Source organism: Acinetobacter sp. CY81, from assembly GCF_059515925.1.
The window spans coordinates 461,372-505,358 of the sequence record NZ_JCAKNC010000001.1 but is presented as its reverse complement, the minus strand read 5'-3'; the positions used below and the strand labels follow the sequence as shown (position 1 = coordinate 505,358).

Here is a 43,987-nt window from a genome sequence, read left to right as displayed (position 1 = left end):
TGTCCTTTGATATCGAATTTGGTTGGACTGCGTTGTGCTTCGTGGATGCGTCCCACCACGAATGGGCGGTCGATGTTGCCGTCGAAGAAGTCGATCACCACAATTTCATCGATGCGGGGTAGGAAGCGTGCACCGTAGCCTTCACCTGCCCATGGGGTCAGTACATCTACCCATGCTGAATCCGTGTCGTTGTTGTTGGAGCCTGCCCCACCATCGGCTTGGTTGTCCTCGGCTCGTGAGAACAGGAAGCGGACTTTGATGCGTCCCCATTCATCGACATGGATTTCTTCGCCACTTGGACCTACGACTTTTGCGCGTTGTGGATGGGCTGCTGGGCGGTGTTGGAGTGGGTTGTATTCTGGAACGGTGATGATGTTGCGTCGCTGCAAGATCAGGCTGTTGCCTTGGCGTTCTTCTTGGTTGTGATCGCGTTTGAAGTTGCTGTTCCAGTTACTTTGTTTGATCAGTTGGTCGATTTGATCGGTCAGGTCTTTGGGTAGGTTGTTCTGGTTGTAGTATTGTTTGCCTGTGATCAGGAATTCTTTGTCTGATCCGCTGTGTTGGTCGATCTCTGGATGTTCGTTGAGTTCGAACCAGTAGCCTACTTGTGTATCGCGTACTGTAGAACTAGCAATGAATTGTTTGCTTTGCGCGTCATAGTAGTTGCTGAGGTTTTGGTTCAGCTTTTCGATTTGGTTGTTGCTGGATGCGGTCGCTTGGTCTTCGCCTTTGAGGTCTTGCATCCACGCTGGGCTGAAGTGCCAGGCTTGTTCTAAGCCTAAGCTTGCGTTGTCTTGGTTGTTGCTGTGTTGGTGTTTGCTTTGTACCGTGCCTGCGCCTTCTTCTTGTTCGAGCACATCGGCTTGCCAGCGTTGGACGTGGACTGCGGTCGGTTGGATGCTGCGTTGTCCGATGAAGCTGGTGATGCTGTCTTGTTTTTCTGTGGCACTGCTGCGGTGGAAGCGGATATTTCTGCGTGCTAGGGCTTGGTATTGGCTGTTGTCGTCAATCAGTCGGAGTTTTTGGGCTTCGATTGGTGTTGCTGATATGGGTACTTGGTGTTGTGCTTCGTCTATCAGCCAGTTGATGCCTTCGCTACGCATGAGGCGTGTTAAAAAATCGTAGTCCGTTTCGTTGCTTTGCATGATGAACGGACGGACGTCGTATTGTTGTTGCAGTCCGCTGAGATCTAGGCTTAGGCTTGCTGCAAACAGTGGGCTTTTGTTTTGCCATTCTTGGAAGATGGTTTCGATCACTTCAACCGCTGATTTGTTCATGAACACACGGCTGTTTCGGCGTTTGTGCCACAGTGTGGTTGCGTCTTCTAAGTTGAGTTTGTAGAGGGTCAGTGAGCCGTCACTTTGCCCTTGGGCTGCTTCGGTGATTATCCCTGTGGTTCTGAATAGTGTGCCATTTTCGGTCACTTGGTCTACGGCAACTTGGCAGCCGATGAATTCTTTGAGGGAGATAGTGGCATTAGTAGATAAACAGATCAGTTCTGCTTTTACGCCTTCGTTAAGCGTGTGTTGTCCGTCTATGCGTTGTAGAAAGACTTCTTGGTTTAGACTTGGATTCGAGAATTGTACGTGTATCGCTCGTTTTTGAGCAGTTAATCCAAGTTTTTCTATAGCCGAAAATATATTGAACTTCATCTAACACATATTCTTTTTATTAATTATATTTAATAAATATTTTAGCAAAAATAATCACAATTAATCAATAAATTTCCATTGTGGAAACTGTTACCTACACCCAAAAATCTATATATAACGAGTTTTTGTACTTAACATAAGCGATAAAACTTAATACTAAAGAGCCAAGAGAAAGGTTCGAAGGGACAACCCTTTTTTATTATTTATTATAAGTAACAACGACATAACATAGATCGAAAAATTAAAATGAAGCACATCGGATCAGGGAAATAAAAAGGATGTGCCTCATTTTAATTTAAACATTATAAGAACTTAGATTTATCAATTTCAGCCATTTTCATGTCAATTTCTGACAAATCAAGATTTAGGCTGCCCACAAAAAGCTGATTCATTCATACCTGCTTGTGCAAAACTCTGTTGCTGCTTTTCTAAGAACAAATCTGAAACCATTTTCATGGCAAAAGCATTTTCATGATGTAGATGGTTTTCACTCAGTGTTTGAATAGTTTTGTATGCCCTAATTCTTTCACATAAAGCATTTTTTTGATCCAAAGCAGATGGCTTTGCATCCGGATCATCCAACAGTAACTTGGTCTGATTAACGATTGCGATCTGCTGATCAATTTGCCGAGTATATTCCTCTAAAGAATATGTTTCAGAAGAGTATTCAACGGCGTACAAAGTGCTTGCTAAAGACAATCCACTGACCATTAGGCAATATCGAAAAATATTTCCAATACTGCCTAGCTTTTTTAAATCATAATATTTCATTGGAAATTAAGACAAATCAGGTTCTGCTTTCCATACATCTTCATAATCATCACGGTCAATCATGAAACGGAAACCAGTTTCTAAAGCCAAATATGGAATGGCTTCAGGTAAAACTTCCTCTAAGGCTTTCACGGTCATGGTTTCAAAAAAGTCTTCACCCTCTTCAAGCTCACCACCATAAATAAACCAACATACATTTTCATCGGTTTCAGGTTTTTTGCGTAAACCCACGATTGGTTCTTTGTCCAATGTCTGTTTGGCTACCGCCACGACATCATCTTCTTTGACTTTAATATATGCAGAATCAAATTCTTCACAAACCAATTTCTGCTCTTCAATAAAATCTTGCAACATAGATGATTCCGTTTTCATCAAAAATTCTTGCTCATTCTATTCTGATGCTGAATACCGTACAACTGAATCAAACATGATTTTTGAATAATAAGGTTTTGGATAATAGACACTATATAACTCGAATAAAGTTTAGATTGCATCTAACTCGATTCGATCGTGATGAGAAGTACGTCAATTTATTAAAGATAGTTCTAAACAGTGCTCAAATTGCATTTTTGCCAATAATTATCTGACCTCGCATCTTTCATCATTGCAATTCAAATACAGAAAAATGAAAGAATCAGCCACTCTAGGATTGTTTTGGCTTCATTACTTCAAGATTAAATGAAATTTAAAAACCTCTGATTTATTCAAGCTAAAAAATTGCAGATCAATTCCCTAAAAACTTAAAACTCTGAATATTCATAACTGTATTCTGTTCTGACGTTTAATGTATAAGAAGATCAAACCAATAAATATTACAGTGCATCAAATATCATTCAAAAAAAATCAAAAAAACCCCCATTAAAAAAATTCAAATACATGTTTTTAAAATAAAAATTTAAAAATATTGAAATTAAAATGAGTTGCTATTTAAATGTTCTACGTATTAAGTGAATCATCATTTATCATAATGGCTTTAAATTAACTCGATGCCTATCTCCATATAAATAAAGTGAACTCATTACATGAAAGCATACTTAGAATTTTGAACATCTAGTACGATCTAAACTCAATAATGTTCTAGATTCCCACAACACATGTACTGCACACGCTCATTATTCAAATAAAAATGAGACATGAATTGAATGATATAAGTAATAGATTTTGTCATTCAAGATGAAATGCTATCAATACGAAAAAATAATAAAAATGTCATATTTTAGCATTGAGGATTGCTTACAAAGTTTGCAAAATACCCTACGAAAAAAATGATATGTCTTTTTGCTGATTTTGAAGAATTTACAAAATTAAAGCAGAAAAACATGCCATAATAGGCAAACTTTGCAAGCATCTTGCAAAATATTTGCACAACATACATTTTGGAGCAGTCTTCATGAGCTCGACCATTTTGGTCATACATGGACCGAATTTAAATTTGCTAGGAAAGCGTGAGCCAGAAGTTTATGGCTATTTGACTCTTGAAGATATCAATCAACAGTTAAGCTTGCAAGCGCAAGAACAATCAATTCAACTTGAAACTTTCCAAAGTAATTGGGAAGGTGCAATTGTAGATCGCATCCATCAAGCTCAAACCGAAGGCATTAAGTTCATCATTATCAACCCTGCTGCACTTACACATACCTCTGTGGCGGTTCGAGATGCTCTTTTAGGTGTTGCTATACCTTTTATAGAAGTACACCTTTCTAATGTCCATGCGCGTGAAGCATTTAGACATCACTCATATTTATCAGATAAAGCGGTTGGCGTAATTTGCGGCTTAGGTGCTCAAGGCTATTCTTTTGCACTCAGTCACGCCACTCAAAAAATTCAATCTTCAACTTCTACACAATCTTAGGAATACGAATCCATGGATATTCGCAAAATCAAAAAGCTCATCGACTTAATGATTGAATCTGATTTACAGTCAATCGAAGTAAAAGAAGGTGATCAATCTATTGCTTTAGCGCGTCGTAACCCTATTGTTGCTGCTGGTGTTGCTCCTCTTCAAGCTGCTACTCCTGAAGCACCAGTTGTGAAAGCTGCTTCTCGTGGTGCTGTAGAAACTTCTCCTATGGTTGGCGTGTTCTATTCAGCACCTAGTCCAGGTGAAGCACCATTTGTAAATGTAGGTCAAACGATTTCTGCTGGCGAAACGCTTGGTATTATTGAAGCAATGAAAATCATGAACCCAATTGAAGCAACTCAAAGTGGCGTGGTTGAAGAAATTTTAGTTAAAAATGGTGATGTAATCCAATTCGGTCAACCGCTATTCCGCTACCGCGCGTAATACTTGGGGGACGACATGTTACAAAAAGTTCTAATTGCAAACCGCGGTGAGATTGCACTTCGCATCACTCGCGCTTGCAAAACCCTCGGTATTAAAACCGTTGGTATTTATTCAGATGCCGACAAAGATCTGATGCATTTACGTTTTGTAGATGAAGCAGTATGTATTGGTCCTGGTGCGAGTAGCGAAAGCTATTTAAATATCCCTGCCATTATTACAGCTGCAGAAATTACAGGTGCTGATGCCATTCACCCTGGTTATGGTTTCCTTTCTGAAAATGCTGAATTTGCAGAAATCGTAGAAAGTTCTGGTTTTATCTTCATTGGTCCACGTCCCGAACATATTCGCCTGATGGGGAATAAAGTTTCAGCGATTAATGCTATGCGTAAAGCTGGCGTTCCAACCGTCCCTGGTTCTGCTCATGCAGTAACACCAAACAATGCATTAGCCGAAGCGAAAGAAATTGGTTTTCCATTGATCGTTAAAGCTGCTGCTGGTGGTGGTGGTCGTGGCATGCGTATCGTTGAACGTGTAGATACACTACTTGAATCAGTTCAAGCGGCTCAACGTGACGCTGAAATGTGGTTTGGTGATGACACTGTTTACATGGAACGCTTTTTACAAAAGCCACGCCATGTAGAAGTTCAAGTGATTGGTGATGGTAATGGACATGCTGTTCATTTATATGACCGTGATTGCTCACTTCAACGTCGCCATCAAAAAGTTTTGGAAGAAGCCCCTGCTCCTAACTTACCAGAAGATGCTCGTGCTGAAATTTTACAAGCTTGTGTAAAAGCATGTGAATTGATGCAATACCGTGGTGCTGGAACATTTGAATTCTTATTTGAAGATGGCGAATTCTTCTTTATTGAAATGAATACTCGTGTTCAAGTAGAACATCCAGTGACTGAAATGGTGACTGGTGTTGATATTATTGAACAACAGCTACGCGTTGCAGCTGGACTTGGCCTTAATCTTCAACAAGAAGACATTCAAGTTCAAGGTCATGCGATCGAATGCCGTATCAATGCTGAAGATCCAACAACATTCCTACCATCACCAGGTAAAATTGAGCAATTTTACACACCAGGTGGCGCGGGAATTCGTTTAGATTCTCATATTTATCCTGGATATAGCATTCCGCCGTATTACGATTCAATGATTGCTAAGCTAATCTCGCATGGTAAAGATCGTGAAACAGCATTGGCTCGTATGAAGCAAGCTTTGGATGAAATCATTTTGACTGGAATTAAAACCAATATTCCACTTCATAAAGATTTGATTCTTGAAGACAAAAACTTTGCTAAACAAGCGATGGATATTCATTACCTTGAAAACCATTTGCTTAAAAAAATCCAAGGTCAAAATGAAGCTTAAATTCATTCAATGATCCATTAAAAAGCCTCTACAATTTAGAGGCTTTTTATATTTTAGAATTATGAAATGATTGTTCAAAAATATACGATTAAGGTAAAACTCTTTTTAATGTCGCAAAACAATCTTTACCTTGCTCTGTTGCACAAAAATTAATTTGAGTTGGAGAATTCCACTTGACGAAATACTGTGATAACTCACCCGCCTGATCTACTGTGTTCCCAGAACAATCCGTCGCATTGTTTTCATAATTCACTTGAATCATTAAAGTCGGAAGTTTTGTCAATGTATTATCTGGTGAGGGTTGATAATCAAACTGTCCTATCGACCATTCTTGAGCACTGTTCACCACGACTTCATTGCCATTTCTAAAATTATAGTACTCAACGCATTTTTTATTTTGTGGAATATCCATTCCCCATAAACCCAATATTTCAGGACGGGTATAAACACCGATCAAATTTTCTTTTTGTGCTTCAACATTTTGTTGCGGTGTTTCAACCGGTAAATCTGCATGTGTAACTGCTATAAAACCCAAAAGTAATGTAATCAGACTGACTGACTTTTTCATACGACATCTGTTAAAAAGTTCTTTAATTAAAAGTATCATAATTATCTATATTCTTATTAGGCATTTAACGTGATATACACAAAAAAACCGAAGATTTAGCATCGTTTCAGCGTACAAAAAACTTTGATGAATCCAAAGATTAAAACCATACTTTTAAAATGGTTTTGATGCTATTCAACATTTGAGTATAAAAAATGATCCTCCGCACAAATTTCAAGAAAAAATATGGACTTAGCTTTAATTAAAGTATTGATTATAAAAATTATCAAGCTATGCTAAAGTGTATAATACAACCACATCTATAAGAGCAGTATAGATAGAAAAATAATAGGTTAATACATTGACTATGTTTACAGCTTCCTCAGATCAATACTTTAAGCAAAACACCAAAGCCTTTTTTATTATTGGCCTGATTGTTATGCTGTGTTGTCTCGCAGGAATCTTTGGACGACCACTCGCATTTTTAGCCATTTTTTGGCCCGCCAATGCCATTTTATTAGGAATGTTTTTAAGATTCCCACAGCTCAATAATCTCGGTGGTTGGTTTGGTGCATTTTCAGGATTTATGCTTGCCGACTTAATGACAGGCAACTATTTTATTCTGACTCTATTTTTAACCATTGCGAATTTACTCAATCCACTGGTTACATTACTGATTATTCGTTTATTAAAACTCAATTATAAAGAATATAATAAAGGCTTAACCTTCCTCTTTCTATTTCTCATCAGTTCATTTGGCGGATGTTTAATCAGCCCAATTTTTGCAGTACTAACCATTCCGCACATTCCAAATACTTTCATGTCAATGGATCGTATTTGGATTGACTTTGGGATGTGGTGGACGGGTGAAATTTTAAACTTAGTCGCATTCTTACCCATTATTTTAGCAATCCCACGGAAACAAGATGTTCAAGGTTACGTTGTTGAGAAAAAACAACAAACGCTGAATCTTCAAAATAGCTTTCCGCTTCTCGCGGTGATTATGTCCGTGACATTAACGCACTTTTTTATCGGCCCTGGTGCGATTATGTTCCCGATTGGAGCTTTAATTTGGGCTGCTCTGACCTATAACTTATTCTTTATTGCAATCATCAACTGTTTCGTCGCAATGTTTATGTATAACAGTATTAGCGTCTATTATTTGGCTGAATCACCAGATGCTTATATTTCAACAACGTTGTCAGTACGTATTGGTTTGTTCATGCTGGCGCTTGGCCCTTTAACTTTAGCGATTATCAGCTTAAACCGTCAGAAACTCTATCATCAGATCTTATATCTTGCCAATCATGATGGATTAACCACGGCGATGAATCGTCGCTATTTCTACGAAGAAAGTGAGCGTACAGTTCAACATCAAACAGCTAAAAGCACAGCCAAAACTGTCACTATTCTTTTACTTGATTTAGATTATTTCAAAAAAATTAATGACAATTACGGACACGCTGCTGGTGATAAAGTTTTACAAGACTTCACCCGTATGGTTCAGTCCCAGATCAGGTCTTCTGATTTGTTTGGACGCATTGGCGGGGAAGAATTTGCAATTTTGCTTAAAGATGTAAGTCTGCAACACAGCGTAGAAATTGCACAACGTATTTGCAATGTAGTGGCTGATACACCTATTGTTTTAGATGATGGTACTAAACTGAATGTCAGTGTCAGTATAGGGTTAAGCCATCAAAGCCTACCTTTCTGCGTGCCATTCCAGCAATTGATTAATCGTGCAGACAGTGCACTTTATGAAGCGAAAGAAAAAGGTAGAAATCGCTTATGTATCGAGCTCGACTTGAGAACAACATAGAAAAGCTTAATTTTTAATGTATAGCTTTGATGTAAAAATTAAATCCGCTATCCAGTTGTTTTTGGAATTCCTTTAATGAATAACAATCCAAAAATGATTGAACTTCCTGCTATGATAAATATGATTTCGGGTGACAGTTCATCCCAATAATAACCAGCCAATAAACTACCGCTTGCAACGCCTAATCCCCACATCGTGCTATATAAAGCCTGTGCTCTACCTTGCTGCCCAAGACTAAAATGATTAAAAATAACTCGCATCGCAATCATGTGGAATAAACCAAAACTAAATGCATGCAGACTTTGAGAAAATAGTTGCATCCAAAATGAATCTGGAAACAATCCGACAATAATAAATCGCAAACCCGTTGCTATTAAACAAGCGATGATCAATGTTCGCCAGCTATAACGTATTAACAATGTATTGGCATAAGCAAACATCATAATTTCAGCAATGACTCCACTAGCCCATAAAAAACCAATAGTCGTCGTGCTGAAACCAGCCATTTGTAAATAGTTACTATAAAAACTATAAAATGGAGCTTGCGCAAAAAGCATGATAAATTCAATCAAAAAAAGCGAATAAACCACAGGTTGTTTAACCACTGGTAATATTGAATCTAAACTCTTTTGCGCCTTTGGCGCATTACTCGGCTCTTTTATACTAAACGACCATAAAAAAGTTAAAAATGCGATACTCAGTAACAAGATTGGTAGCATTGAAATATCAATAATTTCTAATAAAGCCCCAATCGCAAATACACCGACAATAAAGCCGATTGATCCCCATTTACGTACTTTGCCGTATAAGGCTTCGCGTTGCTCCCCTAACCAAAATAAAGTCACGCCTTCAAACTGTGCCAAAATTGCATTCTGAAAAAAGCTAAAAATCAGCATTAAGAGTGCTATAGATTGAAAATCGTTAGGAATTACAAAAATAGCAAACCAAACTACAGCTTCCATCCATGTTGCAATCCGAACGAGTAGCATCCGCTTACCCGATTTATCAGCAACCCAGCCCCATAAGAATGGCGCAACGAATCTCGTGAGCACAGCGATTGAACTTAATAGCCCTATTTCCGCATAGCTAAAACCTTGATCTTGGAGATACAAACTCCAATACGGCATGAATGTGCCTACAATTGCGTAATAGAAGAAGTAGAATCCTGCAAGCCTCTGATGAATGGCAAAATTAAACATTTTTTACATGGCTCTCTCAGGAAACAATTACAATTAAATGCAATCTATAACTCAATCATTTAAATCAAATTATCTTTTTTGAATAAGCAACAAAAAAGGTTGAAGTAAAATTCAACCTTTAAGTTTGATCAACAAACGTCTCAATAACTGAGATCATTCATTCAATGTAATGACTTTGATCAGTATATTTTGGGACTCTTCAAATTCATCAAAAATTTGTTTACGCACTAATTCTTTCGATTTTACTTTAAATTCATGATTTTGATACTTAATAACCGAAGGGATCTCATCAAAATAAGTATTACTCGCATCCAGCTCTTCCTCAAAAAGTGCTGTTCCCAACTGATAATCTTTACTTTTAAGCACAACATACTTCACTGTAGTCTTCACAAGGTTTCCCCTTTTTATATCACCCTTTATTTTTAGTTATATCAGCTTTTGGGTTCACATCAAACTACATTTAAACTCAACCGAACAGTAATTCTTCTTTCAGGAGAAAGCTAAAGACTTACAAAAATTGATACCCAGATTGTAGCGAAATGTCTAACTTCAACAGATCCATAATACCGCGTAGATAAATCAATCCTAGCATTGAAAATGCATATCAACTTATTAGAACATCTTTACAATTTTTCATAATTCTTTATGATAACCAGTTCACACTTATGATTTATTTGTGTTAAATTAATCATTAACAAAAACTAAATTATATATTGGTTGATAATAATGAAATTACAAATTATTGCTGTAATTACAGCGGTTTCGCTTTCAGGATGTTTAGTTGTATCTAAAAATGAGCCAACAGAAGAAGCAGAAACGGTAAAAACTTTGACTTCAAATGTTATTGATTTCAAACCTAGTGATGTCGTAACTCGAGTTGAAACTAAAGGTCAAGTGATCTGTGAGGCAAGCAAGCCATGTACAGAACTTACTTTTGATTGGAAAAAACAAAGCAACACCCTTTACAAGGTGACTGCTGATCTTTACGACCAAGAACAATTTAATATTCAAGCCGTAAACTTCCAAATTGATGGTAATTCTTTCCCATTTAGTGCTTCTCCAAAAACTGCTTTACGTCCAGTTTTAACAAGTACAGTGACAAACTCATCAAACTTCATCGAAGTACCTCTAAGTTTTATTAATCGCTTTAATAAAGCAAAAGAAATTAATGTAACTGTTGTTACAGATAAAGGTGAGATTTCGCACGCCGTTTTAAAAGATGGTAAAGAATCTTTTGCGTACAAAACCTTTAAAAATGGTTATGGTCATACCGAATAATTATTAACATCAAATTAAAAAACTCTCCAATGCAGATTGTGAGAGTTTTTTTTAATCTTATTTGGTACAATTTTATGAAGCGATATTAAGCGCCATAAAAGAACATTTTATTTAGCAATGTTTTAAACAACAAACATGGTTATAAGAACTCAATTATAAGGTCAATTCATGAAAATTCAGTTAGCACTTATTACTTCATTTCTTATTTTGGGCGGATGTGTAAACAATCCAGCCGATCGAATTGTCACGAAAGGTCCTCTTATCTGTGCCGCAGATGAGGTTTGTCCTGAGTTGGCATTACGTTGGAATGAAGAGACCCGTGATGGTTTTAAGATAACGGCTGAAATTAATGATTCTTCAGCTTACGACATCAAACAAATGGTTTTCCTCGTCGACGATCAACCCTATGTCTATTCTACAATTGACCCAACCAACAATGTTACAAATGCGGGCGTGATTACATCAAGTAATGCTATCCGTGTTCCTGTGAGTTTTTTAAACTCATTTAAAGATGCTAAAAAAATTGATTTAAAATTAGTAACCGATAAACAAGAAATTTTACGCCCAATTCTAAAAGAAAATGGTGAGAAGTCTTCTGCTTATCTTACTTTCCTTAAAGGCTACACCAATAACAACACTCAATAAAAGTAAACATTTTCTGAAAATAAAAAAACCAGACTTGAAGTCTGGTTTTTTTATAGATAAAGAATTATTTAGGTTCAATCGGTGCAAATGGAGAAATCACATCTGCATTCTGTGCACGATGACGCATGAAATGATCCATTAATACAATCGCAAGCATTGCTTCCGCAATAGGTGTGGCACGAACACCTACACATGGATCATGACGACCTTTGGTCAAAACATCCGTATCTTCACGATCTAGATTAATGGTTTTACCCGGTGTTGTAATCGATGCAGTAGGTTTTAAAGCGATAGCAACTCGAATATCTTGACCTGAAGAAATACCACCTAAAATACCACCTGCATGATTTGCAAGGAAACCATCTGTCGTTAATTCATCACGTGACTCATGACCAAACTGTCCAGCCACAGCAAAACCATCACCGATTTCAACACCTTTCACAGCATTAATCGACATCATCGCATGGGCAATGTCAGCATCTAGACGATCAAATACAGGTTCACCCCAACCTACAGGTACTTTCTCCGCAATAATTTCAAGCTTTGCGCCACAACTTGTCCCTTGTTCGCGCAATGATGTCACTAAAGCCTCAAAACGAGGAACTGCATTTATATCACCACAGAAGAATGGATTATTCGGAACTTCATTCCAATCCAATACTTCTGCTTTTTCAGTACCAATTTGCGTTACATGACCACGAATCACGATACCAAACTTTTCAGCAAGATATTTTTTCGCAATTGCACCCGCTGCAACACGCATTGCAGTTTCACGCGCACTTGAACGACCACCACCACGGTAATCACGGAAACCATATTTATGTGTATAAGTATAGTCAGCGTGGCCTGGGCGGAAAGTTTGCGCAATATTTCCATAGTCTTTTGATTTTTGATCAGTATTACGAATCAATAAACCTATTGATGTCCCTGTGGTTTTGCCTTCAAAGACACCTGAAATGATTTCAACCTGATCAGGCTCTTTACGTTGTGTTGCAAACTTCGACGTTCCAGGTTTACGACGATCTAAATCATGTTGTAAATCAGCTTCAGTGAGTTCAATCCCCGGCGGAACACCATCGACAATCGCCATGAGCCCAACACCATGAGATTCACCACAAGTCGTTACACGGAAAAGTTGTCCAATACTATTACCTGCCACGTTCACGACTCCTTATGCTTGAACAGATTGAATAAATAAATCACTGTATTCACGGCATTGCGCTGCTGTGAGCGCGAAAATACCTGAACCACCTTTTTGGAATTGTAACCAATAGAAATCAACTGTATTAAAGTTCTGACGCATTGCCCACTCAGAATTACCCACTTCAATCACAATCAAACCATCTTCTGTAAGGTAATCTGCTGCTTGAGCTAGCATTTTGCGAACCAAATCCAAGCCATCTTGACCCGCTGCAAGTGCAAGCTCAGGCTCATGCAAGAATTCAGCAGGCAAATCTGCCATGTCTTCAGCATCTACATAAGGTGGATTCGATACAATTAGATCATATTGGTTCTCTGCAGGAATTTTTGAGAACAAATCAGATTCAAGTAAAGCCACTTCAAACTGCTTGTTATGATGTTCTGCATTAATCGCAGCAACTTCCAAAGCTTCTTTTGAAATATCCGTCGCATCTACTTCTGCTTCTGGGAATGCATAAGCTAGAGCAATGGCAATACAACCTGAACCTGTACACATATCTAAAATACGGCGTGGCATTTTAGGTTGCGCATTTTCTGGCAAATTATTAGCCGCTTCACGTGGTTGATGATTTTCATCTAAACAATAAGGTGCAAAGCGATTATTGATCAATTCTGCAATTGGAGAACGTGGAATAAGTACACGCTCATCAACGTAATATGGTTTTTCACAGAAATATGCCAAATTCAATAAGTAAGATGTTGGCACTTTTTCATTAATACGGCGCTCAAGTAAGCTAATAAATTCAGCTTTTTCACTTGGTAATAATTTTGAATCCAAAATATCTGGATTTGCATTCCAATCTAAAGCAAGTGTTTGAAGTACCAATGCAGAACTTTCAGCAAAGAAATCTTCAGTACCTTGACCTAAATGTGCATCATATTGACGTAGTGCTGTCACACCAAAACGAATGAAATCACGAATTGTTGTTAAATTATCAGCAGCTTCCTGCAAGTGTTCAGGGCTAATCGTCAGTTGATCCACTTAAGGTATCTCCAATAGGTAAATTTTCAAAGCGGCTTATAATACCGCGTTTTACTGATAATGATAAAATTCTGTCGTTAGAATCTTTCACTTTTAAACAGTTTTATGCCCTAAAAGGCTGTTTTTTAGTTTTTTTGATATCGTTATTCGAAAAAATAATCAAACTATCCTATTTAACAGTCGTCTTTATTTTTTTATCGTGTATAATTCTGGGTAACTAGAAAATTTATGTTGTTTCGGTAAATCTTTTATTTCGCAGTGTTAGTCATAATCCTACGTTTGGTTTCAGATTTTAAGTTTCATTTTTTTTCAAAGTTACAAATGAGTTTCATTACTCAAAACATCAAATTTCAAATAGGGTTCTATTATGTCTAATACTGTTAAAGGTACTGTAAAGTGGTTCAACGAAACTAAAGGTTTTGGTTTCATTCAACAAGAAAACGGTCCTGACGTTTTTGCTCATTTCAGCGAAATCAAAGGTTCTGGTTTCAAAACTTTGGCTGAAGGCCAACAAGTTGAATTCAGCGTAACTCAAGGTCCTAAAGGTCCTAACGCTGTTGATATCGTTGCTGTTTAAGACTTAAAGTCTCAGCAATAGATTAAAAAGCGAGGTTTTACCTCGCTTTTTTGTGTCTGCAATTTAGGAGTGCTTTCTGTTTAAGGAGTCTTATACCGAATAGTCGATCTCTACGAACGATTACTTTCATCATTTTTAAACAAACCTACCCTCCTTTACAAATAACTATAGAAACAATAAGAACAATCAAATCATCAACATCACAAAAACCATATACAGTTACCTCGATAAAGCTTGAATTAGTTTTCTATTGACCTTATATAAATAGCAATTGATTTTTTAGATACGCGACCTTATGAGCTATAAACACAACAACTTAATGGCAATGCGTGTGAATTATTGGAATGATACGGATTCCAGCCATGTAAAAAGTGAGAAAAATTTTTTACAGCAAATCCTAAATGAGCATGAGGTTTTTCAACCAGCCACTTTAGATGATGCCAAATACTTATTTTTCTCACTTCCAAGCATCATCATTGTTAAAGGCTACGCTTCAGGTTTTTCTGACGATGGTGTTAAGGTTTTGATTGATCAATTTATTATTTCAAATAAAGTTCTATTGAGTTCTCGTGCTGAATTAAAAATCGCGTATAAAATATAGAAAATTTTACGCTTTGCTTAGGCTATTTATAATTCATCATTGGATTGACCTTATTTACATCAGATATTCAACCAGTTGAACTATTTTAATACGGTCTTTCCCTGTAATATTCTTTAAAATATTAGACCAGCTCGATTCGCTTACAGGATTTTATCTTCATGTCAGATCAGAATGAAAAGCTCAAACAGTTAAAAACCTCATCTATGGATCGACGCCTCTCAATTGCAAAGGCATCTCTATTAGCAGGTACGCGTTGGGCAGCTTCTAGTGCGACTTCTATCTTTTCAAGTGAAGAAGATAAAGAGAAAAAACGTAAGCAAGCCATGAAGGAACAGGCTGAGTATCTTGTTGCTGAAATTGGCAAGCTTAAAGGATCAATCGTAAAAATTGGTCAGATGATGGCGCTTTATGGTGAACATTTTCTTCCAGAAGAAATCACTCAAGCACTCAATACACTAAATAATCAAACGGTTGCATTAGACTGGCCTGCTATTAAAACCCAATTGGTTAGACAACTTGGTTCTAAGCTAGACGATTTAAATATTGATCATGAGCCTTTAGGTACAGCTTCTCTAGCTCAAGTCCATCGTGCAACACGTAAATCTGACGGCTTGGAGTTAGTACTTAAAATTCAGTATCCAGGTGTTGCAAGTGCGATTGATTCAGACATGAGCTTATTTAAAAATATGCTCAAACTGACACGTATTGTTCCTCAAACTCGTGAATTTGATCAGTGGTTTGATGAAGTCCGCGAAATGATGCATCGCGAGGTGAATTACCGTATAGAAGCAGAAACCACTCGTCGCTTTGGTGCGCGCTTAAAAGAAGATCCGCGTTATAGCGTGCCACAAATCATTGATGACTACTGTACCGATCAAGTCTTATGTATGACATTTGAGCGTGGCGTACCGATTAATAGCCCAGTTATGCTATCCCTGCCTCAAGAACGTCGTAACAAACTGGGAGAAGCCTCTTTAGAAATTGCTGTTCGAGAAATTTTCGAATGGGGTGAAATGCAAACTGATCCTAATTTCGGCAATTATCTAGTCCGCCTCGGTGATGGTGAAAACATTCAAGACAAGATTGTTTTATTAGATTTTGGTGCTATCCGACAATTTGATGCTCAACTTCTTAAAGTTGCACGCAATTTAATTAAAGCTGGTTATGATCATAATGCTGAAACAATGGTTAATGCGATGACTGGCTATGAGTTCTTCGATGGCATGCCTTTAAGCATTAAGCCTGACATGGCAAAAGTATTTTTACTGGCAACAGAAGCATTTAGCTCCAAAGAAAATAACCCTGACCTTCCTGAAGGGGTCATGGATGATTTACAACGCTATGATTGGAAAAAAAGCCAATTGCATAGTCGTGTTATGCAACGTGCTTCAAAATCGATGGCCTCTCGCTATTTCTCTGTGCCACCCAAAGAGTTTATGTTTATTAGCCGTAAATTTATTGGTGCCTACACATTTATGACTGTCATTGAAGCAAAAACCAATGTGCGTAAAATGATTCAACCTTTTATTTAACATTCAATCCATCAGCATTCAAACGTCTAAGATGACAGATTTAGATTTGTCATCTTAGTCAATAAAAATAAAATGCGTTATTTTTTTAAAAAAATATTTTTTATATTATTCAATATGTTGTATTTAAAAATACCACTTATCTAAATATGTATATTTTACCAACACCCTTGTCAAATCTGACATAGTTTTAATTCATTTGTCATGTCAGGATTATTCCCATACTAGCAGCAACGGAATTCATTCATTTGAATCGGTCTGCACTTATAATAAAGGGAAATAAAAAATGACAAATATGGCGAATAAAGTACAAGGTTTAGGTCTGGCTTTTATAACCAAACTCGCAGGTAGTGATTTACTTGATCAATTTAAACTGCGTGGCTTAATTGAAAAGTCGCTATATCAAGGCTCTAAAGCTGGGTTTAAAACATTGACCGCAACACAAAAGGTTTTTAAATCCAACCAAAGCAATGCCAAACAACGCCTGCCCCACCAAGAAAAATCTCTATTTGATTTGAGCTTAACTGAAGAACAGCAAATGACTGCTGATGCAATGAATCAGTTTGCATTAGAAGTTCTCTACCCACTTGCACATGATGCAGACCATCATGAAAAATTTCCTGCTGAACTTTGGAAACACAGCAGCGATTTAGGCTTGAACTATTACGCATTGCCTGAAAGCTTTGGTGGTGTTGCAAGTGAAAAAAATATTATTAGTAATATTCTGATTGCCGAGAATCTTGCTCAAGGTGATTTCAGTCTTACCGCAGGTTTGTTGTCTACATTTAGCGTGATTAATGCCATTACACAATGGGGTTCTGAATCAATCCAAAATAAATACCTTTCGAGTATTTCAGAAGACACCGGTATTCAAGCAACTTTTGCGATTCAAGAATCAACTCCTGCTTTCAATCCATTTCAGTTAAAAACCAAAGCCACACATTCCAATGGTCAATTCACCTTGCAAGGTGAGAAAACTTTGGTGGTGCTTGGGGAAACAGCCGATCTAATTTTAGTGAATGCAGAATATAACGGAAAACCTGACCTTTTCATTGTTAAACGTGATTCAACCATTCACTTTAAAAAGAGTCCAGCAATGGGACTGAAAGCAACAGAAACCGTCAATCTGATATTTGACAATACACCTGCTGAACCTTTAGGTGATGATGATTTTGACTATACCGAATTTTTAGATCTCGGTAATCTCATGTGGTGTGCGATGGCTGTTGGAACATGCGAAGCAGTCAAAAAATATTGCATTCAATACGCCAATGAACGTACTGCATTTGGTGAACCCATTTCACATCGTCAGAGTGTCGCTTTTATGATTGCTGATATGGCAATCGAAATCGAAGCCATGCGTATGCTCGTCCTTAATGCAGCAAGTCTTGCAGAAGCAGGAAAATCGTTTCACCGTGAAGCCTATCTAGCCCGTATTTTATGTGCTGAAAAATCCATGAAAATTGGTACAGACGGCGTACAGCTGCTGGGTGGGCATGGCTTTACCAAAGAACATCCAGTAGAGCGTTGGTATCGTGATCTCCGTGCCACTGCAATCCTACATTCTGGCTTACATGCATAATTCATAAATAAAAAGGATAATAATCATGAATTTAGAAAACCCAAAAAAGTTTAAGCTTCTAGTCGATCAAGCCCATGAAACTGCATTGAATGTACTACGCCCTATTTCACGTAAGTATGACAAAGCTGAACACGCCTACCCTAAAGAACTCAACATGCTTGCTTCATTACTGGACGGCATGAATGAAGGTGGTGATGGCATGAATGCGGGAGCTGCTGTTAATAAACGCGGTGATACCGAACAAGGCAATAAAAATGGCGTAAATATGTCAACAGCACTTGGTGTCATTGAAATGTGTTACGGCGATACTGGATTACTACTATCAATGCCTCGACAAGGTTTGGGGAATTCCGCAATTGCTGCAGTAGCCAATGATGAACAATTAGAACGATTCAAAGGTACTTGGGCAGCGATGGCGATTACTGAACCTGGTTGTGGGTCAGATTCTGCTGCGATTCGTACCACAGCAACGAAAGATGGATCAGATTACATTCTCAATGGAGAAAAAATCTTTGTGACTTCTGGAGATCGCGCAGATTCCGTTGTAGTCTGGGCAACACTGGACAAAAAATTAGGACGTGCTGCTATCAAATCCTTTGTTGTACCTAAAGGTACGGCGGGTATGAAAGTTGAACGCTTAGAGCACAAACTTGGAATTAAAGCATCCGATACTGCGGTGATTAGCTTTATCGACTGCCGTGTTCCAGCAGCCAACTTACTCGGTAATGAAGAAATTGATGTTGCTAAAGGCTTTGCTGGTGTGATGGAGACGTTTGATAATACTCGACCTCTTGTCGCCGCGATGGCGGTAGGCTGTTCTAAAGCCTCATTGGAACGTATTAAAGAAATTTTTAAAGACACTCTGGATCAAGATTATTCAACGCCTTATTTGCAAACCTCGAATATCGCTGCGCAAATTTATCGAATGGAAGCTGAGTGGGAAGCTGCACGATTACTTACCTTAAAAGCCGCATGGATGGCGGATAATAAAAAGCCAAACTCACGTGAAGCCTCTATTGCTAAAGCCAAAGCTGGACGTATATGCAATGAAATTACATTGAAATGCGTAGAACTTGCTGCAAGTGTTGGATATAACGAAGATGAATTATTGGAAAAATGGGCGCGTGACTCTAAAATTCTAGATATCTTTGAAGGTACACAACAGATTCAACAACTCATTGTGGCGCGCCGTGAATTGGGTAAATCTTCAAGTGAACTGAAGTAATAAAAACTCCTTAACTTGAATAAATTTTCATCAGTATTCGAAAATTTATCGCCCAATAAGAAAAGAGATGGATTTAAATGCCTTAAGGTATTATAAAACTCATCTCTTTTTTAATTTTGTCATCCGAAAATGTATCATCTACGCCCTATTCAAACATCTGATAACCCTCAACTTGCACACATTATCCGAGAAGTCTCTAAAGAATTTGGTCTTGCAGCCGAATCTGGATTTGCTGTTGCAGATGCGGCTGTCGATGATTTATACAGTGTATATTCACAAGCCAATGCATACTATTGGGTGATTGAAAATCAGGATGGTCAGATTTTTGGTGGCGGTGGGATATCGCCACTCAAAGGTGCTGATGGCATTCTAGAATTACAGAAGATGTACTTTTTAGAGGAGATCCGAGGTTATGGATTTGCCAAACAAATCATTGAGCACTGTATCAGTTTTGCCAAATCCAATGGTTTTAGCTCAATTTATCTAGAAACCACCGAACAGTTGTGGCAAGCCGTAAAGCTTTATGAAAAATTAGGCTTTAAGCATCTAGAGCATCCTAAAGGTAATACTGGACATAGCCATGCTTGTGAAATTCGAATGGAAAAAATTCTTTAATTTTATTCTTTAAGTAACCCAAATGATGATCTAGTCTCGATATTTTTTCTGATGCAAAATAAAAATGATCACCATTGAGATCAGGATCATGGTGAGAATCACAAAGAGAAATATTCGGTCTTCCAACTCATGTGGCAAAATGTTTTGCCACAGTTGGTGCAACCAATGGCTAAATTGCATACCCATAGTGACAATGGTGAAAGACCAAATAAAACAAGCCAATAGATTTACGACTGCGTACAAAATAAATGGATAGCGTTTAATCCCAAAACTAATGGGCATAACTGTGCGTAAGCCCCAAGCAAAACGCATTAACAGAATGGTTAATATCGGATGTCGATCGATAAACACACTTGCTTGGTCAAATTTCGAGATCAACTGAGGACGCTTTTTAAAGAAATCAAAGCCAAACTTTCGACCAAGAAAATAGTAAAATTGATCTCCAATAAAACTTCCAAGCATCGCTGAAAAAATTAACCACCAAAAATTCAAAAGATGTTGATGTACAGCATAGGCTCCGAGTAGAAGAATCGTTTCACCTTCAAAAAATGCACCAACTAAAATGGCAAAATAGCCATATTGTTGTAACAGCGCTGACCAATCCATGCCTTATTTACCTTTTATTATTACTATTGGTATAAAGAACCATTCAGAATTTGGATCTGAATATGTTTAATTGAAGCATAAATGAAAATTGACTTTGAACGGCTTTATTTAACAAAATGTAAAGACACAACAAGCATAGTGAAATGATTGTCCTGTAGATGATACATACTTTCTTATCAGGTCACTTTATTCATCAAGATATATCGGAAAGAATAACGCTTTCTAACAGTAGCAAGCATGAGAATAATATTATGAGTGAACAAACAGATTTAATTAACAAAGCACTTCAAACTAAAGCACCTAAAGATGTTGTTCTAGCATTCTTAGCTAACTCAGGTAAAGAAACTGTAAAAAATGTAAGTGAAGCACTCGTACACGAAGATGCCATTTACACTTCTCTTAATTTTGACAATCCAGAGCTCGCATTAATCGAGCCTTGGGCGGGTACGCGTAAAGGTCGTCAAATCTTTATTGATACATTCTCAAGTGTTGGAACATATTGGAATGTAGATAATTTCGAAATCACTGACATTCTTGGTGAAAATGATATCGTTGCTGTTTTTGGTACATTTACCTACACTTCAGTAGAACTAGGTAATACTTTTACCTCTCCTTTTTCAATCAAATCTAAAGTTGAAAATGGCCAAATCACTTTCTTACAATTTATGGAAGACACTTACGCATCAGCTAAGTCTTTTCGTAAAGAAGGACACTGGATCATTCAAAATAATGGTCGCTCAATCCAAGTTGGATAATACGCCATAAAATTGATTCAGCATTTTTTATAAATAATGATTTAGAAAATTGAGCCTATTAAAAAATAGGCTCAATTTTTATGAAGTCTAATATGCTTCATCATTAATCACGATTAAAAACCAATCCAAATTTTTCAAATATTTTCTTTCTTTTTTTAGGATGAATATTGGCTTTACTCAAATCACCTTTGTAGTGATCAAAAACGCGTTGATCCATAATTTTAGACCACCAAGCTGGGATCAAAGCAGGCAATAGCATACTGGCATACCCATTCGGCAATTCTGGTGCTTCATCAAAGTGTCGTAATGCTTGGAATGGGCGCGTTGGAAATGCATGATGATCTGAATGTCGTTGCAATTGGTACAAAAACAAATTGGTCACAATATTATTGTTATTCCAACTATGTTCAGGTAAAACCCGCTCATATTTACCATTCGCATCTTTTTGACGCAATAATCCATAATGTTCAATATAGTTAATAATTTCAAATAGTGTAATGCTGTAGGCTGATTGAACAGCCAAATAAGGCAATACACTTTTTCCAAAAAGACCAATCATGCTCGAATGAAAACCAGCAGACATCGACCAACCTTGCAACAACTCATTCTCTTTAGACCAAAATGACAAACCTCTGCGCTTTAAACGTGCATGTTCAATTTCGATCGCCGATTTAAATGATCCAATCACTGTTCTAGGCAAGAACTCATAGAAAGTTTCCCCCATTTGCGATGATGCTGGGTCTTCAGGCGTTGCGGCACGCTTATGATGACCATAAGGATGCTCAATACGAAAATGGTTATAGCCTGATGGTACTAAAGCCAAATGCGATAAAATATGATCTAAACGTGCTGACTTATGACTTAACTCATGTGCTGTATTGATCGCAATCCCATTGATTGCACCCATCGACATACCCAACAACACCTTATCCAATAATGATGTTTGTTTACGCGATGTTAAATAACAAGCGTAAATATTGGCTGCATACTGAATGGGAATAAAAGATTTCACCAAGCGCGCATAATACGGATCTTTTTCAAGTAATTGAATATCCTCAGGACTAGGATTGTTATTGTCTGTACCTACGATGGTATCAATTGTTGGAATGATGACATGAAGCACCAACGGTCCACCTAATGCAAAAACAATCTTCAACGGTTTAGGTGCAAAATGATAACCCGCTAAGATACCCAAACCAATCACAGGTAAAGCAGGACTAATCAACCAAAGGTATCTTTTTTTATCCAGTGAGAGACCTTTTAATGCTGTAGCATTGCTCTGATGCTGTTCTAATTTTAGAGGCGCATTCATTTGCATTCCCTATTCTATTTTTGTTATTCATATCATTAAAGATTAACAAATAGGACTACAGTTGTAATCGTCCAAATTAACTATGCATCAGTCCTTGACACTTTTAGAGGAGAAAATGTCCTCTAAAAACATTTTAATTTAACTTCAAAACAATAATAGTAAATTTAATAATGGAAAATTAGATAGTTATGGATGCTTTAAGTCAAATTTTTGAGGATATTCATTTTAAAAAAACTGAATACCTATACCTTCAAGGGCAAGGAAATTGGTCTTTTCAGTCCAATCAACAAGACAGCGTCATCACTCATATTGCGCTATTTGGAGAATTGTTTCTAAAATTTGAAAATGGCAATGAACTCCACTTAAACACTGGAGATATGGTGATTATCCCATCTGGGATGAAACATATTGGACATAGCCACGCAGACCAAAAGCTGGTTGAAAATTTTTTAATTGATCAACAATTTCGAGGGTTGCGTGATGAGGCGATCCACCTCGGTGACAAATCGACCAAAGCACAATCTTTGATTTTTACAATTAGATCGCATCTTGATAGTGTTATGGCAGTTCCATTGATTAATGCGCTACCCAATTATCTCCATCTTCGAAATGCTTTAAATGCACAAGAACCGGAATGGTTACGCATTGGTTTATATTTTGTCGCCAATGAAACCCAGAATAATCATCCTGGACGTCACAAAATCATGGATCATGTGGTGAGTATCATGTTGATTGAATCAGTGAGAGATTTTATTTTACAACAACACAATCAATCGGTGGATCCATCTGATTTCAATCCAAATCAAAAAAATCTTAAGCAAACTTTTGTTATCAATAATCAACGTGATTTCAACGCCAATTGGTTGATGGCACTTACCCATCCCGAGTTAAGTAACGCATTTAATGCAATTCATGGACAACCCGAACATCCTTGGACAGTAGAGAGTTTGGCTGAAGTGTGTTTTATGTCTCGATCAAAATTTGCGGATCTATTTCATCGCATTGTCGGTGAACCACCTCTCAGTTACCTCAAACAACATCGCTTAAGACTCGCCTGTCAACAGCTTAGAAATGGACAAATGCCGATTCAACAGATTGCACATAAAGTCGGTTACAGCTCTGAAACAGCATTTAGCCAAGCCTTTAAAAAACACTTTTTAATGAGTCCAAGCCAGTATAAACAACATCATTCAGCTGCTCCAAAATCCAAGCAATAAAAAAAAGCGCCGTAGCGCTTTTTTTTATAACTGAATATTTAAATTACTTAATCTTAGCAACCGATTTCAAATATTCTGTATAGTCTTTTAACAATTGAGTACCACGATAACCTTGGTACAACTTAATCAATTGCTGCTTTTCTTCAGCACTTAGACTATTTGGATCAGGTTTTTGAATATTCACCACAGCAACAATCACCATTTCATCTGGTAAAGCAGCCGTTGTTACTGACCACATACCAGCTTTAGGTGCAGGCAAACTAAATGCAGCGCGTTCAATTTCGCGTTTTAAACCTTGTGAACGTGTAAATACACCCGCACGCTCAAAAGACTGCTTATGCTTCGCTAAAGCTTGCTCAGCTGGCAATGCTTTAAAGTCTGCCAATACATTAGCAACTTGAGCTTTTGCTGCTTCATATGCCTTTTGATTAATCAGCAGTGTTTTCACTCGTGGAGTCACTTTCGCTAAAGGTTGTACACCTGCCGCATTATACTCACGCACTTTAATCCAAACTGTATCACCATTTGCCAATTGAAGACTTGATGAAGCATTACGATCACCATTTTTTACATCTTCATTAAACAGTTTTACTTTCACAGCCGGATCAGCAAGCACAGGGTCTTGAGTTCCTAACGTTACGCCTTTTGCTGTAATCACTTTCGCTGTTTTAACTTCTTGAGTCACCACATCCAAAGCATCACTGTCTACCACAAGCTCATTTAGTCCATTCACTGTATCTGAGAATACATTTGCTGATTTGTTTTTAATCACTTCAGCAGTTAAACGTGCTTTTTCAGCTTCGAAACTTGGTACGACACCCGCGTCAGAAGTTGATGAAACAATGTGATAACCATAATCTGTTTTCACAGGTTTAGAAACTACGCCGCTCGAAGCATCTACAGCTTGGTCAAATGCGTTACCAAACACACCTGCAGCATAACCCTCAATCAAACCACCATTCACTTTAGAGCTTGGATCTTCAGAATACTGAGTCGCAGCATCTGCAAATGACGTTCCCGCTTGAATTTTTGCATAAACATCATTGGCCAATTTAGCTGCTTCTGCATCAGTACGAGATTCAGCAGTAATCAAGATATGCTTCACCTGTTTAACAGCATTTTTGTTCTGCTGATCAACAAATTGCTTATATGCTTGCTGTAGCTCTTCATCAGTAGCAGTCGTATTTGCTGGTGTAACCATTGATGGCGACACGACAACATAATCCACATCTACAGATGCCATTTGCTTAAACTTGTTTGGGTGTTTTGCGTAATAGTCCGCAATCTCTTGATTGCTCACTTTTACTGATTTTTTATAATCATCCAATTTCACAGAGGATAAATACAATTCACGTTGCTCAGATTGCAAATTTGAAATTTGTTGAATATCAAGCTCGCTCACCAACGCATTATCAGTAATGGTTGAGGTCAACATTTTCAAACCATGATCTTGACGTAAATTCTCAATCAATGACTGACTGGTCATACCAATCGAACGTAGATAATTTTCATACGACTTTTGATCAAACTTACCATCAATCTGTAAGCTTGGTTGCTGTGCAATCATCTGTTCAATTTGTGCATCACTGAGTGAAATACCCAACTTCTTCGCTTGTTGAATCAGTAAAGCTCGGTCAACCAAACTATCGAGAGCTGCATTATTAATATAATCTTGATTTAATAATGACTCATCACCTTGAACCATTTGTAAAAATTGTTCTTTATAATTTTTAGTTTGAGCTTCCAAATCTTTGTTTGAAATTTCTAAATCATTAACAGTTTTGGCAACACCATCTTTATTTCCACCACTAAAGTACCCGTCGATACCAACAAGTGCCAAAGGTGTTAAAAATAAAACCAGTAGTACTTTGCCAAGCCACCCCTTAATGAGTTTACGAAACGATTCCATGAGTAATCCAATATTTTATTTCATAGCGATTCTAACTGATATTCAAATCCGAATGAATCACAACAGTAGGATATTTTTCGAATAAATAAAAAACGCGCCTCAGCGGCGCGTTTTATGATAAGAGTCCATTATGCAACAGAATCTTTTAATCCTTTACCAGCTTTGAAACTTGGTACTTTGCTTGCTTTAATCTGAAGCTCTTCACCAGTTTTAGGGTTACGGCCAGTACGCGCTGCGCGGTCTTTAACACTGAAAGTACCGAAACCAACTAAAGTTACTGTATCACCTTTTTTCAACGCTTCACCAATTGAAGCAATAGTCGCGTCCAATGCTTTACCTGCATCAGTCTTAGACAATCCCCCTTTCTCTGCAATCGCGTCGATCAATTCTGATTTATTCATGAAGATTACGTCCTCTTATATCGTTTGTTTAAAATCCAAGGCTATAGTTAAAAAAGGCCATGACGACTTTATAGCAATGCTTTGGGGGGAAACGCAAGACTACCTGACTGCTTTTCTGCAAAATAACGACTAAAAATTAATAAAAATGATGTTTTATAAAGATTCAGATCATTTTTTCTGTATCAGATCGTGTAATTTTTTGTTTTCTTCCACTAAGGCATCGACCTTATGATGTAAAGCAATAATGAGTCCTTCTAAGTGCTGAACATCTTTAGCCGTAACAAGACCAATCTTATTTAACGATGTACTGACCCCATGATCAAGTAGTTTCTCAACTTTATCTTTTGTATCTGTGACAGATTCTTTGGTCTTTTCAGCGACTTTGTTGACAGTTTGATCGGTAATTTCAACCGTTTTAGACTCAAGCTCTTCGCCAACTTTGACTAAAGTATCAAACATTTTACTGCCTTCTTCTTCAGCACGTGAAAAAGCACCGAGACCAGCTAACCAAATTTGTTTGGTATATTTTCTAAAATCCAAAGAAGACTTGCGATTTAAACGCTTACGATGGGGACGTGATTCAGCATCATTTTCTAACAGTCCATGTTCTTTATTGTTATCCGAATCTTGTTTCACAGTGTTACTCCTGTATATTTTATCAACGCAATAATCATTTGATGCATAAAATACCTTAATATTATCAAATTAAGCTCTTGAACCTTTGGCTAAACTGTTCTACAAAGCATTGTTAAATTATTTTTAGTTCAGCACAAAGTAACACTTGCCGAACTTGCTTTGGAAATTTAAAACTTTAAATAGGATTTTTTTATGAGTGAATCGCAACATCAACAAGGTCAAACTCGTTTGTTGCTTAACATTGCCATGGTGATATTAGAGACATTTTACTCTTTTATTCTTAAACATGACCGTGTTGTTCGCCTTCAAGCTAAAAAATTTGTTGAACAACAAATTGCTATAAAAATGAATAGCTACATCCCATTTTTTGACTTTTATATTCAATTTACTGACAAAGGCCTTCTTTTTGACCTAAAAGCGCCAGAAAAACCTGTTGATTTGACGGTAAATAGCTCGCTAATAGACATGATCCAGATCTTCGCCTTTGGTAATCGTCGTAGCCTAAAGAAAATGCGTATTGAAGGTGATGTTGTTTTGAAAGATGAGTTTAAAGATTTATCTTTGCATCTCTCAATTCCCAAAATCGCTTCAGACTGGAAACAATGGTTTATTAATGGTGATGACGATGGTCTGAGTATCGCATCAAAAAAACGTATTGCACCCCTACTCGAAAAAATTGACCTCCAACGCTCTAAAATCAATAGCTTAGAAGTTGAGGTAAAACAATATAAAAATCGTATACGTCGTATGCAGATGAATCAAAAACGCATTAATGTGGTATTTATCATTACTGCTGTTCTTTTCTGCGCCTTAATCGTGTATAATCTTTGGCATTATTTCCAATAATACCAATAATAAATTGAGCAAAAACAGCATTTAAAGTTCCCAAAATAAATTCCTACTATTTTAGTAGGAATTTGCAAATAAAACTTGACTAATTTAGTCAGGATTCATAAAATTCATACATCTAATCTAAACACGTGTATCGAATCATGCGCCTTACCACTCGCGGTCGTTACGCAGTGACTGCATTACTTGATTTAGCTTTGCAGCCATCTGAGCAAACGATTACGTTAGCTGAAATTGCTGCCCGCCAAACAATTTCTGTTGCTTACTTAGAACAACTCTTTGCCAAACTCAAACGTCATGGTTTGGTTTCAAGCGTCCGTGGTGCAAATGGTGGATACCATTTGGCTCGTCGTGCCGAAGAAATCACAGTGTTAGAAATTATTGAAGCTGTAAACGAAACTGTTGATGCAACACGTTGTGACCATAAAGGCAATTGTCAAAATGGTGCAATGTGTTTAACTCACGATTTATGGCAAGAACTCTCCCTTCATATTGCCGATTATCTAGCTAAAATCACTCTTGCTGATTTAGTCGCTCGTGACAACGTTCAAACTGTTGCCATTCGTCAAAACACAGCACCTTTAGATTCAGCCCTTTTATCGGTTACAGGTATTTGACATGAAACGTCCAATTTATCTTGATTATGCAGCAACAACTCCTGTTGATCCGCAAGTTGCTGAACGTATGATGGAATGCCTAACATTCGATGGCACTTTCGGTAACCCTGCTTCTCGCTCGCATGCCTACGGTTGGCAAGCAGAAGAGAAAGCTGAATATGCACGTGAACAAGTTGCAAACCTTATCAAAGCTGATCCGCGCGAAATCGTGTGGACTTCAGGTGCAACTGAATCTGACAACCTTGCACTTAAAGGTATAGCTCAGTTCTACGGTTCTAAAGGCAAGCACATCATCACGAGTAAAATTGAGCACAAAGCAATTTTAGATACGTGTCGCGAACTTGAAGAAGATGGTTTCGAAATCACATATTTAGAACCAGAAGCTCAAACAGGCTTAATTACACCAGAGATGGTTAAAGCGGCCCTTCGTCCAGATACCATTCTTGTTTCACTTATGATGGTAAACAACGAAATTGGTACTGTCACTGATGTTGCTGCAATTGGTGAATTAACGCGCGCAAACAAAACTTATTTCCACGTTGATGCGGCTCAAGCTGCGGGTAAAGTTGAAATTGACTTAAGCGTGATGAAAGTCGATTTGATGAGCTTCTCTGCTCACAAAATTTATGGTCCTAAAGGTATCGGTGCATTATTTGTTCGCCGCTCTCCACGTGTACGTTTGAAAGCTCAAATGCACGGTGGTGGTCATGAACGTGGTATGCGCTCTGGTACACTTGCAACCCATCAAATCGTGGGTATGGGCGAAGCATTCGAACTTGCAGGTAAAAACCTCGCTTCTGAACAAGCACGTATCCGTGTCCTTCGTGACAAATTATGGAATGGTGTTCAAGGTCTTGAGCAAGTGTTCCTCAATGGTCACCCTACTCAAAACGTTGCAAACTACCTCAACGTTAGCTTCAACTTTGTTGAAGGTGAGTCACTCATGATGGCTTTGAAAGATGCTGCGGTATCTTCAGGTTCTGCATGTACATCTGCAACTTTAGAGCCTTCTTATGTGCTTCGCGCTTTAGGTCTATCTGACGAACTCGCACACAGCTCAATTCGCTTCAGCTTTGGTAAATACACCACTGAAGAAGATATTGACCATGTTCTTGAAGTGACTAAAACAGCTGTACAAAAGCTACGTGATCTATCACCGCTTTGGGACATGTTTAAAGAAGGTATTGATTTGTCCAAAGTTGAATGGACTGAACACTAATATCGTACAAAACACTGAGCATCTTTGTTAATAAACAATTGATTTTAACCAAGATGCCTCAATATTAATATTATCAGGCAGACCCCGAGTTTTGGAGACGCATCATGGCTTATAGCGAAAAAGTAATTGATCATTACGAAAACCCTCGTAATGTTGGCGTTTTAGATAAAAATGCTGAAAATGTGGGTACAGGTATGGTCGGTGCACCGGCTTGTGGCGACGTTATGCGTCTACAAATTCAAGTCGATGATAACGGTGTAATTGAAGAAGCACGTTTTAAAACTTATGGTTGTGGTTCTGCAATTGCATCAAGCTCTTTGGTTACAGAATGGTTGAAAGGTAAAACTTTAGATCAAGCACAAGCAATCAAGAACATTGATATTGCAACTGAACTGGCTTTACCTCCTGTTAAAGTTCACTGTTCTGTTCTTGCAGAAGATGCGATCAAAGCAGCTGTTGAAGATTACCGTAGCAAAAAAGCTCAAGCATAATCTGCTTTAGTACTTGCTTTATTGATGATTGAATGGAGTTTTCATGATCAATTTAACTGAAAATGCTGCAACCCATATCAGCAATTATTTATCAAATCGCGGTAAGGGCGAAGGTATTCGCGTTGGTGTGAAAACTTCTGGCTGTTCTGGTTTGGCTTATGTACTCGAATTCGTTGATGAAGTCGATACGCATGATCAAGTATTTTTACAGCATGGTGTTAAAGTTTTTGTTGACCCTAAAAGTCTAGTCTATCTTGAAGGTATGGAGATGGATTACGTTAAAAATGGCTTGAATGAAGGTTTCGAATTCAATAACCCAAATAAGAAAGGCGAATGTGGTTGTGGTGAATCTTTCACTGTATAATTTCCTACGTGTACCCTTTCCAATTAAAACAGTGTCCAACACTGTTTTAATTTTATTAAATATATGCTTTTCCCATAATCATCTTGGAATTTTCTCCCAATGAATCATTTTGAGTTGTTCGATCTCCCTGAAGCACTCGATATTGATTTAGCAACTTTAAAAGCTCATTTTTTAAAATTGCAGCAACAATATCATCCAGACAAAGCTGAAGATAAAGACAAGGCGCTAATTAAATCGAGCGAGATTAATCAGGCCTATAAAGTATTGTCTCAGGTCGATAGTCGCGCAGGATATTTACTTGCACTTAAAAAGCAAGATCATCACCTCGATCAATCTATTAGTGATTTTGAATTTCTACAATCTGCTTTAGAAATTCGCGAACAACTCGATGAAGCAACTGACAGCGACCAACTCAATTCCCTAAAAACTGAAGTCCAACAATGGATGGATGGTTTAGTTCGTGAGTTTAAAATGGACTATGACGCTGAAGATTGGGCAGAATCGAGAGACACAGTTCGTAAACTTCGTTTTTTCCAAAAAGTCATGAATGACATTCTAAAAGCCGAAGATCGAATTTTAGATGATGAAGATTTTGATTTAGATGATGAATTTTAATTTTACTTTTTTGACATATTCTCAAGGGATTTAACAAATGGCACTCTTGCAAATTGCAGAACCTGGACAATCAAGTGCGCCACACGAACATCGTATCGCAATTGGTATCGATCTTGGGACAACCCATTCCCTTGTAGCAACTGTTCTTTCTGGCAAAGCTAAAGTTCTCAATGATGAACAAGGCCGTGTACTTCTGCCTTCAGTTGTACATTATGCAAAAGACCAAACTCAATTTGGCTATGAAGCAAATCCTTTTGTAACAACAGATCCACGCAACACGATTAGCTCAGTAAAGCGCTTTATGGGTCGCTCAAAAGCAGATATTAAATTTCAACACCCTTATGCACTCGTCGGTGAAGACAATCAAATGCCAGCATTTGAAACCGCACAAGGTCGTAAAACTCCCGTTGAAATTTCTGCTGAAATTCTTAAAAAACTCAAAGACCGTGCTGAATCTAGTCTAAAAAATCCAATTAACGGTGCAGTCATCACTGTTCCAGCTTATTTTGATGAAGCACAGCGCCAAGCAACACGTGATGCTGCTGAACTTGCTGGGCTCAATGTACTCCGTCTATTGAATGAACCTACTGCTGCTGCAGTTGCTTATGGTTTAGATCAAGAAACCAATTTAAGTTCAGATCAAAACTATGTGATTTATGACTTAGGTGGTGGTACTTTTGACGTTTCAATTTTACGTTTTTCTCAAGGCGTATTTGAAGTTCTAGCGACCGGTGGTCATACCGCACTTGGTGGCGATGATCTAGATCGTTTAATCGTAAAATGGGCAAAGAAACAATTAAGTATCGAAACATTAAACGATACTGAATACGCACATTTTCTTGTCAATGCACGTAAAGCAAAAGAATCACTTTCAGATACTGAGTCTGTAGAATTAAAATTGCTTGATCAATATTTAACGCTTGATCGTGTAACATTTGAATCCATTATTCAAGTTGCACTCGATAAAACCATCAGCGTATGTAAACGAGTTTTGCGTGATGCAAAGCTTGGACTGAGTGACATTCAAAACGTTGTATTGGTCGGTGGTTCTACACGTTCATATGCAGTACAAAAAGCTGTCCGTGAAGTGTTTAACCAAGAACCTTTGTGTACGATTAATCCGGATGAAGTTGTTGCGATTGGTGCATCCATTACAGCGAACCAATTGATTGGCAACTCGACTGATGGCTCACTTTTACTTGATGTTACCCCACTGTCTTTAGGCATCGAGACGATGGGTGGTTTAGTCGAGCGTCTGATTTCACGCAACACAGCTATCCCTGTAGCACGTCGTCAAGAGTTCACCACCTATCAAGATGGTCAAACAGCGATGTTGATTCATGTAGTACAAGGTGAGCGTGATTTAGTCGAACACTGCCGTAGTTTAGGTCGTTTTGTTCTTCGTGGTATTCCTCCAATGACTGCAGGTCAAGCACGCATTGAAGTCACCTACCAAGTCGATGCAGATGGCTTACTTGCTGTTTCAGCGCGTGAAACCACATCCAATGTTTCTGCTCAGATTGACATCAAACCATCTTATGGTTTATCTGATACGGATATGGAACGCTTATTGGTTGATGGCTTTAAATTTGCTGCTGAAGACAAAGCATCTCGCCATTTACAAGAAACCAAAGTTGAAGCGCAGCGTGAACTTGAAGCATTAGAGCAAGCGCTTAAAGTAGATGCACAACTGTTAAATGAAACAGAATTAAATGCTTTAAATCTTGCAAAAAATGAATTACAAACTCATTTAAAATCGGATGATATTACAGCGATTGAGCAATCAGTTGAAGCACTCAAAGTGCATAGTGATGCTTTTGCTGCTAAACGTATGAATCAACACATTGATCAAGCACTTAAAGGTACAAAGCTTGATGATTGGTCAAACTCAAACTAAATAGGTAAAAATTATGCCACGTATTAAAGTTCTTCCACATGCGCAAATTTGCCCACAAGGTGCCGAGTTTGAAGTTGAACCACATGCAAATCTTTGCGAAAGCCTACTGAAAAATGGCATTAAAATTGAACATGCATGTGATATGTCTGCTGCATGCACAACTTGTCATGTTGTGGTTCGTAAAGGCTTTGATGGTCTAGACGAAATGAATGATGTCGAAGCAGATTTACTTGATCGCGCATGGGGCTTAGAACCTGATTCTCGCCTCTCTTGCCAAGTGAAAATCGAGAATGAAGACTTAGAAGTTGAAATTCCAAAATATACGATTAACCACGCATCTGAAAATCACTAAGATAATTTCAAAAATAAAAAAGGTCGCTTAAGCGGCCTTTTTTTTAAAACTTAAAATTACAACAGAGGCAGTATCAAGTTTTATAACCCTACAAATCTATGAGATTATTTCACTTCATCTTCAGGATTAAGTTTTACCACACCTGCAACCGTCGTTAAACGCTGTTGCACCTTCAATCGCTCAACCATTTTCTCAAGTACTGTGACCAATTCAGGATATTCGTAGTTCTGAATTTCCTCTAAATTAAGTACCAGCTGAAAACCTTTGTACTCATAATCAAACCATTGCTGATTATCTTCTCGAGCACTATATTTTTCCATAACTTGCCAGCTTTTCACATCACCTTGAATACCTTTTAATTCAACAGGTGCTTGTGGTGCACATAGGTAATGATTACGTACTAATTTATAAGTTTCATCTGAAATCAAAATTTCATCAATATCTGCTGCACTTTGTAGACGAGCTGCCAAGTTCGCGTCACGACCAACAATCGTATATGCCATACGATGTACTGCACCATAGTTTCCAACGTGACAATAACCTGTACTCACGCCCATACGAACATGTAAAGCGGGATACCCCATCTTCACCCAACGCTCACGCAAAAATTTCATTTGCTGACGCATTGCCATAGCCATATCAATACAGTTCTTGGCATCCTGCTCTACACCTTGCGAATCAGGATCACCAAAGAAAATAAGGATGGCATCACCCATAAACTTATCAATCGTTCCGCCATATTGCTTCGCAATCTCAGTCATGTGACTCAAATAATCATTGAGTACAAATGCCAAATCATCAGGAATCAATGTTTCGGATAACTCTGTAAAACCCTGAATATCTGAAAAGAAAATCGTGATTTTTTTACGTTTATATTCTAATTTTGCTTCTGATTCACCACGCATAATCGACTGCCAAAGCTGAATCGGGGCATAACGACTCAACTGATTTGACAACTCAATATAACGATTCATTTCTTTAAAATAAGTTTGTCGTTGCATATCAAGCTTAAGTACACGACGATTTTGATAATAATTGGTGAAATTCACAAATATGATCGTACATAAACAGGAAACAACCGAAAGCTCAATCGAGGTTTGTTGAAAATAATCATCAAAACCATAAAAGAAAATCGTATTGATATAAAAGACAATAATCCCAAGCAAAATAGCAATTGAGCTAATCATCATGGCAATTTTGTTATTAAAAGCGGTATAAATCAGTACAAACAACAAAACGAAAGCGACCAACAGACTTAAGTGTACCGCTGCTAATGCAGAAGACACCACAACAACATCTATCAGGAAAAAACCGTTACGACGCGCCCGACTGCCATATTTATATTGAATGACATGAGAAATTTTCGGCGTAAATAACAAAACGACAAATACAAATATAGGAAATAAAATCTGATAATTTGTATTTGGTGAAGTGAAATAATAGACAACAACAAGCAATGCCACCATTAAGTACCCCATAATCCTTTGGAGCACTTCAAATTGTTGTGGTTCTTTGTCCAGCATTCTTTCCATTGGCAATTGCTATTACCTCAAATCACACTGTTTTTTATAATATTATTTGATATTTATGAAAAATCAATCCATACGCCAGTCAAAAGGCATATCACCTTGACCACGTAGTGCAAGCATCAATGTTTGACGCATATGCGCAAGCACATCATTACTATAAGGAATCGCTGGCGCAGCACCCCAAACTGGTTTTGGCCAAGCCAAATCATTTTGGTAACGCACAACATGATGAAAATGTAGTTGAGGAACCACATTGCCTAATGCAGCAACGTTCATTTTATCTGCACGGAATACTCGTGATAGTTGGCTAGACAACCAACTAGATTCTCTTAAGAACTGTTCTTGGTCAGCTTGGCTTAATTCATACAACTCCGTCACACCAGGTACACGAGGAATAAGGATCAACCACGGAAATTGCATATCATTCATTAAACGACATGTAGAAAGCGGAAAATCGCCAACAAAAAAAGTATCTTGAGCAAGTTGTGGATGCAAACTAAACATATATTTATAAATGACGCAAAATTAAATTGATAAACCAATACTAACACAACAGTTTTGAGCTGAATATTATTAGTATGCCCTTTTGATATAAAAACATTTGCAAAATAATTGATTTGTAAAGTGTGCGTAGATCGAATGCTAAAACCTTTAAAATTAAGCCTGTCTTGATGCGTATTTCAACCTCAAAAACAAGTTCATTTTATTAAGTTTTTAATATGAGATATTCTTATAGAAATGCCTATTCTTAAACAACAATTCAGTTAAGACCATAGTTCACGTCAATCATTGTTAAGTTGCATTCAAATTTTGTAGCAACTGCTCAAGCAAATCATTGGCGAATTGAATACGTTTTTCAGACTCCTCCAACATCACCATCACCTTAAGGCGTTGCCCTCCATCCATACGGAAGAAAGTCGGATGTTTTTGCATCATCTGAATAATACTAATTGCCTGTACAGGCGTATCAGGTGAAAATTCTATACTGCCACCATGTGTACCTAAATCAATCTTTGTAATGCCCAATTGCTCAGCTTTAATCCGAAGTTGATGCACACTAAATAGATATTTAACTTGCTGTGGTGGCACGCCAAAACGATCGATCAGCTCCATACGAATATGGTCTAATTTTTCTTGTGAATCCGTATTACTAATTCGCTTATAGAACATCAAGCGTTGATGTACATCACCAAGATATTCATCAGGGATCAGTGCAGGAATATGTAAGCTAATTTCAGAGGTTAACGATAATGGTGCATCGAAATTCGGTGTTTTCCCTTGCTGAATCGCTTTAGTGGCTTTTTCAAGCATTTCCATATACAGACTATAACCTATTGCATTCATCGAACCACTTTGCTGTTCACCTAGTAATTCACCTGCACCTCGAATTTCTAAATCCTCTGTCGCCAACATAAAACCAGCGCCTAGATTTGAAGCGCGTTGAATAGCATCTAGACGTTTCTCAGCATCGCCTTTTAAGCCCTTAATCGATGGCACCATCAAATAAGCATAGGCTTGATGATGAGAACGTCCAACACGTCCACGTAGTTGGTGAAGCTGTGCTAAACCCAACTTATCTGCGCGCTCGATGATAATAGTATTGGCATTTGGTACATCAATCCCCGTTTCAATGATCGTCGAACATACCAACACGTTGTATTCTTTATGATAAAACTGCTGCATCACTTGTTCGAGTTCACGCTCACGCATTTGTCCATGCGCTACTGCCACTCGTGCTTCTGGAACAAGTACACGGATATTCTCCGCAGCACGCTCTATAGTATCGACTTCATTATGTAAGATATAAACCTGTCCACCGCGAAGCAATTCACGTAAAATCGCCTCTTTCATCGTGGCTTCTGTTTGCTCATTCACAAATGTTTTGACTGCTAAACGACGTGCAGGTGGTGTTGCAATAATCGACAAATCACGCATTCCAGAAAATGCCATATTAAGTGTTCTTGGAATCGGTGTTGCTGTCAGTGTCAGCATATCGACATCGGCACGCATGGCTTTAATACGCTCTTTATCACGCACGCCAAAGCGATGTTCTTCATCGACAATCATTAAACCCAAGTTCTTAAATTGCACATTTTCCTGCAAAATTTTATGCGTACCAATCACAATATCAACCTTACCATCGATAAGATCTTCAATCGTTTTGGTGTGTGCTTTATTCGAACCAAAGCGAGATAGCACTTCAATACGAATTGGCCAATCTGCAAAACGGTCTTTAAACGACTCATAATGCTGTTGTGCAAGTAGCGTTGTGGGTACAAGTACAGCGACTTGCTTGTTATTTTGAACAGCGACAAAAGCAGCTCGCATAGCAACTTCAGTTTTACCAAAGCCAACATCACCACATACCAAGCGATCCATCGGTTTCGCAAGTTGCATATCATGTAATGTTGCATCAATCGCATTGGCTTGATCTAAAGTTTCTTCATAAGCAAAACCGCTAGAAAATTGCATATATGCCGATTGGTCCAGTTCAAAACTAATCCCCGGTTTAGATTTACGACGTGCCTGAATATGTAAAAGTTCTGCCGCAACATCATGAATCTGTTCTAATGCTTTACGTTTTGCCTTACTCCACGCATCTGTACCCAATTTGTGTAATGGTGCTAAATCTGGATCACCACCACTATAACGACTAATTAAATGTAAATTAGTAACAGGAACATACACTTTAGCGGCATCTGCATAGTCCAATTGCAAAAATTCATGATCTTGATCATCAATACTCAGCGTCACCAATCCTGCATAACGTCCTACACCATGATCAATGTGCACCACAGGTGAACCAAGACTTAACTCTGTTAAACTCTTAATCAAAAACTCTTCAGAGACTTCATGCTGACGTTTACGACGACGCTGAACGACACGATGTTCGTATAATTGATTTTCAGAAATGACCGTCAATTGATCTGCAACCACTAAACCACGTTCTAAAGGAGCATTCGTTATTGCAACAGAGTATTGATTTTTAATAAATTGATTATAGTTTTCAACAACAGGAATTTCACCCATACTGGCACGTAGAGAATCTTTTAAAGACTCACGACGCCCCGCACTTTCAGCAACCAACAAGACAGGATGATTGGCTTGATCAATGTAGCTCTTGACCAGGTGAAAAGGACGTTCATGCTTAGGATCTACAGGAAGTCGAGGCAATTCCAAGGTATGTAGATTAATCGCACCTGCTTTTTCATCAATTACTTCAGGAGTTGCAATGATTCTGGAAAATTGATTGAGCTGTTCAAAAACCTGATTCGGTTGAAAAAAGACATCTTCAGGTGGCAATAAAGGTTGATCAACATTGTGACGTCTATCTTCATAACGTCGATAAACTTCTTTCCAAAAACCTGTTAAAGCATCATCGATTGTCTTATCTGTAATGACAATAGAATGACTTGGTAAGTATGATGTAATAGCAGATTGATCATGCATAACTGCTTTATCAAAAAATAGCGGAAAATAAAAATCTAAACCTGGCGACGCAATGCCTTCCATGACATCTTGATAAATTGGATTTTTCTTTGGATTTGAGTTTGGAAATGCTTCTGCATAACGATCTCTAAAGGTTGATCGCCCTTCTTTTAATGGAAACTCTTTTGCTGGTAGTACCGTGAAGGCTTCAATTTTATTACTGGTGCGTTGAGTTTCAGGATCAAAAAACTTTAAAGTTTCAATTTCATCATCAAACAAATCAATACGAATTGGAGCATCTTGCCCAGAAGCGTAAATATCCATAATACTGCCACGAACAGCAAATTCACCATGATCGTAAACAGTATCAACCAAGTGATAACCTGCTTGTATCAAGCGACGCTTCTGTTGTTCCAAGTCAAACTTTTGTCCAACCTTAATATCAAAATGCTCTCCCAACACCCAAGATGTTGGTGCAACTCGCTGTGCTAAGGTCGTACTCGAAAGCAATAACACACCCTTTTGAGGCATATTCGATAAAATGGCTAATCGTTCAGAAACAATATCTTGATGGGGTGACAGGCGGTCATAAGGAAGGATTTCCCAATCTGGAAAAATCGTTGGCTTAATTCCGTAGAATTCTAATTCACTTTCAAGCTGACCTAAATGCTGATTATTTCGGGCAACCAATACAAATAATCGTTCCGAACTTTCTGCTATTTCTTTAAATAACAAAGCTGCAGCAGATCCATGAATGGTACCTACCCATCTTTTTTCATTCGATTTAAGTTGTTTTATATTGAGTTGTGAAATTTCATTCTGAAACATGAAGATCGCTTTAAGGTCTAAATGACATGAGCGCTATCTTATCATGTTGAATTCCTGCAATGCGTGAATTTTACATGCTGAAATATAGTGGTTTAATTAGAAAAATAGGTTTGAGTTACTCTCTCACTTACAGCTACTGAAAAGCATTTACTCTTATTTTTCACGTTTGAACTGACGGTAGTAGTCATTTAACAAAGCAATATAAGCTTTGAGTTGCAATAAATTTTCTTCAGTATTACCCAATCGCACAACAAATCGCTTATTGGCAATTTCTAAATCAATTTTTTCATTGATTAACATGGCTTTGAAATACAAATCTTTCAGATCATCAAATTTTTTCAGCTTACGATTCGAGAAATATTCGAGTCGCCCAGACAAATCATTCAGTACAAAACCATCAACAATAAACCCTTGTTCATCATTAAATTCGATTCGATTTTGCTCCATAAAAACCTGTTCAGCAGATGGTTTCTTGGTAAAAATTTGCGCAAGTTTATTCAACATAATGAAAGTGGTTGCTCATAAAAGAATGTTTTAGGATTTTAATCCAAATCAGCCGATTAATCTTTAGAGTATCAAATAAAAATCATGTATTCTGAACCAATAGCATTGCTATATCATTCATTTTTGGCAACCACACCATGAAAATGGTTTGCTACTCTAAATTTAAGGGCGTTATAAAGATTGTTATTTCAAAACATCTACTACCGCCCTAAAAACCAACCATTGACTTATGACTCAGGATTTTCAACCATATTGATGCTGAAGATATTCAACGATTTTTTTAGATTCAAACAACTTTGATCCTGTATTTGGATCAACCAAATATGGCACCTGAATATCCAACGCATCACGATTCATGATTTTTACGACACTTTCACGCTTACCACCAGCCAATGGAATATATTGTCCCGGTTTTAAACGGAGTATTGCAGGACCTTGATCTTGCCAACGCTCTTTAGGTACATTATTGAATTTAAATGGCAGTTCCAACTCTGTCAGTACACCACGAACCACACGTGTATAAGGACTTGCTTCAAATCCCCATAACTGCAAAAGTTGCTCTGGTGCTTTTCGATCAATGATTTTCTTATTGATAAATACACCACGTACACCATTGACTAAAGTTCCAGCGAATGCAACCACAGGTAGTTTAGGATAATGTGAATATTTCGAAGGCGTGCGACCCGTATTTCCATAATGTTTAAATAGATAATGGATAATGTCCTGTGATTCATACAGTTTTTCACCTGTATTTTCATCTACCAAGAATGGAAACTGTCTTTTACCACCCAAATCTTTGACAACTTTACGGTATTTCGTTCCACCTTTTGGACAGGGATAAACTTCATAATCCAAATTGAGTGTGGTTAATACCTCTCGCACACGACGGCAAAATGGTGAACCCTCAAATTCATAGAGTTTCAACGCCTTTTCAGGTTGCTTAGGAAATGGTGTACCTGAAACACCACGACCACCTTCAGTCACTCCTGATAGCAAAGCTTGTAAAACTTTAATTTGATGATTCACCATTTTATTTTCCTTTTAATTTTTATTTCAAAGCTACTTTTTCAATCAATTTCTTTTCAGTCACTATCTAATTAGAAATCAACTAATTTCTCTTTAGCAATGATGATGCCGTTATTATCTGCATAAACATAATCACCAGATTGAACAGTCACACTGCCAAAACTCAGACTAATATCTACTTCACCCAAACCTTTACGGTTACTCTTTTGAGGGATCGCAGCTAAAGCATGTACACCCAAATTTAATTCAGCAATCGCATCCACATCACGGACACAACCGTAGATAATCACACCACTCCAATGATTCTTCACTGCTGATTCAGCAATCATGTCACCCATCAAGGCACAGCGCATCGAAGCACCACCATCGACAACCAAGACCTTACCTTGACCATCTGTGGCTAAAAGCTCTTTAACACGAGAGTTGTCTTCAAAGCATTTCACTGTAACGACTTGACCACCGAAGCTCTTTATAGCGCCATAGCTTTTGAAAAACTTACCATCAATCGACGGAGAAACGACTTGAAAATCATGCTCTGGATGATCATCTAATAAATCACATGTCACAAATGCTGGAGTAGACACCGTTGAATTCCCTCTTATTTGATATTTTGAATCTGTAAATTATCATAAATTTTGAATTTTTCAGTTTGTGACTGCGCCACCTCGACCATAGTATGAGCCACCTGATCCGCTGTCACTGGCTTATATTTAAAAGACTTCGGCATAAAATGCGATACTCGTTTAAATACAGCCTGTGAAATATCCTCTAAAGTCCGCGACTCACTACGCTCACCCAATAACAATGAAGGTCTAACAATAGAAATACGTGCCAAAGCAGATTGTTCTAAATGTTTTTCTAGCTCACCCTTTACTTGATTATAGAAAAATGGAGAATTTTCATTTGCACCTTCAGCACTCACCAATAAATAATGTGTGTCAGTCGCTTCAAACAAATCTGCAAAGTGAGCATTCATCTCAAAATCAATTGTATAAAATTGAGCTTTAGAACCCGCTTTTTTAATTGTGCTGCCCAAACAACTAAAAGCATGACTGCAATCCGTCACATCCTGATCATTCAACATCAGAAAGTCTTCGACAACCAATTGCTCAACTTTATTCATAGTTTTAAATTGTGCATCTTCTTTACGTACAATGACCAATATAGAGTCGCATGTAGGTAAATTTTGTAATTGATTTACCAACTTTCGACCAACCAATCCTGTTGCCCCAATTACCACCGCCTTACTTATTAAATTAGTCATTTTTTAATCATTCCCTCTCAGATTCATCTAATTTAACGGATTATATTGATTTTATATGCATCTAAAATGTTGTCAAAGCATGTCAAGACTTGACTTTGGTGACTCAATTAATCACAATGTGGCACTTGTTTACGGGCTGGTGAAAATTCTTCTGATGAAGGTTTTTAGATGTAATTTCAGCCCGCCCAGACCAATCTATTTTCAAGGAGTGCACGAGTGGCAAACTCTGCTCAAGCTAAAAAACGTGCTCGTCAAAACGTTAAAGCACGTAAACACAACGCTAGCTTACGTTCAATGGTTCGTACATATCTTAAACGCACAGTTGCAGCTATCGCAGCTGGTGACTATGCAGCAGCTACTGAAGCTTACAAAACTGCAGTACCTGTAATTGACCGTATGGCTGATAAAGGCATCATCCATAAAAACAAAGCTGCTCGTCACAAGAGCCGTTTAAATGCACAAGTTAAAGCTTTAGCTGCTAACTAAGTTGCATTGTAAAAAAGCCCTTTTAAGGGCTTTTTTTATACCTAAAATTCGTACTTTTAATGCTATTTACACCCATAAAGTATCGAGCCACGAACTACATACCCCATCAAAAGATTTAAAAACTTAATTTTCAAATCACTTCAATGATAAATCCTTAAATTTACGAATTGCCAATTCATGTCGCTCACCACGCCAAATCCAGCGCAACTTAGAATCTAAAAACTCATCACCTTCAAACCAAACAAATAAACCTTCCATCATCAATGGCCAATCTCTTTGATCCAAATTGGTTCTACCTGAAATTACAGTAATGATCGCAGCCAAAATCGTGTCATGGCTCACTGCTAAACTCAGTCCATTTTTATGCTGCGGATGAGTGTTATAGATCAACTCAAGCACATCAATCACTCCACCAATCGGATGTTTCATACCTGGCAAAGCATTATTTACAAAGCTATTAATAAAGCCTAAAGCACCCTGATCTTTGAAATATGGTCCTGCTTGTTGAATATCCAAAACAAAGCTACCTGGCTCTACCAGCAATCCCTGTTCAACGATTTCAATATGATGTGTATTCGGCTGAATAATCTGATCAGCACCCTCAATCATTAACGCAGCTGTGTCTACACAACGCTGAATCGGGCTGGAGATACAATGCTGAATGACTCGATCTGTGTTTTCAATTAAATGTTGTCCCCAAGCCTGCGCAAGTTCACGACCCGATTCTGTTAATTGCAAGTCATACCCCGCCAAACCCTGACCAGCAACTTCCTCACGGACAGAATGACGTGTAAACAAAGTAACAGGAATCTGTTGATCTGGGAGTAAATCCAATGCACTTAACATGCTTGGTGGTAACAACTTTAGTGACATATCAACTTGAGAATGATTGAACTATAAAGAGACTATACCATGTGTCTATTTTCAAAACAGACTATAAACGGACATTGGTTAATGCATCTAAAGCCAATTTTTCATTATCCTTATCTCTAAATGCGATAAACCCATCATTTAAAACAGTCTCTCTTTGATTATAAGTGAAAGGAATCGCATTTAAGCTCACTAATCCTCCACCAATACTTTCCAATAAACCCTGACCCGAACTGGTATCCCATTCCGATGTTGGGTGAAATCTTGGGTAAATATCAATTTCACCTTCAAGCATCATACAAAACTTATACGCACTTCCCGCCTCACGACGAATTACTGGATTTTCTTGTTCAAGGTATTCAATATATTGCTGATATTTAGGATTCTTACTACTGTGGCTTAAACCGACTTGAATCGCATCCGTTTCATTTTCTTTAAACTTACAGTAACGTTCCCACGTTTTTTGACTAAACGAATATTTATAAGGCAATTCAGTCAAATATCCCACATACATCACTTGCTCAGTAGGCACAGCAATCACAGAAAAAACAGTTTGGTTATTTTCAATCAAACTTAGATTAATCGTAAATTCATCACGCTCATGAATAAATTCTTTAGTGCCATCCAAAGGATCCAACATCCAACACGTTGCCCATGAATGACGTGCTGAATGATCATTTTCCTCTGACAGCACAGGAATATCAGGGCTTAAAATAGCCAGTTGATCAATTAAATAGGCATTTACTTTTAAATCTGCTTGAGTCACAGGCGAATGATCATCTTTTTCTATGATTTTAAACTCGCGCCCAGCGCAATAATTTTGGTATTCTTCCAATAGAATTTTACTTGCAAACGCCATGATAGGGACCAAATTTAAAATTTGTTGATCTTGTGGTGCTTGAGTTGTAATAAACATGGATAAAAACCT

General features: G+C 37.8%; 45 protein-coding genes. 23 read left to right on the top strand and 22 right to left on the bottom strand.

Annotated features, from left to right (window positions below; all coding sequences use genetic code 11):
- The 3 genes from AC5YDM_RS02385 to AC5YDM_RS02375 form a co-directional block, all read right to left on the bottom strand.
- Positions 1–1,652: type VI secretion system Vgr family protein (locus AC5YDM_RS02385; RefSeq protein ID WP_496150533.1), on the bottom strand; the 1,652-nt coding region annotated here is incomplete at its 3' end.
- Positions 1,653–2,009: 357 nt separating this feature from the next.
- Positions 2,010–2,423 carry a hypothetical protein gene (locus tag AC5YDM_RS02380; protein WP_496150532.1) on the bottom strand — a complete coding sequence of 138 codons (414 nt, stop codon included), beginning with the start codon at positions 2,421–2,423 and terminating at the stop codon, positions 2,010–2,012.
- A 6-nt stretch (positions 2,424–2,429) separates the two neighbouring features.
- Positions 2,430–2,777, bottom strand: coding sequence for an immunity protein Imm33 domain-containing protein (locus tag AC5YDM_RS02375; RefSeq protein WP_496150531.1), 348 nt, complete (start codon positions 2,775–2,777; stop codon positions 2,430–2,432).
- 1,036 nt (positions 2,778–3,813) lie between these two features.
- On the opposite strand from AC5YDM_RS02375, the gene aroQ reads away from it, so the two are divergent.
- The 3 genes from aroQ to accC are packed head-to-tail and all read left to right on the top strand — an operon-like array spanning position 3,814 to position 6,084.
- Complete coding sequence (gene aroQ / locus AC5YDM_RS02370; RefSeq protein WP_496150530.1) at positions 3,814–4,275, top strand: type II 3-dehydroquinate dehydratase; 462 nt, start codon at positions 3,814–3,816, stop codon at positions 4,273–4,275.
- 12 nt (positions 4,276–4,287) lie between these two features.
- Positions 4,288–4,707 (top strand): acetyl-CoA carboxylase biotin carboxyl carrier protein, encoded by a 420-nt coding sequence (locus tag AC5YDM_RS02365; protein WP_496150529.1) that lies wholly within the window; start codon positions 4,288–4,290, stop codon positions 4,705–4,707.
- 15 nt (positions 4,708–4,722) lie between these two features.
- Positions 4,723–6,084 carry an acetyl-CoA carboxylase biotin carboxylase subunit gene (gene accC / locus AC5YDM_RS02360; protein WP_496150528.1) on the top strand — a complete coding sequence of 454 codons (1,362 nt, stop codon included), beginning with the start codon at positions 4,723–4,725 and terminating at the stop codon, positions 6,082–6,084.
- 88 nt (positions 6,085–6,172) lie between these two features.
- On the opposite strand, the gene AC5YDM_RS02355 is transcribed toward accC, so the two are convergent.
- Entirely contained in the window at positions 6,173–6,652 is a 480-nt protein-coding gene (locus tag AC5YDM_RS02355; protein ID WP_496150527.1) for a hypothetical protein, read from the bottom strand.
- 346 nt (positions 6,653–6,998) lie between these two features.
- Here AC5YDM_RS02355 and AC5YDM_RS02350 point away from each other — a divergent pair, with 346 nt between their 5' ends.
- Positions 6,999–8,450, top strand: a complete 1,452-nt coding sequence (locus AC5YDM_RS02350) for a GGDEF domain-containing protein (RefSeq protein WP_496150526.1) — start codon at positions 6,999–7,001, stop codon at positions 8,448–8,450.
- A 47-nt stretch (positions 8,451–8,497) separates the two neighbouring features.
- Here the strand turns inward: AC5YDM_RS02350 and AC5YDM_RS02345 are convergent, their stop codons facing one another.
- Positions 8,498–9,649 carry an MFS transporter gene (locus AC5YDM_RS02345; protein WP_496150525.1) on the bottom strand — a complete coding sequence of 384 codons (1,152 nt, stop codon included), beginning with the start codon at positions 9,647–9,649 and terminating at the stop codon, positions 8,498–8,500.
- Positions 9,650–9,802: 153 nt separating this feature from the next.
- Positions 9,803–10,039 carry a hypothetical protein gene (locus AC5YDM_RS02340; RefSeq protein ID WP_496150524.1) on the bottom strand — a complete coding sequence of 79 codons (237 nt, stop codon included), beginning with the start codon at positions 10,037–10,039 and terminating at the stop codon, positions 9,803–9,805.
- 336 nt (positions 10,040–10,375) lie between these two features.
- On the opposite strand from AC5YDM_RS02340, the gene AC5YDM_RS02335 reads away from it, so the two are divergent.
- Both AC5YDM_RS02335 and AC5YDM_RS02330 read left to right on the top strand, forming a co-directional pair.
- The gene (locus tag AC5YDM_RS02335) at positions 10,376–10,927 is read left to right on the top strand and encodes a hypothetical protein (protein WP_496150523.1); all 552 of its coding nucleotides are present in this window, start codon (positions 10,376–10,378) and stop codon (positions 10,925–10,927) included.
- A 168-nt stretch (positions 10,928–11,095) separates the two neighbouring features.
- Complete coding sequence (locus AC5YDM_RS02330) at positions 11,096–11,572, top strand: hypothetical protein (protein WP_496150522.1); 477 nt, start codon at positions 11,096–11,098, stop codon at positions 11,570–11,572.
- Positions 11,573–11,636: 64 nt separating this feature from the next.
- Here AC5YDM_RS02330 and aroC read toward each other — a convergent pair whose 3' ends face one another.
- The gene (gene aroC / locus AC5YDM_RS02325) at positions 11,637–12,731 is read right to left on the bottom strand and encodes a chorismate synthase (RefSeq protein ID WP_496150521.1); all 1,095 of its coding nucleotides are present in this window, start codon (positions 12,729–12,731) and stop codon (positions 11,637–11,639) included.
- 12 nt (positions 12,732–12,743) lie between these two features.
- Positions 12,744–13,754: a 50S ribosomal protein L3 N(5)-glutamine methyltransferase gene (prmB, locus tag AC5YDM_RS02320; protein ID WP_496150520.1), complete on the bottom strand. Its 1,011-nt coding sequence runs from the start codon at positions 13,752–13,754 to the stop codon at positions 12,744–12,746.
- A 367-nt stretch (positions 13,755–14,121) separates the two neighbouring features.
- On the opposite strand from prmB, the gene AC5YDM_RS02315 reads away from it, so the two are divergent.
- The 6 genes from AC5YDM_RS02315 to AC5YDM_RS02290 all read left to right on the top strand — a co-directional run bounded on the left by AC5YDM_RS02315 (position 14,122) and on the right by AC5YDM_RS02290 (position 19,883).
- Positions 14,122–14,331 carry a cold-shock protein gene (locus AC5YDM_RS02315; RefSeq protein WP_035263597.1) on the top strand — a complete coding sequence of 70 codons (210 nt, stop codon included), beginning with the start codon at positions 14,122–14,124 and terminating at the stop codon, positions 14,329–14,331.
- Positions 14,332–14,626: 295 nt separating this feature from the next.
- Positions 14,627–14,932: a hypothetical protein gene (locus AC5YDM_RS02310; RefSeq protein ID WP_496150519.1), complete on the top strand. Its 306-nt coding sequence runs from the start codon at positions 14,627–14,629 to the stop codon at positions 14,930–14,932.
- 158 nt (positions 14,933–15,090) lie between these two features.
- Positions 15,091–16,464, top strand: coding sequence for an ABC1 kinase family protein (locus AC5YDM_RS02305; RefSeq protein WP_496150518.1), 1,374 nt, complete (start codon positions 15,091–15,093; stop codon positions 16,462–16,464).
- A 283-nt stretch (positions 16,465–16,747) separates the two neighbouring features.
- Entirely contained in the window at positions 16,748–18,043 is a 1,296-nt protein-coding gene (locus AC5YDM_RS02300) for an acyl-CoA dehydrogenase family protein (protein ID WP_496150517.1), read from the top strand.
- 25 nt (positions 18,044–18,068) lie between these two features.
- Positions 18,069–19,268: an acyl-CoA dehydrogenase family protein gene (locus tag AC5YDM_RS02295; protein WP_496150516.1), complete on the top strand. Its 1,200-nt coding sequence runs from the start codon at positions 18,069–18,071 to the stop codon at positions 19,266–19,268.
- A gap of 129 nt (positions 19,269–19,397) precedes the next feature.
- Positions 19,398–19,883 carry a GNAT family N-acetyltransferase gene (locus tag AC5YDM_RS02290; RefSeq protein WP_496150515.1) on the top strand — a complete coding sequence of 162 codons (486 nt, stop codon included), beginning with the start codon at positions 19,398–19,400 and terminating at the stop codon, positions 19,881–19,883.
- Positions 19,884–19,913: 30 nt separating this feature from the next.
- Here AC5YDM_RS02290 and AC5YDM_RS02285 read toward each other — a convergent pair whose 3' ends face one another.
- Positions 19,914–20,489, bottom strand: a complete 576-nt coding sequence (locus AC5YDM_RS02285) for a DedA family protein (protein ID WP_496150514.1) — start codon at positions 20,487–20,489, stop codon at positions 19,914–19,916.
- 251 nt (positions 20,490–20,740) lie between these two features.
- Between AC5YDM_RS02285 and AC5YDM_RS02280 the strand changes: the two genes are divergently transcribed.
- Complete coding sequence (locus AC5YDM_RS02280) at positions 20,741–21,244, top strand: nuclear transport factor 2 family protein (protein WP_496150513.1); 504 nt, start codon at positions 20,741–20,743, stop codon at positions 21,242–21,244.
- Positions 21,245–21,347: 103 nt separating this feature from the next.
- On the opposite strand, the gene AC5YDM_RS02275 is transcribed toward AC5YDM_RS02280, so the two are convergent.
- On the bottom strand, positions 21,348–22,556 hold the full coding sequence (locus tag AC5YDM_RS02275) for an alkane 1-monooxygenase (protein ID WP_496150512.1): 1,209 nt from the start codon (positions 22,554–22,556) through the stop codon (positions 21,348–21,350).
- A 188-nt stretch (positions 22,557–22,744) separates the two neighbouring features.
- On the opposite strand from AC5YDM_RS02275, the gene AC5YDM_RS02270 reads away from it, so the two are divergent.
- Positions 22,745–23,773 (top strand): helix-turn-helix domain-containing protein, encoded by a 1,029-nt coding sequence (locus tag AC5YDM_RS02270; RefSeq protein WP_496150511.1) that lies wholly within the window; start codon positions 22,745–22,747, stop codon positions 23,771–23,773.
- A 43-nt stretch (positions 23,774–23,816) separates the two neighbouring features.
- Here the strand turns inward: AC5YDM_RS02270 and AC5YDM_RS02265 are convergent, their stop codons facing one another.
- From AC5YDM_RS02265 to AC5YDM_RS02255, 3 genes are all read right to left on the bottom strand, one after another.
- Entirely contained in the window at positions 23,817–25,682 is a 1,866-nt protein-coding gene (locus tag AC5YDM_RS02265; protein ID WP_496150510.1) for a SurA N-terminal domain-containing protein, read from the bottom strand.
- Positions 25,683–25,810: 128 nt separating this feature from the next.
- Positions 25,811–26,083, bottom strand: coding sequence for an HU family DNA-binding protein (locus tag AC5YDM_RS02260; protein WP_067659107.1), 273 nt, complete (start codon positions 26,081–26,083; stop codon positions 25,811–25,813).
- 168 nt (positions 26,084–26,251) lie between these two features.
- On the bottom strand, positions 26,252–26,719 hold the full coding sequence (locus tag AC5YDM_RS02255) for a phasin family protein (protein WP_496150509.1): 468 nt from the start codon (positions 26,717–26,719) through the stop codon (positions 26,252–26,254).
- 192 nt (positions 26,720–26,911) lie between these two features.
- Here AC5YDM_RS02255 and AC5YDM_RS02250 point away from each other — a divergent pair, with 192 nt between their 5' ends.
- The 8 genes from AC5YDM_RS02250 to fdx all read left to right on the top strand — a co-directional run bounded on the left by AC5YDM_RS02250 (position 26,912) and on the right by fdx (position 33,123).
- Positions 26,912–27,565, top strand: a complete 654-nt coding sequence (locus tag AC5YDM_RS02250; protein ID WP_496150508.1) for a hypothetical protein — start codon at positions 26,912–26,914, stop codon at positions 27,563–27,565.
- 146 nt (positions 27,566–27,711) lie between these two features.
- The gene (locus tag AC5YDM_RS02245) at positions 27,712–28,185 is read left to right on the top strand and encodes an Rrf2 family transcriptional regulator (RefSeq protein WP_496125259.1); all 474 of its coding nucleotides are present in this window, start codon (positions 27,712–27,714) and stop codon (positions 28,183–28,185) included.
- A gap of 1 nt (position 28,186) precedes the next feature.
- On the top strand, positions 28,187–29,404 hold the full coding sequence (locus tag AC5YDM_RS02240) for an IscS subfamily cysteine desulfurase (protein ID WP_496150507.1): 1,218 nt from the start codon (positions 28,187–28,189) through the stop codon (positions 29,402–29,404).
- A gap of 104 nt (positions 29,405–29,508) precedes the next feature.
- Complete coding sequence (gene iscU, locus AC5YDM_RS02235) at positions 29,509–29,895, top strand: Fe-S cluster assembly scaffold IscU (RefSeq protein WP_067659122.1); 387 nt, start codon at positions 29,509–29,511, stop codon at positions 29,893–29,895.
- A 43-nt stretch (positions 29,896–29,938) separates the two neighbouring features.
- Complete coding sequence (iscA, locus tag AC5YDM_RS02230) at positions 29,939–30,259, top strand: iron-sulfur cluster assembly protein IscA (protein ID WP_496125257.1); 321 nt, start codon at positions 29,939–29,941, stop codon at positions 30,257–30,259.
- 99 nt (positions 30,260–30,358) lie between these two features.
- Positions 30,359–30,874 carry a Fe-S protein assembly co-chaperone HscB gene (hscB, locus tag AC5YDM_RS02225; RefSeq protein ID WP_496150506.1) on the top strand — a complete coding sequence of 172 codons (516 nt, stop codon included), beginning with the start codon at positions 30,359–30,361 and terminating at the stop codon, positions 30,872–30,874.
- A gap of 37 nt (positions 30,875–30,911) precedes the next feature.
- Entirely contained in the window at positions 30,912–32,771 is a 1,860-nt protein-coding gene (hscA, locus tag AC5YDM_RS02220; protein WP_496150505.1) for a Fe-S protein assembly chaperone HscA, read from the top strand.
- 13 nt (positions 32,772–32,784) lie between these two features.
- Positions 32,785–33,123, top strand: coding sequence for an ISC system 2Fe-2S type ferredoxin (fdx, locus tag AC5YDM_RS02215; RefSeq protein ID WP_496125254.1), 339 nt, complete (start codon positions 32,785–32,787; stop codon positions 33,121–33,123).
- A gap of 104 nt (positions 33,124–33,227) precedes the next feature.
- Here the strand turns inward: fdx and AC5YDM_RS02210 are convergent, their stop codons facing one another.
- The 7 genes from AC5YDM_RS02210 to AC5YDM_RS02180 all read right to left on the bottom strand — a co-directional run bounded on the left by AC5YDM_RS02210 (position 33,228) and on the right by AC5YDM_RS02180 (position 41,703).
- On the bottom strand, positions 33,228–34,661 hold the full coding sequence (locus tag AC5YDM_RS02210) for an adenylate/guanylate cyclase domain-containing protein (RefSeq protein WP_496150504.1): 1,434 nt from the start codon (positions 34,659–34,661) through the stop codon (positions 33,228–33,230).
- Between the two features lie 57 nt (positions 34,662–34,718).
- Positions 34,719–35,156, bottom strand: a complete 438-nt coding sequence (locus tag AC5YDM_RS02205; RefSeq protein ID WP_496150503.1) for an HIT domain-containing protein — start codon at positions 35,154–35,156, stop codon at positions 34,719–34,721.
- 288 nt (positions 35,157–35,444) lie between these two features.
- Entirely contained in the window at positions 35,445–38,909 is a 3,465-nt protein-coding gene (gene mfd, locus AC5YDM_RS02200) for a transcription-repair coupling factor (RefSeq protein WP_496150502.1), read from the bottom strand.
- 153 nt (positions 38,910–39,062) lie between these two features.
- Positions 39,063–39,413, bottom strand: coding sequence for a hypothetical protein (locus tag AC5YDM_RS02195; protein WP_496150501.1), 351 nt, complete (start codon positions 39,411–39,413; stop codon positions 39,063–39,065).
- Positions 39,414–39,656: 243 nt separating this feature from the next.
- The gene (locus AC5YDM_RS02190) at positions 39,657–40,442 is read right to left on the bottom strand and encodes a glutathione S-transferase N-terminal domain-containing protein (RefSeq protein ID WP_496150500.1); all 786 of its coding nucleotides are present in this window, start codon (positions 40,440–40,442) and stop codon (positions 39,657–39,659) included.
- A 68-nt stretch (positions 40,443–40,510) separates the two neighbouring features.
- Positions 40,511–41,023, bottom strand: coding sequence for a ribonuclease E activity regulator RraA (gene rraA, locus AC5YDM_RS02185; RefSeq protein WP_496150499.1), 513 nt, complete (start codon positions 41,021–41,023; stop codon positions 40,511–40,513).
- Positions 41,024–41,037: 14 nt separating this feature from the next.
- On the bottom strand, positions 41,038–41,703 hold the full coding sequence (locus AC5YDM_RS02180; protein WP_496150498.1) for an NAD(P)H-binding protein: 666 nt from the start codon (positions 41,701–41,703) through the stop codon (positions 41,038–41,040).
- A 216-nt stretch (positions 41,704–41,919) separates the two neighbouring features.
- On the opposite strand from AC5YDM_RS02180, the gene rpsT reads away from it, so the two are divergent.
- Complete coding sequence (gene rpsT / locus AC5YDM_RS02175; RefSeq protein WP_067659159.1) at positions 41,920–42,189, top strand: 30S ribosomal protein S20; 270 nt, start codon at positions 41,920–41,922, stop codon at positions 42,187–42,189.
- Positions 42,190–42,324: 135 nt separating this feature from the next.
- Here the strand turns inward: rpsT and AC5YDM_RS02170 are convergent, their stop codons facing one another.
- Together AC5YDM_RS02170 and AC5YDM_RS02165 are read right to left on the bottom strand one after the other, a co-directional pair.
- Positions 42,325–43,062: a histidine phosphatase family protein gene (locus AC5YDM_RS02170; protein ID WP_496150497.1), complete on the bottom strand. Its 738-nt coding sequence runs from the start codon at positions 43,060–43,062 to the stop codon at positions 42,325–42,327.
- Between the two features lie 61 nt (positions 43,063–43,123).
- Positions 43,124–43,975: a 3'(2'),5'-bisphosphate nucleotidase CysQ family protein gene (locus tag AC5YDM_RS02165; RefSeq protein ID WP_496150496.1), complete on the bottom strand. Its 852-nt coding sequence runs from the start codon at positions 43,973–43,975 to the stop codon at positions 43,124–43,126.
- Between the last annotated feature and the right edge of the window lie 12 nt (positions 43,976–43,987).

Coding starts and splice junctions, on each gene's coding strand:
- AC5YDM_RS02305 (WP_496150518.1), top strand. CDS start 15,091: ATGTCAGATCAGAATGAAAAGCTCAAACAGTTAAAAACCTCATCTATG.
- AC5YDM_RS02165 (WP_496150496.1), bottom strand. CDS start 43,975: ATGTTTATTACAACTCAAGCACCACAAGATCAACAAATTTTAAATTTG.
- AC5YDM_RS02265 (WP_496150510.1), bottom strand. CDS start 25,682: ATGGAATCGTTTCGTAAACTCATTAAGGGGTGGCTTGGCAAAGTACTA.
- AC5YDM_RS02375 (WP_496150531.1), bottom strand. CDS start 2,777: ATGTTGCAAGATTTTATTGAAGAGCAGAAATTGGTTTGTGAAGAATTT.
- iscA (WP_496125257.1), top strand. CDS start 29,939: ATGATCAATTTAACTGAAAATGCTGCAACCCATATCAGCAATTATTTA.
- AC5YDM_RS02310 (WP_496150519.1), top strand. CDS start 14,627: ATGAGCTATAAACACAACAACTTAATGGCAATGCGTGTGAATTATTGG.
- AC5YDM_RS02275 (WP_496150512.1), bottom strand. CDS start 22,556: ATGAATGCGCCTCTAAAATTAGAACAGCATCAGAGCAATGCTACAGCA.
- AC5YDM_RS02170 (WP_496150497.1), bottom strand. CDS start 43,062: ATGTCACTAAAGTTGTTACCACCAAGCATGTTAAGTGCATTGGATTTA.
- AC5YDM_RS02240 (WP_496150507.1), top strand. CDS start 28,187: ATGAAACGTCCAATTTATCTTGATTATGCAGCAACAACTCCTGTTGAT.
- fdx (WP_496125254.1), top strand. CDS start 32,785: ATGCCACGTATTAAAGTTCTTCCACATGCGCAAATTTGCCCACAAGGT.
- hscB (WP_496150506.1), top strand. CDS start 30,359: ATGAATCATTTTGAGTTGTTCGATCTCCCTGAAGCACTCGATATTGAT.
- accC (WP_496150528.1), top strand. CDS start 4,723: ATGTTACAAAAAGTTCTAATTGCAAACCGCGGTGAGATTGCACTTCGC.
- AC5YDM_RS02205 (WP_496150503.1), bottom strand. CDS start 35,156: ATGTTTAGTTTGCATCCACAACTTGCTCAAGATACTTTTTTTGTTGGC.
- AC5YDM_RS02380 (WP_496150532.1), bottom strand. CDS start 2,423: ATGAAATATTATGATTTAAAAAAGCTAGGCAGTATTGGAAATATTTTT.
- AC5YDM_RS02365 (WP_496150529.1), top strand. CDS start 4,288: ATGGATATTCGCAAAATCAAAAAGCTCATCGACTTAATGATTGAATCT.
- AC5YDM_RS02270 (WP_496150511.1), top strand. CDS start 22,745: ATGGATGCTTTAAGTCAAATTTTTGAGGATATTCATTTTAAAAAAACT.
- aroQ (WP_496150530.1), top strand. CDS start 3,814: ATGAGCTCGACCATTTTGGTCATACATGGACCGAATTTAAATTTGCTA.
- AC5YDM_RS02355 (WP_496150527.1), bottom strand. CDS start 6,652: ATGAAAAAGTCAGTCAGTCTGATTACATTACTTTTGGGTTTTATAGCA.
- AC5YDM_RS02335 (WP_496150523.1), top strand. CDS start 10,376: ATGAAATTACAAATTATTGCTGTAATTACAGCGGTTTCGCTTTCAGGA.
- AC5YDM_RS02195 (WP_496150501.1), bottom strand. CDS start 39,413: ATGTTGAATAAACTTGCGCAAATTTTTACCAAGAAACCATCTGCTGAA.
- AC5YDM_RS02290 (WP_496150515.1), top strand. CDS start 19,398: ATGTATCATCTACGCCCTATTCAAACATCTGATAACCCTCAACTTGCA.
- AC5YDM_RS02300 (WP_496150517.1), top strand. CDS start 16,748: ATGACAAATATGGCGAATAAAGTACAAGGTTTAGGTCTGGCTTTTATA.
- mfd (WP_496150502.1), bottom strand. CDS start 38,909: ATGTTTCAGAATGAAATTTCACAACTCAATATAAAACAACTTAAATCG.
- AC5YDM_RS02295 (WP_496150516.1), top strand. CDS start 18,069: ATGAATTTAGAAAACCCAAAAAAGTTTAAGCTTCTAGTCGATCAAGCC.
- AC5YDM_RS02345 (WP_496150525.1), bottom strand. CDS start 9,649: ATGTTTAATTTTGCCATTCATCAGAGGCTTGCAGGATTCTACTTCTTC.
- AC5YDM_RS02245 (WP_496125259.1), top strand. CDS start 27,712: ATGCGCCTTACCACTCGCGGTCGTTACGCAGTGACTGCATTACTTGAT.
- AC5YDM_RS02285 (WP_496150514.1), bottom strand. CDS start 20,489: ATGGATTGGTCAGCGCTGTTACAACAATATGGCTATTTTGCCATTTTA.
- AC5YDM_RS02190 (WP_496150500.1), bottom strand. CDS start 40,442: ATGGTGAATCATCAAATTAAAGTTTTACAAGCTTTGCTATCAGGAGTG.
- hscA (WP_496150505.1), top strand. CDS start 30,912: ATGGCACTCTTGCAAATTGCAGAACCTGGACAATCAAGTGCGCCACAC.
- iscU (WP_067659122.1), top strand. CDS start 29,509: ATGGCTTATAGCGAAAAAGTAATTGATCATTACGAAAACCCTCGTAAT.
- AC5YDM_RS02350 (WP_496150526.1), top strand. CDS start 6,999: ATGTTTACAGCTTCCTCAGATCAATACTTTAAGCAAAACACCAAAGCC.
- AC5YDM_RS02180 (WP_496150498.1), bottom strand. CDS start 41,703: ATGACTAATTTAATAAGTAAGGCGGTGGTAATTGGGGCAACAGGATTG.
- AC5YDM_RS02330 (WP_496150522.1), top strand. CDS start 11,096: ATGAAAATTCAGTTAGCACTTATTACTTCATTTCTTATTTTGGGCGGA.
- AC5YDM_RS02315 (WP_035263597.1), top strand. CDS start 14,122: ATGTCTAATACTGTTAAAGGTACTGTAAAGTGGTTCAACGAAACTAAA.
- AC5YDM_RS02250 (WP_496150508.1), top strand. CDS start 26,912: ATGAGTGAATCGCAACATCAACAAGGTCAAACTCGTTTGTTGCTTAAC.
- AC5YDM_RS02280 (WP_496150513.1), top strand. CDS start 20,741: ATGAGTGAACAAACAGATTTAATTAACAAAGCACTTCAAACTAAAGCA.
- AC5YDM_RS02260 (WP_067659107.1), bottom strand. CDS start 26,083: ATGAATAAATCAGAATTGATCGACGCGATTGCAGAGAAAGGGGGATTG.